Genomic DNA, 56,073 nt, shown 5'->3' with positions numbered 1-56,073 from the left:
GGGCGGTGGGGAGCGTGCTGGCGCGCGCCACGGCGGCGAAGCTGGACGGGGAGCAGGTGGAGCAGATGCGGGAGGAGGAGTTGGAGGAGCGGCTGTATGGCGCCGCGCCGAAGCCAGCGGCCCAGCGGCCCCTGCCCGACCCGGGACAAGGCGAAGGTGGAGGTGGGCGTGCTGGTGGTGCAGCGCTGGCTGCTGGCGCGGCTGCGCCACCACACCTTCTTCTCGCTGGAGGCGCTCAATGAGCGCATTGGCGAGCTGCTCGAGGACATCAACAACCGGAAGATGCGGCTGTACGAGGCGAGCCGGCGCGAGCTCTTCGAGCGGCTGGATAAGCCCGCGCTGAGGCCGCTACCGGCCGAGTCCTTCACCTACGGCGAGTGGACGCAGGTGAGAGTCAACATCGACTACCACGTGCAGGTGCACCACCACTGGTGGAGCTGTACCAGCGTGGCGAGCCACGTGCGCAGCGACGAGCGGGGCCGGCACACCACGCAGCCCGAGCACATGCCCAAGGCGCACCAGAAGCACCTGGAGTGGACGCCCTCGCGGCTGGTGCACTGGGCGGGCACCATCGGCCCCAACACCCAGAAGCTGGTGGAGAGCATCCTGCGCGAGCGTCCCCACCCGGAGATGGGCTACCGCTCCTGCCTGGGGATACTGGGGCTGGCCAAACGCTACGGTAACGAGCGGCTGGAGGCGGCGTGCACGCGAGCCCTGGCAGTGAGCGCCCGCTCCTTCCGGCACGTCGACTCCATTCTCCAGAACGGGCTGGACCGGCTCGCCCCACCAACGGACGAAGTGCAGCCGGAGCCCGCCGCGCAGACGCACGAGAACATGCGCGGCGGCGACTACTATCACTGACCCTCACGCCACCTGGGAGCCTCGTGCGTGAGGGGCGCGCCGTCGCACTGCGTGCGCCGGCGCGCGACGACGAGGCCCTCCAACACCGCGGCACCCGGCAGGTGCCATACACCCGAGGAGAAGCACGTGCTGAACGAACCGACGATGCAGAAACTGCACGCCCTGAAGCTCTCCGTCCTGGCCGCCGAGTGGGAGCGGCAGCAGAAGGACCCCGAGCTGGCGAAGCTGTCCTTCGACGAGCGGCTGGGAATGCTGGTGGACGCCGAGTGGCTGCACCGGGAGAACGCGCGCACGGCGCGCTGCCTGCGCGAGGCGAAGCTGCGGCTGAGCAGCGCGAGCCTGGAGGACATCGACTACGCACCCAAGCGCGAACTGGACAAGAGTCTGGTGCGCCAGCTGGGCTCGTGCCGCTGGGTGGCCGAGCACCAGAACGTGGTGATTACGGATCACGATCGACCGATCTGGGTGATCACGATGGCCGGAAACGCACCCAGTGGCGAAGGGACATCCTGGCCACCATGAAGGCCATGAAGGACAAGGAGTGCACCTGCGAGGGGCGCGTCTTCCCCGAGCCGCCCTGCGACGTCTTCCGCTCACGCGGTGCCGTCTCCACGGCGTCCATCGAAGCAGCATGGAAGTGCCAGGTAGAGAACAGACGCACCGGGGAACGCATAAACATATCAAAAACATATCAAAGAGAATTCCTCAAAAACAATCCAGGAATCACTGAACGTTTTGTCGCCGCCAATCCCAAGGAGGAGCCTCCCAAGAGGACGGACGGCTTCAAGAAAGTCAACCATCTCACGCCCAAGACCGCGGGCGGCTGTCCAACAGGTGCAGGCAATCTCCAGCCTCACGATCTCTTATGCCGGGTGTGCAAGAAGATCGACGACCAGTTTACCGACTGGCAAGCCGGCACACCCGACAAGTGGCACCAGCACTTCCGGGAGTCTGGCGCCAGCAGGACAAGACTCTCCGGCCGGACCCCCTCCTCCTGGAAGCGAAACTAGTCCCTACCAACTCCTACGAGGCACGCTCCATTTCCATGCCCCCAAAGCGCCGAACGTTCTACGAGAACCAACTCATTCCTCTCTACGACGGGTACTTCCCTCGCCCCACGCCTCCGGACTTTCCCGAACTACAGGAGGAGCCCGACAAGCGCCTCTGGCTTCGCACGGAAGAGATATTCAACTTGCTCAAAATGGGTGACTTCAGCCGAGTCGAAGAACTCCTGGAGATCTACCGCAAGACCGAGGATGGAGTCCTGCGTGCCACCATTCGCACCCTCTTGGGGGATGCGGGCACCTTCTCCTGCTTCCAGCAAATGCGGGAGGAACTCGAGGCGGAGCGGAAAACCCAGGACAAAATGGCGCTCTACTACTATCGCGACAAGGCTTCCGCCTACTGTGACGCGTTCGTCAACTGGGGTTTTCTCGACGCCGTCCCCGTCATTGTCGACCATTACATCACCCTCCGCCTCGCCAGGATAAAGGATGTTGATTATTTCCCCATCATGCTGTCACTGATGATGGAGCGGGAGTGGAGCCTCCTCGCAGTGGAGCCACCGGAGGATGCACTGGAGGAGTACCTCGGCCTCGTCATGCACCGCTACGAAGCCTTGTGTGCCCAATACGGCAGTGGCAACGTCCTCGTCTTCAACGGCGAGCTTGCAAGTGTTAAGTATTTCGCCCACAGACTCGCCCATGATCTCGGCCCAGCGCGCCGTGCCGAAGTTGATCTCCGCCGCCGTTTCGAGGCATCCACCGGCATCGACTGCCACGACATGTTCGTGGACAAGGTCTTCCAACCACTCGCGGCCGCGCGCATCGCCGAGTCCTTCCTCAACAGCCCCGACGCCGCGAAGTACGAGGACGGCGTCCGCTACTTCTTCGGCCACCGCATCCCTGACTGATAGCCCGGAAGACGGGCATCGAGTGGAGGTCCACCGAGCCCTACATTGCGGCGGTGCGGACGTAACCGCCGAAGTGGGAGGAATGGGCGATGGAGTACATCGGCATCGACGTGCACAAGCGGGACAGCCAGGTGTGCATCCTGGGCGAGAGAGGCGTGGTGGTGTTGGAGCAGCGGGTTCGGACGCAACGGGTACGCCACGCGCAGCCGTCGGGTCAGACAGACTAGAGGGATGCTCGCAGTCTGGCGGAGGCGTGCAGGCTGGGAGCGTACCGGCCGGCGCACCGCACTTCGGACGCCAGGAGGCACATGAAGGCGCAGCTGGCGGTGCGCGAGGCGCTGGTGCGCACACGCACCCGCTCCATCTCCCTGGTGAGTGCCCTGGTGCGGCACGAGGGGTTGCGGATAGTGGCGGCCCTGGCGCTACCGGGCAGGCTCATGGCCCAGGTGGCCCCGCTGCTGAGTCTCATGCTGCACCTCAACGAGCAGATTGCCTTCATGGTGTGATGCGCGCCCGTGCGTCCTCGCTGATGCCCATCAACCAGCCGGTCCAAACCTCCATCAACAAGCGTGTCGTCGCGAATACGGTGGGGTTACGTGCCTACTCTGGTCCATTTTTGATTCGAGTTCTTGAAGGGCGAAACACCAGCCAGAGCGAGAGGGAGCCTCACAAGATGATGTGGCCCTCGAGGTACAGCACGGCCTGTCCGGAGATGCCCACGCGCTCGCCGCGGTCCTCGCACTGGAGCACGCCGCCGCGCGCGGACACCTGGTGCGCCAGCAGCTGCTTCTTGCCCAGCTTCTGCGCCCAGTAGGGAACCAGCGTGCAGTGCGCCGAGCCCGTCACCGGATCCTCCGGCACGCCCACCCGGGGCGCGAAGAAGCGCGAGACGAAGTCCGCCTCCGAGCCCCGCGCCGTCGCCGTCACCGCGAACAAGTCCAGCTGGGCCAGCTTCGCCATGTCGGGGTTGAGCGCCCTCACCTGCTCCTCGCTGTCGAAGACGGCCAGCAAGTCACGCGACAGCAGCGTCTCGCGCGGCTCGGCGCCCAGGGCCTCCACCAGCCCCTCCGGCACCGGGCACGGCTCGGGCGGCCGAGCGGGGAAGTCCATCTCCATCCACTCGCCCTCCTGCTGCGTCACCACCAGCGGCCCCGAGCGCGAGTTGAACTGCGCCTTCTCCAACCCCGGCGCCAGGCGCGTGAAGAGGATGTAGGCCGCGGCCAGCGTGGCATGACCGCACAGGTCCACCTCCTGCGCGGGGGTGAACCAGCGGATCTGCCAGCCGCGAATCTCATCGCGCAGCACGAAGGCCGTCTCGGAGAGGTTGTTCTCCGCCGCGATGGCCAGGAGCACATCGTCCGGCAGCCAGGCGTCGAGCGGGCAGACCGCGGCGGGGTTGCCCCCGAAGACCTGCGAGGAGAAAGCGTCGACCTGGTAGAGGCGGAGGCGGGTAGTCATGGGGTGGCCCTTTTCTACCTCAACCCGAGGAGTCGTGCGAACCGGGGGCCCGGAACACGGGCGGAGCAACGGACTTCACTTGGAGGACTGGGTGAGCGCGCTGGCGAACTGCATGGCGTAGTTCACCTCCAGGCCCCCATCCACCACCAGCGTCTGGCCGTTCACGTACGAGGAGCCCTCGGAGCACAGCCATTCGATCGTCTTGGCGATCTCATCCGCGCTGGCCACGTAGCCCACGGGCACGCTGTCCTTCACCTGGGCCTCGAGCGCGGCCCACGCATCGCCCATGTAGAAGCGGCTGGAGTCGGTGTCGATGTAGCCCGGGTTGACGGCGTTGACGCGGATGCCGGAGGAGGCCAGCTCGGCGGCCAGGTACTTCACCAATATCTCCATGGCGCCCTTCATCGCGCCGAGGAAGCCATGGAAGGGCAGCGGCATGCGCGAGTCCATGCCGGACACCGCCACGATGCGGCCCTTGCGGCCCTCCATCAGCGGCACCGAGCGCTGGGCCGCCAGCAGGAAGCTCTTCACCGTGACGTTGAACGTCTTGTCCATCTGGTGGAGCTTCATCTGCATCAGTGGAGTGAAGGCCGTGGAAGCGGCGTTGGCCACGAAGACATCCAGCCCGCCGAACTCCTGCTGGATCACATCGAAAGCGGCATGGAGGCTGGCCGGCTCGAGTTGATCCGCGATGACGGTGCGGCAGCGGCGTCCGAGCGCTTCCACCTCCTTGCACAGCGCGTCGGCGGCCTCGGCGTCGCGCCGGTAGGTGGAGACGATGTCGTAACCGGCCTTCGCGAGCCGCAGGGAGAGGGCGCGGCCCACGCCACGCGAGCCGCCGGTGATGAGCGCCACGGGAGCATTCGTCATGCGCCCGGGCATACCACCTTCACCTGTGCCCTGGCGCCGGACGCCCGGGGGGTGTCCTGATTCGAGTCACCCTCCCACGAAATCGTCCTGTTTCAGGACAGGCCTTCACACGGTCGATTCCCCCAGGAAATCCAGGGAATTGGAACTCGCGGTGTATATTCATTTTACAAACGCACCGCGCCAGCATGTTCCACCCGTCCGCGAATCGGGCGGGGCTGTGCCAGGAAGTCCGGCCACTTGGCCCATTGGCACGGATGGTGCTGTAGCCCCGCACCGAGAGTCGAGTCTCCGTCGGAATCGACGCGAGCTGGAGGGCCCCGGGTTCCCCACCAACCCGGGGCCCTCATCCTCTTTCTGGAGCCCGGTCTCCATCGCCCGACGGGTCTCCTGAAATCCCGAGGGTAGAGTGCGCCGCCATGAACGTCGCGCCCGGTATCTCTCCGGCCCTCGCGGGTCCTCGCTGGCTCTACCTCCATGGCTTCGCCTCGGGGCCCCAGTCCGCCAAGGGCGTGGCGCTCGCCGAGCACTACGCGCGCCAGGGCATCCACCTGGAGCGGCTGAACCTGCGGCGGCCCTCGCTCGAGTACCTGAGCCTGGGCGCGATGATGCGCACGGTGCGCGACGCCATTGGAGGCGAGCGGGACAGGGCCATCGTCTTCGGCTCCAGCCTGGGAGGGCTGACGGCCTGTCGCGTGGCGGAGGAGGACGCGCGGGTGTGCGCGCTGGTGCTGCTGGCGCCGGCCCTGCGTGCCTCGGAGCAGATGCGGCGCACCGTGGGCGAGGAGGGCCTGCGCCGCTGGCGGGAGACGGGCTGGTTGGAGACGCAGGACTACGCGGAGAAGCGCGAGGCACGCGTGCACTTCGGCCTCATCCAGGACCTCGACACCATCGAGGCGCGCTCGGGCGGCTGGCCGGACGTGCGCGTGCCCACGCTCCTCATCCACGGGCGGCGGGATACGACGACGGACATCCGCTATTCGCGCGAGTGGGCACGCGACAAGCGCCACGTGCGCCTCGTCGAGGTGGATGACGGGCACGAGCTGGTGGACTCGCTCGGACGCATCGCCGCCGAGGCGGATGACTTCCTGCGCCCGTTCCTCCAGGCGCTCTAGAGCCCGGCTGTCCAGGAGGCGCGGAGCCTGACAGGCCAGCGTCCGGGCAAGGGCAAGGCCAGGGTGCATCGAGGAATGGCTCCCGGGCTCTCCCGTTGGTGCCCCCACGATGCGTAATCGAAACAGACTGCTCTCATCCTCGTGTCTGCTGGGCGTCCTGCTCACCACGGCTTGTGACGCACCCTCCCCCCCCACTCCCGCGTCGCCTCCCGCGCAGCCTCCCGTGGCCGAGGCCCCTCGGACCGACACACCCGCCACGGACGTCCCCGCCACCGATACCCCCACGCCCCCCGCGGGGGATGTGGGCAGCACCGACGCTCCGCTCACCGTGAGCAACTGCCGCGTGCTCGCCACCGCCACCGCGAGCGCCAGCGGCGACGACGGCGCGGGCAGCGTGGCCGCCAACGCCCTGGACGACAACCTGAGCACGCGTTGGAGCGGCCCCGGCAAGGGCGCGTGGCTCACGCTCGACCTGGGCTCCTCGCAGACGCTCGCTGGCGCGGCCATCGCCTGGCACCAGGGCAACCAGCGTCAGAACCACTTCACGCTCTCCACCTCCGAGGACGGCACCACCTACAGCCAGGCCTACGCGGCCGACAGCGCGCTGACGACCGCGGCCCAGACGTACCGCTTCACCGGCACGCGCAAGGCTCGCTACCTGCGCGTCACCGTCAACGGCAACACCGTGAATGACTGGGCCTCCATCACCGAGGCGCGCGTCTGTGGCGAGGACACCACGGTGCCCACGCCGCCCACCACGGACTCGGGTCCGGCGCTGCCGCGCCAGCCGTACCTCCAGAGCGTGGGCACCACCAGCGCGTTGGTGGCCTTCCGCACCGGCGTGTCCTGTACGCCCTTCGTCCGCTATGGCGAGGGCTCGGACATCTCCCGCACGGCCACGGCCACCGCGGCCGGCTGGCAGCACGCGGTGAAGCTGAGCGGCCTGCTCCCGGGCAGGACGTACAGCTACGTGGTCGAGGCGTGCGGCTCCGTCACCGGCGTGCGGCGCTTCCAGACCGCCACGGGCCCGGAGACGACGCGCGTGCACTTCACCGCCATGGGTGACTTCGGCACCGGCGGCTCGCTGCAGGCCCAGGTGCTCAAGCTGCTCGGCCAGCCGTCGCGCGCGGGCGAGTTCCTCCTCACGCTCGGCGACAACGCGTACTCCTCCGGCACCGACGCCGAGTTCCAGAGCAACATGTTCAAGCCCATGGCGGCCCTGCTGCGCCAGGTGCCCCTCTTCCCCTCGCCGGGCAACCACGAGTACGTCACCAACAAGGGCCAGCCGTACCTGGACAACTTCTACCTGCCGGCCAACAACCCGTCGAAGAGCGAGCGCTACTACTCGTTCGATTGGGGTCCGGTGCACTTCGTCTCGCTCGACTCCAACTGCCCCTTCGGCTACACGCTCCCGGACTGCTCGCTGTCCCTCGAGAAGACGTGGCTCGCCCAGGACCTGGCCGCCACGACCCGGCCCTGGAAGATCGTCTTCTTCCACCACCCCCTCTGGTCGAGCGGTGAGCACGGCTCCAGCACCGCCATGCGCCGCGAGTTCGCGCCCATCCTCGAGCAGTACGGGGTGGACGTGGTCCTCACCGGACATGATCACAACTACGAGCGCTCCAAGCCCATGAAGGGTAACGCGGTGGCGGCCTCGGGCACGCGCGGCATTCCGTACCTGGTGGTGGGCAGCGGTGGCGCGACCCTGCGCACCTTCCCCGGCTCCCAGCCGAGCTGGACGGCCTACCGCAACAACACCCACGTGGGCTACCTGGACGTGGTGGTGGACGGCGGCACGCTGACCACGAAGTTCATCGACTCGGGCGGCACCGTGCGCGACACCCTCACGCTGAAGAAGACGCTGCCCGCCGCGGCGCCCCAGACGTCCAACGTCTCGGCGCTCTCCAAGGACACGGCGCCCCAGGGTCCCACGTATGACCCCAACGAGCAGCCCGCGTTCCTGGGCCAGAAGCCGGTTCCCCCCGCGGACACCCCGGAGTCGGTGGCGGATGCCCCCGAGCCGGCGCACGGTTTCGTTCGCGAGCAGCAGTAGTGCGGTAGCTCCATCACTTCCGGTTGGAATGCCGCCCGGACGCGGCGAGGATGCCGGGCGGCCTTCCCCGGGAGTCAGAGGATGAATCGCATGCATTGGTTGGACGCGCTCGCCGCGAGGTTCATGGTGGCGCGCCAGCCCCGCTTCTTCGAGGACGGGTGGGGCTCCCAGGTGCTCCTGGAGAAGCTCACCCGAGGCCCCCAGGGCTTCGCCTTCCCCGAGCTCTCCGAGGTGACGATGAGCCAGCCCCGGCGCGAGGGGCACCTGCTCGTCCAGGAGGGACGCTTCCCCAGCCCCGCCGCGGTGGGGTCATTGCCCGAAACCTGCAGGGAGGCGCGCTTCCAGTTGCTGCTGCCGCACGACGCGGGCCCGCGCCCTCCGGTGTGCGTCTTCCTGGCCGCCTCCGGTGACGAGGGCTTCGGCCTGCGCCGCCTCATCGCGGGGGAGCTGGCCCGGTACGGGGTGGGCGCGCTGCTGCTGGAGAATCCCTACTACGGCTCGCGCCGCCCGCCCGGCCAGAAGGGAGCGGCGGTGCGCACCGTGGTGGATCTGCTGCTCATGTTCCGCGCCACGGCGGTGGAGGCGACGGCGCTGCTCGGGTGGCTGCTCGCGCGCGGCCACCCCAAGGTGGGCATCTCTGGCTACAGCATGGGGGGCAGCATCGCCGCCTATGCCGCCGCGATGTTCCCACTGCCCGCGGCCGTCATCCCCCTGGCCGCCGCCGCCTCGTCGGCGCCCGTCTTCACCGAGGGCGTGCTGTCCGCCGTCCCCGACTGGGAGGCACTGGGCCGCACCACCGGAGGCCCCGAGGCGGCGCGCCAGCGGTTGGGCGAGCTCCTCTCCGCGGCCTCCACCACCGCGCTGCCACCGCTGTCCAACCCGCGCCGCGCCATCCTCATGGCCGCGCGCCGGGATGGCTTCGTCCCCTCCTCCGCGACCCTGCGCCTGCTGCAGCACTGGCGGGGAGCGGAGCTGCGCTACCTGTCGGGAGGACACGTGAGCGCCTTCCTCACCGGGAGGACGGCCATCATCCGTGCCATCCTCGATGCGTTCTCCCGCGTCGAGGCGATCCAGCTTCCCTCCGAGGAGCAGCCTTCGGGCCACACCTGACCAGCCCTCAGGGCTGGCCGCCGCCCCGCCCCCGTCCCCATCCCCCGCGCGCGCCCTGCCGCTCCTCGCGACGCATCTCGTCGTACTTCGCCTGCTGCGACTCATCGAGGACGGCCTTCACCTCCTTGTCCGTCTGGTCACGCAACTGGCGGAGCTCCTGCCGGATGTCCCGCGGCGACTGGTTGCCGGTCCGCATCCCCTCGAAGAGCGCCTGACGCTGGGCGTCCTCGTTCTGCAGGCGGCGCGAGAGCTCCTGCTCCTGGCTGTAGCTCAACCGCGCGTCCGAGACGAACTGGCGCAGGCGCTCGGCGCGCTCCGTCTGAGCCCGCGCCTGGGCCTGCTGGAACTGCTGCTGCCGGAGCTCCCGCTGCTCGGTCCGCATGTCGTCCTGCACCGAGCGCACCATCTCCTTGAGGTACTGGCGCCCCCCCTCGGAGCTCAGCGCCTCGCCGGCCACCAGGCCGCGCACCTCCGACCGGAGCTGCTCCACCTCCGCGGCCAGGGACGGGGCCACGGCCACCACGCCGCCATCCGAGGACACCACCGGCCGCTGCTCGAGCAGCATCAGCCGCTTGGAGAGGCTCAGCGAGGCGTCCTCGAGGATCTTCACCCTCAATTCGAGATCCTTCATCTCCCGTGAAGAGGGGGCGGAAGGCCGTTCGGCGGGCGAGGGAGGGGGGACCACCGTCTCACCGCGCGAGCCCCAGAGGGCGACCACGAGTGCCAGGACGGACAAGCCAAAGGAGGCGGGGCCGAGGAAACGGTTCATGATGGGCTCCCAGACGGACGGATTGGCACCTTATTCGATTTGCCGCGTCCACCGCCGGACCCTCGCTCAATAGAAGAACCGGGTGGAGAAGATGAGCCGCACCGCGTTGTCCCCGACGCTCCTGGGTGTCCGGGTTCGAGAGCGTGAGCTCGGGCAGCGGCCGCTCCAGCGACAGCTGCACCAGCAGCGGGCCGAAGGTGTTCCCGTAGCGAAGCACCTCGCGCCGGGAGGCCAACATGGAGCCCGGTCCCTGGAAATCGAGGGTGTCCGGCACCGCTTCGAGGTCCATGGAAGTGCACCCGCGGCGTCATCGGGTGGACAATTCCGGCATCCCGACACAGGAGCCCCCATGCAACGACATCTCTTCCCCTCGCCGCGATGGATGACGGCCGTGGTGCTCGCGCTCACCCTGGGCGCGTGCACCTCGGAGACCCCGGACCCCCAGAAGGAGGACCCGCTCTCGACCCGGAGCGCCGCGCTCGCCGATCCGTGCTCGACCAACCAGAGCTTCCAGCTGGGCGCGGGCCTGTATGACATCACCGGCCCGGCGGCCGAGCTGGGAATGATGGGCTACGCCATGGTGGAGCAGAAGACGGCGGGCATCCACCAGCGCCTGCGCTCGCGCGCGTTCGTCATCTCCTCGCCCTGCAACGGAAAGCGCGCGGTGTTCGTGAGCGCGGACCTCGGCCAGGTGTTCCAGGGCGTGAAGCAGCAGGTGGTGGAGCGGCTGCGCGCGAAGTACAGCACCCTCTACACGGACGAGAACGTGTTGCTGAGCGCCACGCATACCCACTCGGGCCCGGGGGGCTTCTCGCATTACGCGCTCTACAACCTCACCACCCTCGGCTACGACCGGCAGAACTTCGACGCCATCGTGGATGGCATCTACCAGTCCATCGTCCGAGCCCATGACAACCTCGCGCCCGGCAGCATCCGCATCGCCTCGGGCGACCTGCTCGACGCGAGCATCAACCGCTCCCCCGAGGCCTACCTGCGCAACCCCTCCACCGAGCGGACGCAGTTCGACCACGACACCGACAAGCACATGACGCTGCTGCGGTTGCAAGGAGATGACGGGCGCGAGGTGGGCCTCATCAACTGGTTCGCCGTGCATGGCACGTCCATGGGCAACGACAACCTGCTCATCAGCGGCGACAACAAGGGCTATGCGTCCTACCTCTTCGAGAAGCTGAAGGGGACGAGCTACACCGAGCAGCGCACCTTCGTGGCGGCCTTCGCGCAGAGCAACGAGGGCGACGTGACGCCCAACATCCACGGCGGAACCAACGGCGGCGGCGCCGACGACTTCGAGAGCACGGAGCTCTCCGGCGGCAAGCAGTTCGACCTGGCCAGGGCGCTCTACGACACCGCCTCGACGACGGTGACGGGAGGGGTGGACTACCGGCACGCCTACGTGGAGATGGACGAGGTGCAGGTGGCGCCCCAGTACGCGGACGGCCTCTCGCACACCACCTGCGAGGCGGCCATCGGTGACTCCATGCTGGCGGGCGCCGAGGACGGCCCGGGCTTCGGCTCCGAGGGTGCCACCTGCGAGAGCATCGACGACGTCTGGAAGGTCTTCAACTGCACCCTCTTCACCACCCCGTGTCAGGGAGAGAAGCCCATCGTCCTCGAGATGGGCACGATGCAACCCTACCCGTGGACGCCCGAGGTATTGCCGCTCCAGGTGGTGAGGCTGGGCAACGTGGCGCTGGTGGCGGTGCCCTTCGAGCCCACCACCATGTCCGGCCGAAGGCTACGCAAGCAGGTGCTCGCGCAACTCTCTCCGCTGGGCGTGGACCAGGTGATCATCGCCGGCCTGTCCAACGCCTACGCCGGCTACCTGACCACGCGCGAGGAGTACGCGAAGCAGGACTACGAGGGCGCCTCCACCCACTTCGGCCCATGGCAGCTCGCGGCGGTGCATCAAGAGGTGGACAAGCTGGCCATCGCGATGCGCACGGGCGCCAGCGTGGCGCCGGGCTCCACTCCGCGAGACCTGCGCAACAACCAGACGACGGTGCAGACGGGCGTGGTGTACGACGACAAACCGCTGATGACGAGCTTCGGTGGCGTCGTCACGGACGCACGCGCCGCCTACCTCCGGGGCGAGACGGTGAGCGTGAAGTTCTGGGGCGGCCACCCGAAGAACAACCTCCGCCGTCAGGGCAGCTACCTGCAGGTGCAGCGCAAGTCGGGCACCTCGTGGGTGACGGTGGCCAACGACTGGGATTGGGAGACGAAGTACCGCTGGGAGCGCAACAACTGCGCGCCCACCTTCGGGTGCTCGCATGTCACCATCGAGTGGAAGATTCCGGCGGACACCCCGCCGGGCACCTACCGCATCCGCCATGACGGTGACTGGAAGTCCGGTTGGGACGGACTCATCCGCGCCTACAGCGGCACGTCACGCGAGTTCACGGTGAACTGAGCAGAGGCACGGCTCAGCGGACCTCCAGCTCCTGGAAGAGCACTCCATCCAGTTCCAGGCGTTGGACCGCTTCCACGAAACGCTCACTGGCGACGATGAGCATCCACGCCTGCCTCAGGCGAAAGAGGTCGAGTTCCGTGGGGAGTGGGACAGGGGGTCTGCGGTCCGGCGGCAGGCCGTCGGGATGATACTGGCCCTGCATCTCCAACTGCATCTCGAGCAACCCGGGTGCGTGTTTGGTGCGGAAACGTATCTGGGTAGGGCATCCCTGAAGGCCTCGAATCCCTGCCTCCCGCAGCCGCTCGAACGCCTCGCGGCGCACAGAAGCCCAACCCCGTTCCCACCAGCGGCCCGAACCTTGTTCCTGGCTCCAGCAAGGTTCCAGGGGGAACCAACGGTCGTACCAGCTCGCACAGTCGCTCGATCTCCTCGCGAGGTACGGGCCATGGGTCGGACAGCTTCTTCAACTCGTGCGGAGACAAGCTCGACAGATCCACGCAGGGGTATTCAACTCCTCCCCCTCCCCCACACTTACAGGACGGGCAGGGCTCCACACCGGGTAGCCCCCATTTATGCGCGGCGTTCAGATAACCCGTGTAGCGCGGTGATGGGTCTTGCTCAAGTTGATAGAACTTCATGCGCTCGTGACTCCAGGGCCCAGTTGCATCAAGGAGACAACAGCTGGGGCCCAGAAGGGGGAATGGGAGAGGGGTACGGAATGATGGGGCCAACGATGTGGAGCCCCGCGCGCCTCCAGTTGCGCTGGGTGCCGGGGCTGCGGAAGGGAGGGCGATAACCTCGCGTCAGTTCCGCACCGTGGTTCAGCGGCGCATGCGCACCAGCCTCTGGTTCCACGTCCTCACAACCGAAGATGCCGCACTCGCCCTCGTCACAGGCCAGCACGACGCACCGGTCGGCGTCCGCATCTTCACAAGCGATGACGTCCTCACGCTCCGAGGCCTCCCACGTACGCGGTGTGGGTGAAGAGGTGGCGCATGCGGCCAGCAGCGCGGCGAGGGACAACGGCAGCAAGGCACGATGCGGGAGCAGTCTGATCGTCTGGCCCCAGGAAATAAGACCACTCGAGTACTCATGGTGCCCTCCGAGCCGGATTTCCCCCCCTGCCTCCATACCGGACCCCCTCGCCGCGTCTGGCATACTGGGCCACGTGACAGTCCATCGTCGGAAGCCGTGCTCCCCTCCTCTGTTCCCCTCCCAGCCCCCGTGGGGAGGTCGGCGATGAGCGCGCTGGAAACCGCCCTGGCCGCGTGGCGCTCCGCGCTGGGCGAGGCCCACGTGATCACCGAGCCGGAGGCACTCGCGGCCGCGGAGACGGCGACCTTCGCCACCACCCAGCGCATTCCGGCCATCCTCCGTCCGGCGAGCACCGCCGAGGTCCAGGCCTGTCTGCGCATCGCGCAGGAACACCGCGTCCCCATCTACCCGGTGAGCGCCGGACGCAACTGGGGCTATGGCTCGCGCGTGCCGCCTCGGGATGGCTGCGTGTTGATGGAGCTGGGCCGGATGAATCGCATCCTCGGCCACGACGAGAAGCTGGCGTACCTCACCGTCGAGCCCGGCGTCACCTTCCGTCAGGCCCATGCCTGGTTGAGGGCCCAGGGCTCCCGGCTCTTCATCACCACCATCGGAGGCTCGGCGGACGCCAGCATGGTGGGCAACGCGCTCGAGCGGGGGGATGGGCGCGGGCCTCACGCGGACATCTTCCAGCACGTGTGCGGCCTGGAGGTGGTGCTTCCCACGGGCGAACGGCTGGAGACGGGGCACGCGCGCTTTCCCAACGCGCGCGCGGCTCCCGTCTTCCGTTGGGGCGTGGGCCCTTCCCTCGATGGACTCTTCAGCCAGTCCTCGCTGGGCGTGGTGACGCGCATGACGTTCTGGCTGGCGCGAAAGCAGCCCTACCTCCGCGAGTTCTTCTGCTCGGTGGACGAGGACGCCCAGCTCTGGGAGCGGGTGGACCGGCTCCAGGCGCTCGCGCTCGATGGCACGCTGCGCGGCAGCTTCTTCTTCTGGAACGACATCAAGGCGCTCAGCGTGTCGCGGCAGTACCCGTATGCCGCGGTGGGTGGGCGCACTCCGCTGCCCACGTGGGCCCTGGAGCAGTTCCGCGAGGGCTTCGGCCGCTGGGCCATCAGCGGCGCCCTCCACGCGCCGGACGAGGACATGGGCGCGGTGCTGGAACGGCGGCTGGCCGCCGCGCTGGAGGGACTGCCGCGCCCGCTGCGCCTCTCGCCCCCGCCACCGGACGGCGAGAGCGCCTTCCAGGGAGTCCCCACGGACGCCAACCTGACCATGGCGTACTGGCGCAAGCGCACCCCGCGCCCGGAGGAGCCGCACCCGGATCGGGACCGCTGTGGCTTCATCTGGTGCTCGGTGGCCCTCCCCTTCACGGGCGAGGAGGCCCAACGCGCCGTGAGCATGGCGGATCGCGTGCCCCGCCTGTTCGGCTTCGAGCCCAACCTGGCGCTGCTGGCCCACTCCCCTCGCTGTCTCTACCTGGTCATCGCCATCGCCTTCGACCGGGACGGACGCGGAGAGGATGATCGCGCCCTGGCCTGCTACCGGGCGCTGGCTCGCGAGCTGTCCACCGCCGGGTACTACCCCACCCGGCTCGGCCTCCAGGCGGAGGGAGATACCCTGCCCACGGTGGATGATTCTCCCGCGATCCTCCGGCGGCTGAAGCGGGCCCTGGATCCGGCCGGCATCCTGGCCCCGGGGCGCTACGCGCCCAGCGCTCTGGAGAAGGACTCGAAGTGAAGTCCGGGAAGAAAATGCACGCGAAAATCGGTGGGAAGCAACTTCCCCGGGGCCCCGCCGATAACCTCTTCACGTCTCGCCCTTCGAATCCCTTCTGGAGCCCCCCATGACCTCGATCTCGCGTTCCGCTGAGTTCAACCGCCACCGTCCTGTGTCCACTCGCCATGCCGAGCAGGGTGCGGAGCGGAACCAGGCGTACCGCGAGGTCCAGCGCGACTTCCGCCGTGACACGGACCCGAAGCGCCAGGCGGAGATCGACGCCGCCAAGGCCAAGAAGGAGAAGGGCGAGAAGCTCACGCCGCACGAGCAGGCGCTGCTCGACGGCACGCGGACCTCCCGCAGCAACACGGCCACCAACAGCGCCGAGCAGACGTCCATCCAGAAGACCCTGGAGACGAGCGGCTTCGAGCAGGAGCTCGCCTCCGGTGGGGTCAGCAAGGACTGGACGGCCTTCTCGGGCCAGCACGAGGCGGGCAGCAAGGACGGCTCCTTCTACAACAAGGTGGAGGGCCAGGCCCTCACCGCTGGCGTGGGCGCCAACGGCTCCGTGAGTGTCGACCCGGCCAACGGCAAGCTCATCGCGCAGGGCTCCGCCGAGGCGAAGGCGGACCTGGTGCGTGGCTCCGTGGAGGGCCACGTCGACAGCCCCGTGGGCCGGACCTCGTGGCAGGCCGAGGGCAACGTGGGCGCCGAGGCCAGCGTGCAGGGCCAGGTGGTGGTGGATCCGCTCCACGGCGACGTGGCGGCCCAGGTGGGCGGCGATGCCTTCGCCGGTGCCCGCGCCAGCGCCGAGGTGAAGCAGGAGGTGGGTCCCGCTGCCGCCACGGTGGGCGCGGAGGCCTTCGCCGGCATCGGCGCCGAGTTCGAGGCGAACGTGGGCCTGAAGGACGGCAAGCTGGCCGCCAACTTCGACGTGGGCGCCGCGCTGGGCATCGGCGCCAGCGTGGAGTTCGGCGTCGAGCTGGACGTGAGCAAGGTCGGCGACGCCGTGAAGAGCGTGGGCGAGGGCATCAAGAACGTCGGCGAGGGCATCAAGGATCTCGTAGGCGGCTGGTAGTCGTCCCCGGGACAGCGCTCGACAGCCCCCGGTCCCTGGGGGACACTCGCTGGCATGAATCCTCTCGAGAAGCTCCTCGCGGCGGGTCAGACGGCCCAGGCCCAGGCGGAAGCGAAGAAGGTGCTCGCCCGCCAGCCGACGAACCGGGACGCCCTGGTCGTCCTGGCCAAACTGGCCCTGCTGGAGGGGAAACTGCCCCAGGCCGAGGAGCTGGTCGCCAAGGCCGAGGCCCAGGGCGCCACGGCGGACACCCTGCTGGTGCGCGCGAACGTGGCCGCCCAGAAGGGTCAGCTCGACGCGGCCCTCAAGGCCTATCAGCAGGTGATCGCCCAGGACTCCCGCCGCGCCGAGGCCCACTTCGGCCGCGGGATGATGCTCATCAAGCAGGACAAGGCGGCGCAGGCGCTGGAGGCCCTCACCAAGGCCGCGCAGCTCGACCCGACCAACGCCGTCTTCCGCTACCGGCTGGGGCAGGTGCAGCTGGAGGCGGGCAAGGACGAAGAGGGCCTCGCCACCCTGCGAGAGGTCGTCGCCCAGCAGCCCCGCTTCGTCCCCGCGTACCTCAGCCTGTCCCACGCGCTCGCGTCGAGGGATGAGCTGACGGAGGCGCGGCGCGTTCTCGAGCAGGGGCTCAAGGCGCTCCCCCGCCACCCTCGCCTGCTCGCGGCGCTCACCGTGCTGGCCATGGCGCTGAGGGACCTGAACACCTCCTACAAGTCCGCCTCGGCGCTCGCGGCCCAGCGGCCCAGGGATCCGGACGCCCAGGCGAACCTGGCGCAGCTCATGCTGGCGCGCGGACAGTTCCAGCAGGTCCTCCACCTGTGCCGCACCATGGACTCGCTGGGACTGGCCAACGAGTCCCTCAAGATGGCGGAGGCCACCTGCTACGAGGCGGAGGAGCCCCCCGCGTATGACAAGGCGGTGGCGGCCTACGAGGCGGCCATGGGTCTGGCACCCGACGGCTGGCGCGCCGCCAACAACCTGGGCCAACTCCTGCTGCGCATGCCCTCCGAGCAGGAGGACCAACACCTTCCCCGTGCCGTGACGGTGCTCGAGGAGGCCATCCGGCGCGATCCGAAGCAGCCCGAGCCCCACCTCAACCTCGCCCTGGCCCTCGCCCGGTCGGGACAGCAGGCCAGGGCTCTTGAGCAGGTGAAGAAGGTCCTGGCCCTGCCGCTGTCCGAGGAGAACCCCGTGCGGCAGGAGGCCGTCCGCCTGGAGCAGGCACTGGGCAAGGCCTGACCCACGGCGCGGCCCTGGATACGCTCCCGTGACATGCTCGGTCTCCCGCCAGACATGCGGCGGGGAGGCCGCGCCAGGGGTCACCGGCTGGAGCCTTCCATGGGTGTAGAGTCGCCCTCATGGGAGGCGTGCATGAGGAGCGCCCTGTACGAACGGTTCCGCGCCCTGGGTGATCGCTACCGCGCCGAGTGCGCGAAGGGGGGCCGCAAGCGCCGGAGGGCAGACCCCCACCCCAGCACGGGGCTGGATCGCACGGCGTTCAAGAGGCTCGGCGAGGCGGGGATGTTCCGCGCGGCCCTGGAGCCAGCAATGGGGGGCGAGGGGCTCACTGGCGCGGTGCATGCGCTCGCGGGCTTCGCCGCGGGTTCGGGGGACCTCGGACTGGCCACCTCGCTGCTCACGCACCTCGTCTGCGTGCGACTCCTGGCCCATGCCGGCTCCCAGGCGCAGCGGGAGCGGCACCTGCCCCGCCTCCTCTCCGGTGAGTGGGTGGGCGCCGTGGCCAACAGTGAGCCGAGGGCGGGGACGGACATCCTCGCCCTCCGTGCGCGCGTGGTGCCCACCCGGGACGGACCGAGACTCGACGCGCGCAAGTGCAGCATCACCAACGTGGGGTCCGCGGACCTGGCCATCGTCTCCGCGCGGCTGGCCGGCGTGCCTCCCTCCCACGCGGTGAACCTCTTCCTCCTGGAGACGGCCCTCCCGGGCGTGTACATGCGCCCGGTGACGGACCTCACGGGCCTGTCCACCTCCGCCACCGGCAACCTCGTCGCCCGCCGGGTGATGCTGCCCCCGGACGCGCGGCTCGGCGAGCCCGGCGACGGCGTGCGGCTGTTCCGCACCACCTTCACCGAGGAGCGGCTGCTCACCGGCGTGTTGTACCTCGCGGCGGTGCGCCGCTGCCTGGAGCGGGGGATGGCGCACGCGCAGGCGCGCCGCACCTTCGGCGAGCCCCTGGGGCGCCACCAGTACATCCAGGAGCGGCTGGTGCGCATGCGCGTGGCCGAGGAGACGCTGGAGGCGCTGCTCGACTCGGCGCTCGGCGCGCTGTCGCGAGGCGAGGACGTGTTCGGCATCCTGTCCATCATCAAGCTGCACGGCGTGGAAGCGGCGGTGGACGCGGCCCAGGGCCTCATGCGCGTGCTCGGTGGCAAGGGCCTGCGCCGGGGCGAGGGCGCCGAGGGGATGCTGAGGGATCTGCTGTGCCTCTCCGTCTTCGGCGGCACGGTGGAGCTGCACAAGGTGGTGCTCTACAACGAGACGGTGAAGGCGCGCGGGCGGGCCCGGCCTCCGCCAGGAGCGGACGAGACGCTCGAGGTGCACGACACCGGCGCGCTCCCACCCGGGCTGGAGGCGGAGCTGTGCGCGCTCGTGGCCCGCACCTTCCCGGGCGAGACCGCGCTGCACGGCCGCTACTACTACGACACGCGGCCGGACCTGGTGGTGACGGTGCGGCGCAACGGCGCCCTCGCGGGCTTCCGCGCCGTCACCTTCCGCGAGGTGATGCTGGGAGGCCGCATGGTGAAGGTGGCGGGCCTGGGCATCGCGGTGGCACCCGAGCACCAACGCCAGGGACTCGGGACCCGCCTCACCCACCGGGTGCTGGCGCTGCTGGCCGAGCACGGAGTGGAGCTCGCCCTCGCCTTCCTCCTCACCCGCGCCGCGGAGAAGCTGCTGCGCACCACCGGCTTCTCCCGCCTCTCCGTGCCGGTGACGTACCTCGCCCGAGAGGACGGCCGGCTCGTCACCGAGTCCATGCCCGCCTACGGCCTCGCGCTCGGCGGCTCCGCGCTCCTGGAGGAGATAGAGGCGCGCGGAGGGCTGCACCTCGGCGTGGGCACGTGGTGAAGCGAAAGCGGTCTGCACCGCAAACCGGTTGTTGACACCGAGCAGCCGGGCGGGCTACTTCTGGGTTTGTAACGCAAACCTGTCTGCCCGACCACGGGGAGGCCACCATGTCCGAGCAACGACTCCAACGCATTCAGTTCGTGACGACATATTACGAATGGCTCCAGGGCCTGCGCTTCGTGCCCTTCGGGCTGGTGCAGCTCGGCTTCGCGGCGTGGCTGGCCCTGCCGGAGCCGGAAGGGGTGGATGCGAAGGGCCGCCTCGGGGTGGCGCTGCTCGCCATGCTGGTGGGAATGCTGGTGGCCGCGGGGCTCTACGCGCTGGCGGGAGCGTACTACCGCCGGAGGTTCGGAGAGGTACGCAGGAGCGCCTCCACGCACCAGCGCATGAAGCAGGCCATCGGGGCGTCGGCGGTCTTCGGGCTCATCGCGGGGCTGCTCACCGCGGTGATCCACAAATCCACGCCGCTCACCGGGTTTCCACTCTCCGAGATCCTCTTCGCCTCGGCGCTGGCCGTGGCGTGGTACTGGAACTGGAGTGGCCGCGTCGCACGCCACTACCTCGGCGTGGCCGCGGGCTTCGCGCTCCTGGCGGTGCTCCACGCCTTGGAGGCCAACCCGGTGTATGCGCTGTTGCCGACGCTGCCCCTCACCTCCGATCTGCGTGGCGGGGCGGTGACCCTGGCCGGCGCGTGGGGGGTAGCCATCGTCGTGATGGGCATGATGGACCACTGGCTGCTCGTGCGCACGCTGGGCCACGCGCCGGAGCCCGAGTTCGGGGAGGTGCCGGAATGAAGGCCCCCTTCGAGGAGCTGGCGGCGTTGGATCGGCTCGTCCACGAGCCCGCGCGGCTGGCCCTGCTCACCGCCCTCGCGGCGTGCGAGAGCGCGGACTTCCTCTACCTGCAGCGGCTCACCGGCCTGTCCAAGGGAAACCTGTCCAGCCACCTGTCCAAGCTGGAGGAGGCGGGGCTGGTCACGGTGGAGAAGCAGTTCAAGGGCAAGACGCCCCTCACCCGCATCGCCGTCACGGAGGCCGGACGCGAAGCGGTGGAGCGGCACTGGCGGCAGTTGGAGCAGTTGCGCGGCAAGGCCCGGCGCTGGGTGCCGCGAGGCTCGGACTGACGAGCGTCAGAACCAGCGGAAGGAGGAAATGGAGCACCTCCTCTACGGGAACGGCACCTCGGGAATGGTGATGGCTCGCCCTCCTGCATCCCACAGCCTCAGCGTCAATTCGCCTTGAGCCTGCGCTTCGGCTGTAGCGACCTCCACAATCACTGACCTCACCTCGTTGGGCGCAATGACGTCCTCCTGGTGGAACTTCACCCCCTTCATCTCCTCGCCACGGGCGTCCACCAGGGAGGCCCCGGCCGCCATCCAGGGCTCCGACCCGGAGTTCTTCAACAACACGTCCACGGCCATGCTCTGCTCCGCGCGGTAGCTGGCACCCGTCACCACGGAGAGACCTCCATCCGACGGTTCGCGCACCTTCGATTTGAGCACTTGAGCCCGAACCCCGCTGTAGCCAATCGTCTTACTGGCAATGAGACTTCTGAGCCCCCCTGATTGACCGAGCAGGGCCTGTGTCCGCGCGAGCTCCTCGCGGAGTTGCGCATTCCTCGCACGCTCCTGAACCACCTCCCGCAGGAAGGACTCCCGAGTGCGCTTGTCCCGGTATACCTCCACCTGATGCGTCGCCCGTCCCGGGTGGGCCACCAGCACGAAGGAGCTACCGCTCGAGGACGTATCACCCTCGAAGCGCACCGTGAGCCGTAGCCGTTCCCCAGGAACCATGTCTGGCGGCGGCATCAACGTCAGGAGTCTGCGAACACGGACCACCTCCTCGAACCGCACTTCATCTTGCAATTCCACGACGGTGGGGGCGTCGAAGCGCAGGCTCGTCACGAGCCCCGGACTGACGCAGAGTTCCCGGGCCGCGGTGACGGGCGCCACTGCCAGCTCGATGCGCTGCACGGCCTCACAAGCGGCGACCGCAGGTGGCGCCCCAACGGGGACACCACGAGGAACCATGAGGGCCAGGATGGCGAGGGGGGTGAATGAAAGCACGTGAAGCAGCCTCCAACATCGGACCTAGTGGAAGCGAGACACCGCGATGACACGGGGGTCGTAGATGATGCGAGCCTCCTTCGCCGTGCTCCCGGGCTCCATCTCGATTCCGAGCACGTCGGGAGACGTCAGCCACTCCAGGCAGACCGGTACGGCCTCCCCGCTTGGGAGGATGGCCTGGGTGAACCGGCCATAGACACGTTCCGTTCCGAAAAAGACCTGACCCGTGAAGCGGGTGGAATGCGGAAATCTCCCCCAATCGCCCGCTGACTCGACCGTGATGGGGCCCTCCCGGACAATGGCGATTCGGGTCTCCGAGAAGGCTGGAAAATACGTGGGATGCGTCGTTCCTTCGTAGATTCGGAATTGCTTGCGGGCCGCGGCGGCTCCGGGCGGGCACTCCGCCGGCTTGGGAGGCGGACGTTGCTGAGGGCCGCTCGCGCAGGCGGAGCCAACAAGGCAGGCGGCGGCGGCAAGGGAACGGATCTTCTGGGGTTTTGTCATCACGGGGTCCTCGGCTCGGGTCGCACGGGCGACAGGCGCGGGAGTGGGTGACGTCTGGGGTGTCGCGCCCGGACCAACTTCTTCCGTCAGGTGAACGGGCGCTATTTCCTGGCGAGGGACAGCCTGCTGCGGCGGGGGTGGGATGGGCGACGTGGTACGTTGGGTCGCCGCCATGAGTCCCATCCCCACGGCCGAGCCAAGGACGAGCCCGGCCGCCCAGGGCCGCCACCGTCCCGCCGGGCGGGCCCGAACCATCGGGCCAGGAACGGGAGTCGGTGCTGGAGCGAGCGTCTGGGTTGGCCGTCTTCCTCCGGGGAACAGCGGCGCGTGCCAGGCGTCATCCGCCAGGGTCGCCGCGTCCTCCAGCGCCGCCTCGAGCGCCTTGGCGTCCGCGAAACGCGCCTCGGGAGCCTTCTCCAACATGCGCAGACACAGCGCGCCCAGCGCCGGGGGCACGCGCGGGTTGAGCACCTGCGGAGCGGGGGGGAGCCCCTCCAGGATGGCGCGCACCATGCCCAGGTCGTGCCGGTCTCCGAAGGGCAGCTCGCGCGTGAGCAGTCCATACATCGCGACGCCCAGCGCCCACAGATCGTCTCCCGGGCCGGCGGGATAGGGCTCTCCCTCCCAGGCCCGGGCGAAGCGCAGCGCCTCGGGGCTGCGGTATTCCGGGGTGCCCGGCGGCAGCCGCATCGTCAGACGCGGGGCGCCCTCGTATGCGGCCGCGCCGAAGTCCACCAACACCGGCTGCCCATCCGCCTCGCGGATGATGACGTTGGTCTCCTTCACGTCCCGGTGCACCACCCCCGCGGCATGCACGTCCGCCAGGGTGCTCGCCAGGGGCACCAGCACCTGGCGCACCAGCTCGAGCGCGGACGGGTTCTCCTCCCGGACCCACACGTCCAGCGAGCGGCCCTCTATCAACTCGAGGGCCAGGACGAGGAACCGGGGCTCCTCGTCCGGCCAGACGCTGTACCCGTGGAAGCTGACGACGTTGGGGAACTGCGCGCGGCGCAGCGCATCCACCTCGCGGTTGCCCCGCTTGTCCATGGGCACCAGCTTCACGGCGAAGCGGCGCCCGTCCCGGAAGGCCTTGAAGACGGTGCCGAAGCTGCCGGAGGCGAGCTTCCCCTCGATGATGAAGCCCGCCACGCGCTCGCCGGGCGAGAGCTCCACCCAGGGCCGCTCCCAGGCCCCGTCCATGTCGTCGTGCATCCAACCTCCCTCGTGGAGGGAGGCTACCTGACCGATGAGGAGCCGCCCCGGATGCCAGGGGTAGGGAGGTTTCCACCCGACGTCGGCGATGGGCCGTCAGTCCACCTCGATGGCGGTGACGGCCAGTCCCGTCTGCCCGAGCTGCTCCCCATCGGCGCTGCCGCACACCGGGCAGCGCAGCAGGTGGTGCTCGGGGGCGTAGGTGCGGCCACACGTCCGGCAGCGCGCCTCCACGTGGATGAGGTTCAGCAACAACCGGGCCCCCTCCGCTCGCGTGCCCCGGGCGTGGGCGGCGAACTGGGAGGACAGGCCCTCGGGGGACAGGGACTCCGTCTCCGCCACCCACCCGCGCACCACGCGGATGCGCGCGGCGCCGTGGATGACGGCCCGCTGGAGGACCGTTTCCAGCACCTGCCGGGCCAGCATGGATTCCTGTAGGACGGGGATGTGGGGGGACATGCGCCGCGCCAGCCTATGCACCCGTCCCGAGCACCCGCGAGCGGGAGCGGCCCGGCACGTCCTCCGGCGAACGGTTGCGCTTCCCACATCCAACACCGGACGAGAGCCCCGTCCCCAGGACGGGGGCATCCCACGAATGATTGATGCACCAGCGCGGGCACGAACGCATATGTTCCCCCCGCATTCGAGGTTCCGGAGGGCGACATGGAAGAGCAGGGCCTGCACATCGAAACCCATCCCCGAGAAGGAGACCCGCTGGTACGGGCAGGAAGACCCGACCCATGCATCATGGTCCTCTTCGGCGCCACGGGAGACCTGGCGCAGCGCAAGCTCTTCCCGGCCCTCTTCGAGCTGGCGCGCCAGGGGCTGCTGCCCAACAACTTCGCCGTGGTGGCCTTCAGCCGCTCGGAGCACAACCTGGAGCAGTTCCGCGCCCAGGTGAAGGAGGGGCTGCAGAAGTTCGCCCGCACCCAGCCGTTGGACGAGGCCACGTGGGAGCGGCTCTCCTCCAAGCTGGAGATGATGACGGGCGGCTACGACGACCCGGAGTCCTACACCCGTCTGCGCGAGCACCTGGAGCGCATCGCCGAGCGCTTCGGCACCCAGGGCAACCAGCTCTACTACCTGGCCACCCCGGCCTCCACCTTCCCCTCGCTGCTCAACGGTCTGGCCGGCTCCGGGCTGCTGTACCGCGAGGACCCCGCCGTGAAGCGGCCCTGGCGGCGGCTCGTCATCGAGAAGCCCTTCGGCCGCGACCTGGCCACCGCGAAGGAGCTCAACCAGGCCCTGGCCGCGGTGCTGGACGAGAAGCAGATCTTCCGCATCGACCACTACCTGGGCAAGGAGACGGTGCAGAACATCCTCGTCTTCCGCTTCGCCAACGCCATCTTCGAGCCGCTGTGGAACCGGCAGCACATCGACCGGGTGGAGATCACCGCGGCGGAGAAGATTGGCGTGGAGGGGCGCGGGCGCTTCTACGACGAGACGGGCGTCATCCGGGACATGGTGCAGAACCACCTGTTGCAGGTGCTGGCCCTGTGCGCCATGGAGCCCCCCGTCTCGTTCGGCTCGGAGGACATCCGGGACGAGAAGAACAAGGTGTTCCGCGCGCTGCGCCCCATGGTGGGCGGCGAGGTGGCCAGGTACGTGGTGCAGGGGCAGTACAAGGGCTACCGCGAGGAGCACGGGGTGGCGAAGGACTCGAAGACGCCCACCTACGTGGCCCTGAAGACATACATCGACACGTGGCGTTGGCAGGGCGTGCCCTTCTACGTGCGCGCGGGCAAGAGCCTGAGCAAGCGCGTGACGGAGGTGTCCATCCACTTCAAGCCGGTGCCGCACTGCCTCTTCAACACCGGCGACACCTGCCAGCGGCTGCAGCCCAACGTGCTCACGCTGCGCATCCAGCCGCGCGAGGGCATCGCGCTGAGCTTCGAGTCGAAGGTCCCCGGCGAGGACATCAACATCGCGGGCGTCACCATGGACTTCGACTACTCGGAGAGCTTCCACAAGCCGGTGCCGGAGGCGTACGAGCGGTTGATGCTGGACTGCATGCGGGGCAACACCACGCTCTTCGCGCGGCAGGACAGCGTGGAGCAGGCGTGGGCGTGGGTGACGCCCATCATCGAGGCGCTGGACGCGGGCAAGGGTGGGCCGATGCAGACCTACGAGCCCGGGAGCACGGGGCCGGACGCGGCGGCGGCCCTGCTGGCGCGGGATGGCCGGCGTTGGACGGAGCTGAAGGGATGAGGCCGGCCCCACTCGTGGTGGAGAAGGAAGCGATGGGGCCCGAGGGAGCGGACTGGGTGGCGCGAGAGCTGCGCGCGGCCCTGGCCGGGGGCGGGAGGGCCAGCCTGGCGCTGTCGGGCGGGAGCACCCCGGGGCCGGTGTACCGGGAGCTGGCGACGCGGGACGTGCCGTGGGAGCGGGTGGACTTCTACTTCGTGGACGAGCGCTTCGTGCCGCCGGACCACCCGGAGAGCAACTACCTGCTGGCGGAGGAGGCGCTCTTCAAGCCGCTGGGCGTGCCGCCCCCTCACATCTTCCGGATGCAGGGCGAGCGGACGGACCGGGAGCAGGCCGCGAGCGACTACGAGAAGCTGCTGCCTCCGGTGCTGGACGTGGTGGTGCTGGGCATGGGCGAGGACGGACACACGGCCTCTCTCTTCCCTGGCCACTCCGCGCTCCAGGAGAAGGAGCGGCGGGTGCTGGCGGTGGTGGGACCCAAGCCTCCGCCGTGGAGGATGACGCTGACGCTGCCCGTGCTCCAGTCGGCCCGGAAGGTGCTGGGGCTGGTGAGCGGAGCGGGTAAGCGGGACATGGTGCGCCGGGTGCTCGCGGGGGAGGACCTGCCCGCGGCCCAGGTGGAGCAGGCGCAGTGGATGATGGACCGGGCCGCGGCTGGCCAGCAGTGACACCGTGAATGCACCCTCTCCCTCTGGGAGAGGGCTGGGGTGAGGGTCTTCCCCCGGAACCAAGACACAGGAGTCAACGCAATGACGACAGCACAGGGCGCACAGCAGGGGCGTGCGCAGTTCGGCGTGGCGGGTATGGGGGTGATGGGGCAGAGCCTCGCGCTCAACGTGGCGGACCACGGCTTCCGGGTGGCCGTGTGGGATCGCCATCCCGAGCGCTTCGATGACCTGCGCCAGAAGGGCGCGCCCGACAGCCTGAAGGGCTACGCGGCGTTGGAGGACTTCGTGGCCGCGCTGGAGCGCCCGCGGCGCATCATGCTGATGGTGACGGCGGGAGCGGCGGTGGACTCGATGATGGAGCGGCTGGAGCCGCTACTGCAGCCAGGGGACATCGTGCTGGACTGTGGCAACTCCTGGTTCCAGGACACGCGCAAGCGCGAGGCGGAGTGGAAGCAGAAGGGGCTGCTCTTCCTGGGCGTGGGCGTGTCGGGGGGTGAAGAGGGAGCGAGGTACGGCCCGTCCATCATGCCGGGAGGCCCGGCCGAGGCGTACGCGCAGGTGCGCCCGGTGCTGGAGGCCATCGCCGCGAAGAGCGAGGCGGGCGTGTGCGTCACCCACGTGGGTCCGGACGGTGCGGGCCACTTCGTGAAGATGGTGCACAACGGCATCGAGTACGCGGACATGCAGCTCCTGGCGGAGACGTACGACCTGTTGCGCCACGGGCTCGGGCTGTCGGCGGACCAACTGGCGGACCTCTTCTCGCAGTGGAACCAGGGCATCGCCGAGTCCTTCCTGCTGGAGACGACGATCAAGGTCCTGCGCAAGAAGGACGCGGAGACGGGCAAGCCGCTGGTGGATCTGGTGCTGGACAAGGCGGGCCAGAAGGGCACGGGCAAGTGGACGGTGCAGGTATCGCTGGACCTGGGCGTGCCGGTGCCCTCCATCGCCGGGGCGCTGGACGCGCGCAACCTGTCGTCGATGAAGGACGAGCGCGTGGCGGCGAGCCGGGTGCTCCACGGCCCGAAGGGCGAGTCGCTGTCAGCGGACGAGAAGGCGAACCTGGCGGCGTGGGTGCATGACGCGCTGTACGCGGCGCGGGTGGTGACGTACGCGCAGGGGATGCGGCTCATCCAGGCGGCGTCCAACGAGTACAAGTGGAACGTGTCGCTGGCGGAGATGGCGCGCATCTGGCGGGCCGGCTGCATCATCCGCGCGAAGTTGCTCACCCCGCTGCGCGAGGCCTTCGAGAAGAAGCCGGACCTGCCCAACCTGATGCTGGCCGACAGCCTGGCGCCGGTGCTGGAGAAGATGGCGCCGTCCTGGAGGCGCACCATGGCGGTGGCCACGCGGCTGGGGATTCCGGTGCCGGTGTTCAGCGCGAGCCTGGCCTACTTCGACAGCTACCGCAGCCCCGAGCTGCCGCAGAACCTCACCCAGGCCCAGCGCGATGCCTTCGGCGCCCACACCTACCAGCGTCGCGACAAGCCCGAGGCTGGCTTCATCCACTCCGACTGGAGCTGACGCGCCCACCCGAACAAGAAGGCAGTACCCGGGAGGGGCACCGGTGCGCTAAGGCGCGCCTCATGCAGCCCCTCCCGCTCCAGAAGAAGGTCGTGCTGGGCCTCCAGCACACCATCGCCATGTTCGGCGCCACCGTGCTGGTGCCGCTCCTCACCGGCCTCAATCCGAGTGTCGCCCTCTTCGGAGCGGGGCTGGCCACCCTGCTCTTCCATGCGCTCACCGGGTTCGGCGTGCCCATCTTCCTGGGCAGCAGCTTCGCCTTCATCGCCCCCATCATCGCCGTGCTCGAGGCGGAGGGCCCCGCCGCCGCGGGAGGAGGGCTCGTCGCCGCGGGTGCCATGTACGTCGTCTTCTCCGCCCTGGTGAAGGCCGTGGGCGTGCGGCGCATCCAGCAGATCTTCCCCCCCATCGTCACCGGCCCCGTCATCATCGTCATCGGGCTCAGCCTCGCCGGGGTCGCCGTCAACCAGGCCCAGAGCCATTGGGGGCTCGCGCTCATCACGCTGCTCGCCGCCATCCTCACCAGCGTCTTCGCCCGCGGCCTCTTCAAGATGATTCCCATCCTCATCGCCGTCATCACCGGCTACGTGGCCGCGCTGGTGCTCGGACTGGTGGAGCCCGCGAAGCTCGCTGCCATCCGCGACGCGGCCTGGGTGGGCCTGCCTCCGTTCCACGCCCCGGCGTTCTCGTGGAGCGCCATCTTCGTGCTCGCCCCCGTGGCCGTGGTCACCTTCATCGAGCACATCGGCGACGTCATCGTGAACGGGCGCGTGGTGGGGAAGAACTTCCTCGAGCGGCCCGGCCTGCCGCGCACCCTCTTCGCCGACGGCATCGCCAACATGCTCTCCGCGGCGATCGGGGGGCCGGCCGCCACCACCTACGCGGAGAACACCGGCGTCCTCGCCGTCACCCGCGTGTATGACCCCGCGGTGCTGCGCATCGCCGCCGGCTTCGCCATGCTCTTCGGCCTCTCGCCCAAGCTGGCCTCCGTGTTCCAGAGCCTCCCGGCCGGCGTGCTCGGCGGGGTCAGCATCCTGCTCTTCGGGATGATCGCCTCCGTGGGCATCCGCACCCTCTCCGAGGCGCGGATCGACTTCGCCCACAGCCGCAACCTCATCGTGGTGAGCCTCATCCTCGTGCTCGGCCTGGGCGGTGCGAAGGTGCCGGTGACACTCGGCGAGGTCCACGTGGAGCTGCACGGCATGGCCCTGGCCGCGCTCGTGGGCATCCTCGCCAACGCGCTCCTGCCCGCCTCGCTCGACCGCGAGGAGCTGGATGCGCACCCCGCCTCGGACGATCCCGCGGGCGGAAGATAGATCGCGAGCAACCCGAGACCTCCGCCCATGTCCCCGACTCCGCCGCTGCTCGATGACATGCTCGTCTTCGCCGAGGTGGTGAGCGCTGGCGGCATCACCGCGGCGGCGGCGAGACTCGGGTTGCGCAAGTCCACGGTGAGCCGCCGACTGGCGGCACTGGAGGAGCGGCTGGGCACGCGCCTGCTCGAGCGCAACACGCGGCGGCTGCGGCTCACGGAGACGGGGCGCGAGTACCACGCCCACTGCGCGAGGCTCGTCGCCGAGGCCCGCGAGGTGAACCGGGCCCTGAGCGAGTCGCGAGGCACGCCCCGAGGCACGTTGCGCGTGGCCACGTTCTCGCTCCTGGGCGAGCTGCTCACCCCCGTCATCACCGAGTTCCTCCTGCGCCACCCTCAGGTGCGCGTGGAGGTGTCGCTCGCCGAGGCGTACGTGGACCTGGTCGCGGATTCCTACGACATCGCCCTGCGAACCGGGCCGCTCCCGGACTCGTCGCAGGTGGCGCGGCGGCTCGGAGACGTTCGCACCGGCTACTACGCGAGCCCCGCCTATCTCAGCCGGCGCGGCACGCCCCGCTCACCGGATGAGCTCGAGGGCCACGAGTGCGTCCTGGTCGCCGAACCGGGCACGAGTGAAGTGTGGTTCTTCGCGGGTCCCCGTGGCGCTCGCACGGTGCCGGTGAGCGGCCGGTTGCAGGTCCCCAGCGTTCGCGCCGGTCACGCGGCGGCGCGCGCGGGTCTCGGGCTGGTGAGGCTGCCCACCGTCCTCGCGGTGGATGACGTACGCGCGGGCGTGCTCGTCCCCGTGCTGGAGGCGGTGTCACCGCCGGGCCTCCCCATCTACGCCGTCTACCCCAGCAGCCGGCAGCTTCCCCTCAAGGTGCGCGCCTTCCTCGACACGCTCGCCCAGCGCAGCGCCGCGTTGCCGTGGGAAGAACCAGGCCGGTCTCGCTGACTGACCGGGGCTCTTCGCGGAACAATCCATTGCGCCACGGGCTCTCGCGCGTCCTCGTCGGGGCCCTTAAACCCTTGCCATGGGAAATCGGGCGACGACACGCCCTTCCCTGAAACGAGGACACACACCATGGCTGGAGACATCATTCATCTGGGAGACGCGGACTTCCAACGCGAGGTGCTGGAGGCGGAGGGGCCCGTGCTGGTGGACTTCACGGCGACCTGGTGCGGGCCGTGCCGCGCCCTCTCGCCCACGATGGAGGCGCTCGCCACCCAGCACAAGGGCCACTTGAAGGTGGCCAAGCTCGACGTCGATGACAACCAGGGGACGGCCCAGCAGTACGGAATCCGCTCCGTCCCCACCCTGCTCTTCTTCAAGCAGGGCAAGGTGGTGGGGCAGATCGTGGGAGCCCCACCTCGAGCCAGGCTGGAAGGCGCGATTCAGCAGCACATCTGATGAAGGATCAGTCCTTCTTCGGAGGCTGCTGAGACATCGCACGGAGCTCCGTGCGGCGGATCTTCCCGCTCACCGTCTTCGGGAGCTCGATCACGAACTCGATCTCCCGAGGATACTTGTAGGGCGCCGTCGTCTTCTTCACGTACTCGCGCAGCTCCTCGGCGAGCGCCTCCGAGCCCTTGAAGCCCGGCGCCAGCACCACGTACGCCTTGATGCGTTGGCCGATCCGCTCATCCGGCACGCCCACCACCGCGGACTCCGCCACCGCGGCGTGCTCCAGCAGGGCCGACTCCACCTCGAACGGCCCCACCCGGTAGCCCGACGTCTTGATGACGTCGTCACGCCGTCCCACGAACCAGAAGTAGCCGTCCGCGTCCTTCACCGCCCGGTCGCCCGTCACGTACCAGTCGCCCCGGAACGACACCAGATTGGACGACTCGTCGTTGAGGTAACCATCGAAGAGGCCCACCGGCTTCTCCGGCTTCACCCGCACCGCGATGTCGCCCTCCTGGCCCGCCGGTAGCTCCTTCCCCTCGTGGTCGATGACGGACACGTCGAAGCCCGGAGACGGCTTGCCCATGGAGCCCGCCTTCGGCTCCAGCGAGGGGAACATCCCCACCAGAACCACCGACTCCGTCTGCCCATAGCCCTCGCGGATGTGCAGCCCGGTGGCCTGCTTCCACGTGTCGATGACCTCGGGGTTGAGCGGCTCGCCCGCGCTCAACGCGTGCCGCAGCGACGACAGGTCGTACTGGGACAGGTCCTGCAGCACGAGGGCGCGCCAGGCCGTGGGGGGCGCACAGAACGTCGTCACCTTCTGGCGCTCGAGCACCCGCAGAATCCGCGCCGCGTCGAACCGGCCCCGGAAGTCGTACACCACGTTGCACGCGCCCTGGCTCCACGGGCCGAACAGCTTGCCCCACGCGCACTTGGCCCAGCCCGTGTCCGACAGCGTCAGATGCCGGTCCTCCGGCGTCAGGTCCAACCAGTAGCGGCCGGTAATCTGGTGCCCCAGCCCGTAGCTGGCCTGCGTGTGCTGCACCATCTTCGGCATGCCCGTGGTGCCCGACGTGAAGTAGATGAGCATCGGATCATCCGCGCGCGTGCGCTCGAACTGCGCGCCGTGCTGGCCCGTGCCCGCCCCTCCCGGCGGGAAGACCACCCAGGGCGAAGGCGCGGAGCCCACCGCCACCCAGGTCTCCACCCGGCCCGTGCCCACCAGGCCCTCGAACCTGTCCAGACAGCTCGCGTCCGCGATGACCCCGTTGGCGTCCGCCGCCAGCAACCGGTAGCGGATGTCCTTGGCGGTGAGCATCGGCGTGCCCGGCATGAAGACGATGCCCGCGCGGATGCAGCCCAGCGTGAGGAACCACCACTCCGGAATCCGCGGCATCATCACGAAGACGCGGTCGCCCTTGTGCAGGCCCAGGCTCGTGAGGAACTGCGCCGCGTGCAGCGAGCGCTGCTTCACCTCCTTCCAGGTGAAGAGCTGCGCGTGCCCGGCCTCGTCACTCCACTGCAGCGCGGGCGCATCGGGGCGCTCGGTGGCCCAGCGGTCGACGAAGTCCGTGGCGAAGTTGAAGTACTCGGGGCGCTCCCACCGGAATCCGCGGTAGGTGGCCTCGTAGTCGGTCATGTTGCGCGGTGTGGTCGAGGACAAGACTCGCTCCTGTCGAAGGGCGGCACGAGCTTGTCACGGATGCACCGCCCTCTCACCCGTTCTCTCTCCCGCGATCCCGGAAAAATCGCCCTGGAGTGGAAAATCACACGGGTTTGGCGTCAGAATGGAAGCGGTTGACGGCCCGGGGGAAGCGGAGGGGTCGCCTCGGTAGGTGAGATGGGCGGCCGTCACGTCACTCCATTCACGCTCCCGGGGGGAAGCCATATGAACGCGATGGCCCTGACAGCCGCCGCCCAACGCCGGTCCTTCAACGTCTACGCGCGAGTGCTCGCGACGCAGATTCTCTACATCGCTCCGCTGCTCTGGCTCCTGGAGCTGAGTCAGAACCTGGCCTGGAAGGCGGTGAACGGGACGTACGGCTGGGTGTACCCGGACTCGCCCTACGGGTGGTTCTCGTTCGGGAGCATGATTCTCTGGGCGGGCTCCGTCTTCCTGATGTGGACGCTGCACTACTACTGGTTCCACCCCAAGGGCATGAAGCTCTGGACGCGCGTCGCCATCACCGCGGCGGTGTGCTGGGTGGGCGAGTGGGTGGGCGGCTTCCTCGCGGTGGAGCTCACCGGCAAGCACCTCCAGGTCTGGCCGGGCACGATGCTCGTCTACGTGAGCTTCCCCGCCATCTTCTTCTGGGTGAGCAACGTCATCATCTACCACCTGCTCACCGCGTACATCATCGACCTGACGCCCCACTACGACGCGCCGGCCGACGCCTGAGCCCCGAGCCCACCGCATGAATCCCATCGTCCACGCCGAGCTGTCCTGGTTGATGGCGCAGCACCTGGAGACCCGGCGGGACCGGGTGCTCGTCGCCTGCGCGGGGCTGGCCCCGGACCTCGATGGGCTGAGCATCCTGGGCGGTGGGGAGCTATACGCGCGCTACCACCACCTCCTCTTCCACGGGTACGTGGGCGCGCTGGTGACCGCGGGGGTGTGCGCGGCGCTGGCCCGGAGCCGGCTCCGGGTGGCCGTGCTGGCACTGCTGGCCTTCCACCTTCACCTGGTGTGTGACCTGGCCGGCAGCGGGCCGGGCTGGCCCATCTGGTACTTCTGGCCCACCAGCCAGCGCGAGTGGTACTGGGACGGCCAGTGGGACCTGGCCTCCTGGCAGAACAGCGTCATCGGGCTGGGGGTCACGCTGCTGTGCCTCGCGTGCGCGCTGCGCTACCGCCGCACCGCCGTGGAGCTGCTCTCCCCGCGCTGGGACGCCGAGGTGGTCCGCACCTTGAGGGCCCGCTTCCTCGGAGAGGGAAGAACCTCGCCCTGACGCGAGTGTGGAGTCCTCCGCAGGAGCGCGCCCGGCCCCAAGCCGCTCATGGACAGCCGGGGGACGCGGTATTAGAGCAGCGCCCAATGAGCACACTGCAGGAGCGAATCGAGAACGCGGAGCTGTTGGCCAAGGTCGTCCCGGTGGAAGAGGCGGTGAAGCACGTCACCGACGGCAACACCGTGGCCATCAGCGGTTTCACCAAGTCGGGTGAGCCCAAGACCTTCTTCCCGGCACTCGCCCGGCACCTGGCCGAGACGGCGCCCCACTCCCGCATCACCCTGCTGAGCGGCGCCTCGCTCTCCGATGACGTGGAGGGCCCCATGGCCCCCTTCATCCGCAAGCGCGGGCCCTACATGTCCTCGCCCATCTCGCGCAAGCTCATCCACTCGGGGGAGATGGACTTCACCGACGTCCACCTCTCCGCCTTCGCGCGCAACCTGATGTACGGCTTCTACGGGGACATCGACGTCGCCGTCGTCGAGGTGTCGCGCATCCGCGAGGACGGCAGTGTCGTCCTCACCTCCTCGGTGGGCGTCTCCGCCGAGGCGCTCTCCCGGGCGCGCAAGGTCATCCTCGAGGTGAACACCGCGTCGCCGGACTACACCGGCTTCCACGACATCGTCGTGCCCGCCGTGCACCCCAAGGTGGGCTGGCCGCTGCCGCTGGTGAACGTGCGCGACCGCATCGGCACGCCCTACGTCGAGTTCGACCGCAGCAAGGTGGTGGCCGTCGTCGAGTCCCGCACGCCCGACCACCCGGTGCCCTTCAAGGCCGCCAGCGAGACGGACCGCCGCATCGCGCAGAACGTCATCGACTTCCTCATGCAGTGCCGCGCGCAGTTCGGCTGGGGCAAGCGCCTGCCCCCCATCCAGTCCGGCGTGGGCAACGTGGCCAACGCCATCATCGGCGAGCTCTACGCGTCCCCCTTCCAGAAGATCCGCTTCTGGACCGAGGTCTTCCAGGACGGAATGCTGCGCTACGTGGAGGACGACGCGAAGTTCGAGAACGCCTCGGCCACCGCGGTCTCCTTCTCGGCCGAGGGGCGCCGGCGCTTCATGGAGCTGTTCGACCGCTGCCGGGACAAGCTGGTGCTGCGGCCCATGTGGCTGTCCAACAGCCCGGAGATCATCTCGCGGCTGTTCGTCATCGCGATGAACACGCCCATCGAGGTGGACATCTACGGCCACGTCAACTCCACCCACATCGACGGCTCGCGCATCGTCAACGGGCTGGGCGGCTCGGGAGACTTCTTCCGCAACGCCTACCTGAGCATCGTGCACACGCCGTCCACCCGGCCGCTGAAGGACGGGCGCGTCGTGAGCTGCGTGATGCCGTACGTGCGGCACATCGACCACACCGAGCACGACATCAAGTGCGTCGTCACCGAGCACGGCTACGCGCTCAACATGGACATCCGCTCGCCCAAGCGGCGCGCCGTGGACATCATCGAGAAGTGCGCGCACCCGCACTTCCGCCCGCTGCTGCACGCCTACCTGAACATGGCGGGCGCGGGAGACGAGCCCCGGGCCACCGACATGAAGGCCCTGGAGAGCTGGTGGAGGGACTACGATGAGGCCTGCCGCAACTTCCCCAAGGGCGGCTGAGCTGAGAACCCAGGCCCCCGCCCACCCGAAAGCGAGCCCCCCATGAAGACGCAGAAGCTGTCCGTGTTCGCCCTCGTCGCCCTCGGTGCCGCCGTCGCGGGCACCGTCCTGGGCTCGGCACCGTCCCGCGCGGAGCCGCCCGCGGTCATCCAGCCCATGGGCATGGTCCTGCCGACCAGCCTGCCCAAGGTGACCTTCTACTTCCGCGCACCAGGGGGCACGAAGCTCACGGGGGCCTTCATCGCCGAGGACGTGGGCAAGGCCGCACCGAAGAACTTCGTCATCGACTCCGCCACCGTCACGGCCGTGGACAAGATGGCGGCGACCTTCACGCTGGCCCGGCCCGCCAAGGGCTGGCCAGTGGGCCAGTACCGCCTCGAGGTGAAGCACGGGGACAAGCTCGTCCACGTCGAGCGCTTCATGATGATGGACGCGCAGTAGCGAGCGCGCGAGCTTCCGTGGTAGGGGCGCGAGCAACGGGCCGACCTTTCTTCCCACCGGCCTGATGCGAGGGAAACACCGAATTGAACAGCCCCACCACGCCCCCTTCTCCCCAGTCCTTCCTCATCCAGAACTACCGCCGCCAGGACGTGAGCTTCGTCCGCGGCGAGGGTTGCTACCTGTACGACGGCGCGGGCCGTAAGTACCTCGATGCCTTCGCCGGAGTGGCGGTGTGCACCCTGGGCCATGCGCACCCGAAGCTCGTGGAGACCCTGTCGCGACAGGCCGCGACGCTCCTCCACACCTCGAACCACTTCGAGCAGCGCGGGCAGGAGGAACTGGCGGCGCGCATCGTCCCCGAGGCCTTTCCAGGACGGATGCTGTTCTGCAACTCGGGGGCGGAGGCGAACGAAGCGGCCTACAAGCTCGTGCGCCTCTGGGGCAACGTGGCCCATGAGGGCCGCAAGCGCCGCATCATCGCCTTCGAGGGCAGCTTCCACGGCCGCACGCTCGGAGCGCTCAGCATCACGCACACGCCCGCCTACCGCGTGCCTTTCGAGCCCCTGCCTCCCACGGACTTCGTTCCCTTCGGCGACGTGGACGCGCTCGCCGCCGCCATGGGGGATGACGTGGCCGGTGTGTTCATCGAGCCCATCCAGGGAGAGAGCGGCGTGCGCGCGGCGCCTCCGGGGTTCCTGACGCGGGTCCGGGAGCTGTGCACGCGGCACCGGGCCCTCCTGGTGGTGGATGAAATCCAGACGGGGATCGGCCGCACCGGGCGGATGTTCTGTCACCAGCATGAAGGCATCACCCCCGACGTGATGACCCTGGCCAAGGGACTCGGCGGCGGCGTCCCCATCGGCGCCGTGCTCGCGACCGAGCCGGTGGCCGCGCTGCTCGAGCCCGGCCTGCACGGCACCACGTTCGGCGGCAATCCCTTCGCGTGTGCCGCCGGGCTGACGGTGATGAAGGAAGTCACGTCGCCGGGATTCCTCGGCAACGTCGTGGAGCGGAGCCATCAACTCCTGGAGGGCCTGCGCCGCGTCTTCGGCCCCACCCATGAGGTGCGTGGCATGGGGCTCCTCGCGGGAGTCCAGCTCCAACGGGCGCCCTCCGAGCTGGTGAAGGCCGCCCTCGCGGAGGGACTCGTCGTCGGAGTGGCGGGCAACAACACGCTGCGCATCGCTCCCTCACTCATCATCACCGCGGCCCAGGTGGACGAGCTGCTCGAGAAGCTCTCGGCCGCCCACCGCGCGCGGCGCTGAGCGCGGCCAGCCACAGGTTCGAGGTTGACTCGTGAGCATCTACCGTAGCCCGGAAGGACAGCGCGAAGTCGCTGCGTGGTGCGTCGGCCGGCTGGACGCGTGGGACGTCCCGCACGAGCGCGAAGTCCTCAACACGAGTCTCGGCTCCACCCACGTCGTTCGCGCCGGTTCGGGCGAGCCGGTGGTGTTGCTGCCTGGGACCAACTTCGCGACCGCGACCTGGTTGGAGCTCGTCGGACAGGTGGCGAGGACGCACTCCGTGCTCGCGGTGGACCTGCCAGGCCAGCCCGGGCTGAGCGCGGCCGGACGGCCCGGTCATTCACAGCCTGCCTATGGCGACTGGCTCCACGAGGTGGTGGATGCGCTCGGAGCCACGGGAGGCACGGTGTTGGCCCACTCCTTCGGGGGCGCGATTGCCCTGGCGGGTGCGAGCCGGGGAGCACGGGTGGGGGCGCTGGTGTTGGTGGCTCCCGCCGGGCTGGTGCGGCTGCGAGTGACACCCGGCGTGTTGGCACGCACGCTGCCGTGGCTGGTGCGTCCTCGGGAGGACTCCGCCCGAGGTCTGCTCAGGTGCATGCTCGCGCCCGGGGGCAACCCTCCCGCCACGCTCGTCACCTGGATGGCGCTGGTGGGGCGGCATGTGCGGACGTCGCTGGCGCCTCCGCCTCTGTCGGAGGCCGCGCTGCGAGAGGTGCGCGTCCCGGTGGCGATCGTGTCAGGTGAGGCGGACGTCTTCCTGCCCCCGGAAGCCTTGCGGAGAGGCGCCGCGCGGCTACCCGGGGCGACCTTTCGCGGCATCGCGGGCGCGGGGCATCTGCTTCCTCACGAGCGCGCGGAGGCGCTCCTCGAGACCGTCACCGCCGTGGAGCGAGGAAGGAGGTAGTCCGAAGAACCCCAGGCACAGGACCCCCATCCCTAGGAGCTGCACGAGAGCGCCGAGCATCCCGGCTTGGATCTCGCCCAATCGGGTCGCCTGGCCGCGTACGCCTCGCGACCCGGTTGCTCATCGAAGGGCCGCCGCATCACATCGAGCAGCACGTGCACCTTGGAGTCATCGCCCGCGTAGGCGGCCTCGATCGCCTCCTGCGCGAGGTAGTTGCGCAGCACGTACTTCGGATTCACCGCGTCCATCCGGCGCGCCAGCTCGGCGGGGGCAGCGGATTCACGCCTCGTACGCCGCCACCATGCGTTCAGCCATTGGAGACCCTTCGCCAGGTGGGCCTCGGGCACCTGCCCGTAGAAGGCCTCGCGCAGCACGGCCGGGAACTCGCCTGGAGCCGTCGGCGCGGTCACCACTCGAGACAGGCCGCGGAAGAAGAGGGTCATGTCCGTCTCCTCCTCGACGAGCCACGCGAAGCACCCGTTCACCAGCTCGAGGTCGGCTTCATCCTCGATTGAGGACAGCCCCAGCTTCGCCGCGAACCGCGCCGCCAACTCCTTCTCGAACGTGCGCTCGTACTCGAGCAGCCCCGCCTTGAGCAGTGCCTCATCGCCTTCGAAGAGCGGCATCAGCGCTGTCCCGAGCCGCTCGACATTCCACAGGCCGATGCCGGGCTGATTGCCATACCGATACCGGCGGAAGTCCGCATCCGTGGTGTTCGGCGTCCATCCCGGATCGAAGTCATCGAGCCAGCCGTAGGGGCCGTAGTCGATCGTGAGGCCGAGGATCGACATGTTGTCGGTGTTCATCACGCCATGCACGAAGCCCACCGCCTGCCAATGCGCGACGAGTCTCGCGGTGCGCCGCGCCACCTCGTTGAAGAAGGCGGCATAGGTGTCCTTCGACGGCTCGCCGAGCTCCTGGAAGAACTGCGTCACCGTGTAGTCCGCCAGCTTCTTGAGCAGCTCCACGTCACCACGGCTGGCGCACAGCTCGAAGTTGCCGAAGCGCAGGAAGCTCGGAGCGACACGGCAGACGATGGCGCCGGGCTCGGCTTCAGGGTTCCCGTCGTAGAACATGTCTCGGATGACCTGCTCTCCGGTGGCGACGAGCGACAGCGCGCGAGTGGTGGGCACGCCCAGGTGGTGCATGGCCTCGCTGCACAGGAACTCTCGAATCGACGAGCGAAGCACGGCGCGCCCATCGGCGCGGCGCGAGTAGGGCGTCCGGCCCGCGCCCTTGAGTTGTAGCTCGTAGCGCCTGCCGTCGGGCGCCAGCAACTCACCCAATACGATGGCGCGACCATCCCCCAGTTGTCCCGCCCATTGACCGAACTGGTGCCCGCCGTAGTTGGCCGCGTACGGCACCATGCCCGGCCACAGCGCGTTTCCCCCGAGCACCTGCACCCACTCGGCGGACCGCAATGTCGCCTCGTCCAGACCCAACAGCCGCACCACCTCCGGTGAGAGGGCGACCAGTCTCGGGGAGGATACCGGCGTGGGCTGTACCTTCGACCAGAGTGCCCCGTGCACCTGGCGTGACCGCGTATCCGCGAGCGGATCACCGGGAGTTGAGTCGATGAAGTGGGACGTGAAGTGGGGCATGGGACAATTGATGTGAAGGTGGGGCTGTCGATGCAACACGATAGCCCGCTCCCCAGGCAGGTGGGCGGCCTCCAATCACGCGGCAGGATTCCGCTGCGGAGCTGCCCACCTTTCCATGGCGGAGCACGCCACGGGCCCGGGTATCCCGACCGTCAGACGGGAGCCGCTGGCTGCTCGGGCGCTTCTTCCTCGAACTCGCCCACTTGACCCGACAGCCATTCGAAATGGCGCATCTCGTCGGCCGCGTGCCGCTCGAGCATCTGCTCGATGTCGCTGTCCCAGTCCAGCACGGCCACCATCTCGTAGGTTTCGTTGGTCAACTCCTCGTTCGTGAGCAGCGCGATGAGCCCGGTATCGGAGCCCAGGGAGGAGGCCACCCGCGCGATTCCCCGGAGCAACTGCCCGGACGACCTCGGCTCGATGGCCTTCCCGCCGCGCGTCTCCAGCACACGGTTGATTGCATCGACATGGCGGAGGTGGTCATCGCGGAACTGCAACAGGTGCTCGCGAATGTCGGCAATCTCCACCACCTCCGCACACGCCTCGTACGCCAACGCCGCTTCGAGGTCGAGCCGTGCCAACGTCGTCAGGACCTCGACCTCCTCGAGCGCGGCGGTCGGCACGACAGGCTCCGCCCCTTCCGCCCCATCTCCCAAGGAAGCAACCGCGCGGACCTTCTCCATCAGCACGGGGCCGATTCCGGGGATCTGCTCGACCTCCTCCCAGCTCTGGAACCTACCGTGGCGTTCACGGTGCTCGAGGATGAGACGGGCGCGCGCGCTGTCGATCCCCTCGATGAGCTTCAACTCCTCCACGTCCGCACTGTTCAAGTTCACTGAGCTCGTTCTGTCCTCGGTTCTCGCCATGGCCATCCTCCTCGGAGTGCACGGTGCGACGTGCCATGCGATAGCGGAATCGTCGCGAAGGACAGGTCCGGTGGGGACCCGGCCGGATGGCTCCATGCAGGCCAGTCTGGCAACAGGCCCCCCTGGCCCCATGGATGAGCCGGTCTGTCAGCGGCTCTCATTCCGCTCGAGCGGACCTTCGCCGTCATTGACGACACCCGGGTTGCGGCCAATGTCCATATTGTCCTCCTCGAGCGGGCCCCGGTTGTTCTCCAGCGGGCCTTCGCCGTCGTTGATGACACCAGGGTTGTCGCCGATGACGGCGTCATCCTCCCGCTGCGTTCCGGAACCGCCCACGCCCTCCTCGAAGCCCTGCACGGCCTCATTGGTCGTCTCGCGCGCTTCCTGGGCTGCCTCATCCACCCCCTGACCGAACTCCTGTGCCTCTTGTCCGACCTGGCGGGCCTCATCCCGCACCGTTCCCTCCCGACGATCCTGGCAGCCCGCCCCCAGACCGAGCACACCGAGCAACCCCACGAGCGCAAATCCCTTCCATCCCTGACGTGCCATCAGATGCCTCCTTGGTGTGAAACCTTTCCATGCGAAGCTAGACACGTCCTGACGGGCAGGCATGGAGCCACCCCTTCCGTGTGCCGACGCCAGGCAGGCTGCCCGCTCCCACCCGGAACAGGCACCTGGCGCGAGGCTCCCGGAGCAGTGGCTCACGCACCTCACTTCGCCGGATACGTCGTCCCTCGTCACCGTGCGGCATCGCCCTCGGGGGACAGCATCCGAGGCACAACAGGAGAGGGCCGCTCTACCTGCTCGATGAGTGCTTGGATCTCCCGGGCGAGTACATCCGGGTGGTCCTCGGGGACGAAGTGATGTGCGCCCCGCAGCGGGATGACCGGCGCGCCGAGGTCACGCCCGAGCCGGTGGGCATACGCGATGCTCTGCGGGCCGCGTGTACCCCACACGACGCGCGCGGGCACCTTCACGTTCCGGAGCTCGGGTGCAATCCGCTGGGTGTCGCGATTATCGAGCGCGAGCGCCTGCCGGACCAGCGCCGCGCCTGCTTTCTCCCTCGCGTAGTCGCTCCAGTGCGCCTCGAGCGACTCACGCGCCCGCTTCGGGTCGTCGTGCAACCGCGCGAACATCAAGCGCATCATCCACTTCACGAGGGCGTTCGGCGCGCGCCGCACCAGGGGAGCCATGGCGCGAAGGAGCTTCACCGAGGGGATGGGCCACGAGTCGTACGCAACGCAGTTGACGAGCAAGAGCCCAGCCAGCGGCCGCTGCGTCGCGACGATCTGCGCAATCCCTCCGCCGAGGTCGTGTCCGACGAGGATGGGGCGCTCGAGCGCGAGCGCGTCCATCCACGACAGCAGGTAGCGCGCTTGAGCGGCGACGGACAGGTCCAGCCCACGCCCCTCGCGAATGGAACCACCGTACCCGATGAGCTCCCAGGCGAGAACCCGCACGCCACTCAACGCGGGGACCACATGACGCCACAACCTCGGGCTGGTGGGAATGCCATGGAGAAGGACGAGCGGACGCCCCACTCCATACTCGTACCATCGCATTTGGATGTCACCGATGCGCGCGGAGCGCGGCTCCATCTGCGGCCTCAAGGTTGCCTCCTCCTCCGTCGTCCTGGAGACACCCTGACCATGCCCACGACAAAAGACAAACATCACCCGAGGCGGGCCAACCCGGGTCGCCGCACCGCTCCAGAAGCAAGCTGGCGGCTTCCGTGGGACAGGTTGGCGGCCCCAGGCCCGCGCACGCATCTTCCCGATGCTGGAGGACTGCCACATGGGCGATGAACGACTGCGGCGGGCACTCGGATGGGGGAGCGTGGGCTCGGGGCTCGTCCTGCTGGCGTTCGCGGACCGCGTCTGCCGCCTTCTCCAACTGAGAGACCGGAGCGCGCACGTGCGCGCCGCGGGACTGCGCGACGTCATCATCGGTCTGGGAATCGTGACGCGGCGCGACCGCCGCCCGTGGCTGTGGGCTCGCTCGCTCTCGGACGCGTTCGACTCGGCGTGGCTCTGGAAGACGGTGCGGGAGCGCCCGCGTGGCGCCGGTGGTCGAGCCGCCGTCGCGGCGGGTGGCCTCGGGCTCACGCTCATCGACTTCGCCGCGATACTCACGCCGAAGGGGTAGAAGGACTCAGGCGGGTCGTGTGAAGATTCGCGAGTACCGGCGCCACGCCCACCGGACGAGGCCCCCGAGCGACACGACGGCAAGGGGCAGGACGAAGGGCATCATGGGTCCGCAGCCGAAGGGGGGATTGGAGTAGCGGAGCAGTTCGCCATTGAAAGCGAGGTCTGACACGCACTCCACCATCGCGGTGGACCACACCATCACCGCACCGACCAGGAACAGCAGGAGGGTGACCGGAACCTGGTGCTGGCTGAATTCCCACGACAGCCGGGCGGCCAGCAGGAGGAGCAACCCCATGGCCAGAGGCACCGGGCTGAACTCGAAGGCATTGGAGTCGTTGTCGATGGCGATGGCGAAGGCCAGCACCGAGAACAGGACGAAGAGGAGGATGCCGCCCGCCTCCTTCCAGACCGGAGACCCCAGGGACGTCGCCCACGAGTCGACCCTCGCCGCCCCCGCGAGTCTTCTCCGGCGCGCCCATTGAACGATGCCGACCACCGATAGGAAAGGCGTGGGCAGGAAACCGACCAGCAACAAGCCGCAAGCAACGGACCCACCGTGATGGGACTGTAGGTATCCGGCGAGAGGACCGAGGAAGAGCTTCTGGAGGATGAGCCATACCGAGACCCCGCCTACCAGGAGCGCCAGGATGGCCGAGGAGATCCGATACCGGCTGGCCCGCCACACCAGCACGCCGAGCAGGAGGTTCACGCCCCCCCCGAGCATGATTCGCAGATAATCCGGAGGCTCGAAGATGATGCCGTCCGTTTGTGCCAGGAACAGGGCGGGGGACAGGATGACGAGCAATGGGGGGAGCACGGTACGGGTCATATCGAAGTTCGGAGCGTCGATCACGAACCAGGCGCCCATCTCGAGAGCCGCTCCGCGGGCCGCGCGAACGCTGTCAGCCCCACACGCGCCCCGCCCCCCCGCCGGGGCGATACTCTTCCCTGCGCCCAAAATATACATCACCGGCCACCATCCACTGCCCGTCCACCCGCGCCTTCTCCGAATGTTCCGAAACATTTGAGATGACTTTCACGCGGGGGCTCCGTGAAGCGCGCCGTGAGCTCCCGTCATCCACTCGCAGGAGAGAAATCATGAGGGGCATCGAGTTCCCGGCCGAGGCCGACATCCTCGTCGAGACGCCAGGAGCCGCCCGCTCCGTACGGGAGCTCGGGCCCCCCGGCGCAGTCGAGGAGAGTCCAAGAGTCAGACGTCAACTCTCGACTCCTGGGAATTCAGGAACACTGGAAATAGCTGACAAACGTTTCAACCCAGAATATAAGGCGCTCGTGTCGTCGGCATGAGGCGCACACCTCGCCGACGGCATGTTCCTGCAACTTCGTACGACCGCGAGGGAATCACCGTGCGCAAATCGCTGCTATCCCTGATGTGTCTTTCGCTGATGACGGCCTGTGGAGCCGAGCAGGCACCGCTCGACATGCCGGAGACGGGCTCGACACCGGACACGATGGGCACGGACGCCGCCCCCCTGGCGGCGCTTCCCAAGCTGCGCGTGAACGGGCGGTTCCTGGTGAAGGCGGACGGCTCCCCGTTCTTCTGGATGGCGGACACGGCCTGGCAGCTCCTGCCCTGGCTCAACCGCTCGGAGGTCCAGACCTACCTGGACAACCGCGCGGAGCGTGGCTTCAACGTCATCCAGGCGGTCGCCCTCGGCCCCCAGAGCGGCGCGTACAACAACGTCTACAACGACTTCCCGTTCGTCAACTTCGACTACACGAAGCCCAACGTCACGCCGGGCAGCGACCCGAACAACGCCACCCAGTACGATTACTGGGATCACGTCGACTACATCATCAACGAGGCCGAGGCGCGCGGCATCTACACGGCGCTGCTCCCCACATGGGGCACCCTCGTGAAGGAAGGCCACATCACCCTGGCCCATGCCGAGACGTATGGCCGGTTCCTGGGCAGCCGCTACGCCAGCAAGCCCATCATCTGGGTGCTCGGAGGTGATGTGGACCCTTCCGGCAACGAGGCCGTCTGGCGTGCGATGGCCAAGGGCATCGCCATCGGCGTTTCGGGCTCCGAGGACTACAGCAAGGTGCTGATGACCTACCACCCGAAGGGTGGGACGAAGTCCGCTACCTGGTTCCACAACGAGCCGTGGCTGGACTTCAACATGCAGCAGAACGGCCACTGCCTGAACAAGGACGTCTGGAACCACATCGCGTCCGACTACAACCGCACGCCGGTGAAGCCCACGCTGGATGGGGAGCCCCTCTACGAGAAGATCCAGATCTGCCTCCGGGCGGGCACCGGCTTCTCCGACGACTACGAAATCCGGAAGTACGCGTACTGGAGCGTGTTCGCCGGAGCCTTCGGCCACACCTACGGGCACAATTCGGTGTGGCAGATGTATGCGCCGGGCCGCAAGCCGGCGTTCGAGCCCCAGAACTATTGGTACCAGGGCATCAACGACCCGGGCGCGATGCAGATGAAGTACCTCCGCCAGCTCATCGAGTCGCGTCCGATGCTCTCGCGCATCCCGGACCAGGGCGTGGTGGCGTCGGACGCCAGCACGGGCACCCACCGCATCCAGGCCACGCGTGACGCGAATGGCACCTACGCCTTCGTCTACAGCTCGTCCGGCCAGGCCTTCACGGTGAACATGAGCCGCCTCACCGGGGGGACCGTCCGCGCCACCTGGTACAACCCGCGCACCGGTGCGACCACGGCGATTGGCACCTACGCCAACACGGGTACCCGGCAGTTCACGCCTCCCAGCAGCGGCGCGAAGAACGACTGGGTGCTGATCCTGGATGACAACACGCGCAACTACCCGATGCCGGGCGGCACGACGGCGCCGGTGACCGAGGCGTACACGACGCAGTCCGCCTCCGCCTCGCCCACCAGCGTGGCCCCGGGACAGACCGTCAACCTCTCGGTGGCCATCCGGGCCGCCGCCGCGGCGTCGGGCCGCAACGTGAAGCTCACGGTGCGCAACGCCTCGAACACCACCGTGGGCGAGCTCAACTTCGTGAACCAGAGCTTCGGCCAGGGGGAGACCAAGACCTACCCGTTCGCCTTCGCCGTGCCCTCGAACCTGGCCAACGGCACGTACTGCGTGACCGCGGGCGTCACGAACTCGGCCTGGAGCCCGTGGTACCTCTGGGACAACTGCGCGACCTCGTTCACGGTCTCCAACGCGCCCGCTCCGACCATCGGCTTCACCCTCGTGTCCGCGACGACCTCCCCCACGACGGTGAGCCGCGGTGGAACGGTGCGGCTCTCCAGCACCTTCCAGGCGAACGCGGCCGCCAGCGGCGTGAACGTGAAGCTCGATGTGCGCAACTCCACCGGCTCGAGCACCCTCGTCGACAACCCGATTGCGAATCAGAGCTTCACGCAGGGGCAGTCGCGGACGTTCCAGTTCGACTACACCGTCCCGTCGACGATGGCCGCGGGCACCTACTGCCTGGCGACCGGCGTGTCCAACTCGGCCTGGTCGACCTGGTACGTGTGGAACAGCTGCGCGACGAAGTTCACGGTCCAGTAACAGCGCCCAAGCGCATCCGGGCCTGGGTGATGCGCTCCCTGGTCCGTAGAGGATGAGAGCCATGGGCGGGGGGGGCTTGTTCCGAGCCCCCCGCGTCTCATATGCAACAGTTACACATGTTGCGCACCCTCCTCATCTCACTCGTGCTGCTGCTCGCCGTGCCCCGCTCCTCCGCGCTCGCCGCCGAGGAGGCGTCCTGGAACACCACCCTTCCCGCCGAAGCCGTGGCCACCTACCTGGACGGACCTCCGGCCCGTTACATGGTGGTGCCCGCTGGCACCGAGGCGCCCGAGCTCGCCCAGGCGGAGCAGGCCCTGGCGGCCGCGTTGCGGAACAGCGGCAAGGCCGTGCTGGTGATGAATGCCCAGGCACTCGGCCCGGTGGCGCAGTTGGATGACGCCGCCATCGTCCAGCGCGGCGCGGGCTTCCCCGTGGACCGGGTCATGGTGCTGCGGCTCTTCCCGGATGCCTCCGGAGCGCTGACCCAGGCCGTGGTCACCCTCTACGACACGGCCGGCCAGCCTCGGGGCTCCTTCTTCGCGAACCAGGGAACGGCGCTCGCGCCCAGGCCCCAGGCTCCCGAGCAGAAGGTGGCCTCCGCCTCCGAGCCCACTCCCCCGCCAGCGCCCGCGAATCCCCCACCGGCCGCGCCCGCGCGCCCGTCCAAGCCCAAGCCCCTCACGGATCCCGTGGAGCAGTACGAGCAGCAGTACATCGGCTTCGACGAGTTCGTCGCGCTCAACGGCCAAACGGGCACCGTGGTGGCCCAGACCTCCTTGCCGTATGAGGGGAAGTTCAAGAGGCCGCTCCAGGGCGACGCCTTCTACAAAAAGGTGGGCCGGGAGGATCTGGTGCAAGCCTATCAGGGCAAGATCGCCCTCAAGACGGTCATCGGAATCGCGGGCGGAGCGGCCCTGGTGGGTGGTGCCATCTTCGGCATCAATGGCCTCAACGCCGGGGAGGAGGACTGCGCTGGATATGACGACTACGCCGGCTCCAGCGCCTGCTTCGACCGCAACTGGGCGCGCCAGGATGAGCAACGGGCGAAGTTCCTGACGGGCCTGGGTATCTCCACGGCGGGCATCGTCGCGCTGGCCGCGGCCATCCTCATCAATCCCCACCCTGTCACCGCGAGCGAGGCGCGCGAGCTGGCCGACGGCTACAACAAGAAGCTCAAGACGAACCTGGGTCTCTCCGAGGACGGCACGCCCATCGCGCCCCCCGAGCGCCCCGCCGCCATCCAGGCCCGCTTCTCGCCCGTGTTCCGCCCCGATGGCGGCGGGCTGATGCTGAGCGGCACCTTCTGAGTCCCGCCAGCTCCTGCCCACGGGCCATCCGATCGCGGCCGGCGTGCTGCCGCCCGGGCGGCCCGGCAAGGGCCCGGTTGGAGATGAATCATGAGCGAAGCGTTCATCTGTGATGCGGTGCGCACGCCCGTGGGCCGCCATGGCGGCGTGCTGGCCGGAGTGCGTGCCGATGACCTCGGCGCCATTCCCCTGAGGGTCCTGCTCGCACGCCATCCCAAGCTCGATCCTCGGCTCATCGACGAGGTCTATCTGGGCTGTGCGAACCAGGCGGGCGAGGACAACCGCAACGTGGCCCGAATGAGCCTGCTCCTGGCTGGCCTGCCGCACGAGGTACCCGGCGTCACGCTCAACCGCTTGTGCGGCTCCGGCATGGAGGCGGTGGGCAGCGCGGCGCGCGCCATCCGCGTCGGCGAAATCTCCCTGGCGCTGGCCGGTGGCGTGGAATCGATGAGCCGCGCGCCCTTCGTGCTCGGCAAGGCGGATGCGGCGTTCTCCCGTGCTCAGACGCTGGAGGACACCACCCTGGGTTGGCGCTTCATCAACCCGGTGTTCCAGAGCCAGTATGGTGTGGAGAGCATGCCCGAGACGGCGGAGAACGTGGCCGCCGAGTTCGGCATCTCGCGCGCCGACCAGGATGCCTTCGCCCTGCGCAGCCAGCAGCGTGCCGCGCGCGCGCAGCAAGCCGGCTTCTTCGCCGAGGAGATCGTCCCGGTGGACGTGCCAGGACGCAAGCGCGGCGAGACGGTGCGGATCGACCGCGACGAGCACCCGCGCCCGGACACCACCCTGGATGGTCTGGCGAAGCTGAAGGCCCTCTTCCGCGACAACGGGACGGTGACCGCCGGCAACGCGTCGGGCATCAACGACGGGGCGGCCGCGCTGCTCCTCGCGTCCGAGGCCGCGGTCGAGCGGTTCGGGCTGACGCCACGGGCGCGCGTACTGGGCATGGCCACGGCGGGTGTTCCGCCCCGCATCATGGGCGTGGGACCGGTGCCAGCGACGCGCAAGCTGTGCGCGCGGCTGGGGTTGGAGCCGAAGGACTTCGACGTCATCGAGCTCAACGAGGCCTTCGCCAGTCAGGCCCTGACCTGCCTGCGGCAGCTCGGAATCCCGGACGATGCCGAGCACGTCAACGCCTGGGGTGGCGCCATCGCGCTGGGCCATCCGCTCGGCATGAGCGGCGCGCGTCTCGTGCTCACCGCGGTCCACCAGCTCCAGAAGAGCGGCGGACGGCGCGCGCTCGCCACCATGTGCATCGGTGTCGGCCAGGGCATCGCCCTGGCCCTCGAGCGCGTGTAGCGCCGCCACCCGCTCCGTGCGCTACGGCACCACGACGAGGTCCGAGGGCTGCCGGGGCGCCACCTCATAGGTGGACTCGTACTGCGCCGACAGGCCCGTCACCTGGATCTTCTGGCCCACCTTGAGGGCGCGCACCGTGTCCGGGTTGAAGCCCGCCGAGTCGTGGATGTACACCTGCACCTCGCCCGAGCCGTCATTGACATACAGCTCGTAGCCGTAGGGCAGCTCGTCATTGGCGGCCTGGGTCACCGTGGCGTTCACACGCACGAGCAGCCCCTCGGTGGACTCGCCCACGTCGCCGGTGCGCACGTCCCTGGCGCCCACCTGCTGGGTGCCGTCCAGCTTCTCGACGGAGCCGAGCTCGCTCTCGAGGATGCGCAGGTTGTTCTCGTCCTTCAGCGTGCCCTTCACGCGAACGTGCGTGCCCAACCCGAAATCGAGCTTCTCCGTCAGCTTCACGTAGATGCCACCGGTGTTGTCCTGGATGGCGAAGCCCTCATTCTCCAGCGCCGAGGAGAACGCCCCTGGCTGCACCGTGACGTACCCCTCCACCGTCACCTGGGTGCCGTTGTCACGGTTGCGCGCCTCCGTGATGGGAGTGGGCTTGGGCTGCTCGGGGTCGGAGTCACCGCAGGCCGCGAGCACCGAGAGCGCCAACAGGAGGAAGCGCGGCCCCATGAGCACGCGAGAAGAGAGCGTCGAAGAAGAGAGGGTCATGGGACGCCGAATAATGAACGTTCGAAGGGCTCGTCAAGAAACTGAGGGATGGGGAGCGGGAATCCGTTCAAAACTCAGCTCCCCCGCCCTTTCTTGTTGGCTCGAGAGTCAGACGCTCGGTTGCGCCTCGATGAGCGCGAAGCCACCGACCAGGTCGATGGTCCGCGTCACCTCGAGCCCGGCCTGCGCCAACAAGGTCTGGAACGCCTTCGTGGTGCGCGTCTTGCTGCCGAGCAGCGCCAGCATCGTCAAATCGATGAACGTATGCAGACCCGGCACCGCCTGCTCCGGCATGAGCTGTTCGCTCAGCAGCAGCTTGGCGTCATTCCGCATCGCCTGCCGGCAGTTGCCCAGAATCCTCAACGCCTGTTCATCCGCCCAGTCATGGATGATCATCTTCATCATGTACAGGTCATGACCCGCCGGCACCGACTCGAAGAAGCCGCCGCCGAAACAGCACGCCGCGCAGATGCGAATGCGCGTTCAGCACATGCGCGAGGAATGAACCCTGGCAGCCCGCGACGCCGACGACTGTCTTCACCTTCGAGAAGTCGTAGCGCTCCGAGACGACCTCGGTGCCGCTCATCGCGGAGAACGAGGTCATCGCCTGGTTGAATATCGCCGCGTCTTCCGCGTGCTTGGACAGGAACTCGAAGGCGGGCTGCCCGTGGACTTGATTGAATCCCGGCTGCCCCGTCTTGACGGCATGGGGGAGCTGCCCCAACTCCGCCAGTACCACTCGGAGCCCACCATCATCACGAAGCCCCAAAGCGAGCCCGGCACATCCGAGCGCAGCGTCTGGGACAGCGGAGTCAACGCGAAGCGCCCGTCCTCCGATTCAGCGAATACGCCAACGCTCGACAGCGCACGCAGCAGCTGGCGCAGGGAGTCCTCATGCGTCTGCGTCGCGGGCCAACTCGGCCGTCGTTTTCGGACCGTCCTTCAAACAGTCGGGGACACGCCATTTCGCCGCCGTGTGGATCGCCAGCGGCAACCAGAAGGCAGTGACCATCTGTACCATCGCTCTCTGCGGCGATGTCTCTTGCTGTTCCATCTCTCGTATGCCCCTCTCCAACGGTTCGAACAGGCCCCTCCGGGCCGGCTCTTCAGCAACTTGTCCGAAAGTCGGACAGGTCAGCGAAGAGCGAGGCCGGAGGGCGACGGGGAGAGGGAGGTGGTGGTGTCAGTCCTTCTGGCGCACGTAGATGTCCACGTAGGACAGGTTCCACACCGCGTCCACCACGGACGGGTACTGCTCGCCCACCTCGACCTCCGCTTCCGCGATGGAGGTGTTGAGCGCGTACCCGCCGCAGCGCTTGCCGCCCGCGGCGCTCCCATCCAGGCTGAACGTCAGGCGGTACCACCCCGCCGCACTCACGTGCATGGGCAGCGCCGCACGCCACAGCTCCCAGTCGTACCGGAAGAGTGCCTTGCCGCTCACGTCCACCACCGCCGCCAGGCCACCGCTCCGGCCCCGGTCACCCTTCTCCCATACCGCGCTGTTGACGAGCGTATGCGCGGCGCCAGTCCACTCGCCCGCGGCCGCGTTCCAATGGAAACGCTCCGGCTGCGGCCGTCGCGCGCTGGCTGAAGACTCCAGCTTCTGGATGGTCAACCGCGCGCACGGTGTGATGACCGTGGCGTCCCCGCTCTCGGTCCGCGAGGCAATGGCCGGCTCCGTGTTCGACGCCACCACGCCCCGCATCTCCCGGACACCCTGGCCATGGAGGTGCTGCATCTCGTAGGCCGGCAAGGGCTCGTCGAGCGCGGTGTACAGCGTGGTCTCCACGCGAATGGCGGACGCGGTGCTCCACGTGGTGTTCTCGAGCCCATCGCGCCAGTCCACCTCGGACACGCCCACGGTGGCGCCCGGCGTCCCATTCAAGACGCCCGCCTGCCAGCGTCCCCCCTCGTCCTGGGGGTACACGCGCCACACGTCCACGCCGGGCGGAGGCGTACAGGTGCTCGGGGCGCACGCCACCGGCTCCTGTCCCTCCATCCAGCCGTACCACCATTTGCCCTCGAGGCGGGGGACCGTCAGGCCCGTACGCAACGACAGGCCAGCTCCTTCCGGGAGCACCACCGGGTACGACAGGTTGTGGTTTCCCGCCCAGGCCGCCGCTGGAAGCAACACAGCTCCCGCGAGCACACAACTCCTGGTGGCCCGATTCACGACTCCCCGCTTCATGTGAGCGCCTCCTCCGCCTCTCCACGCCCGCCGCTCCGTCAGGTGCTCGGGCGACTTCGAGGTGCGCAAGGAGTTGGGGATGGGGCTTCGCGGCTTCAAGTGTCCACGAGGGCTCGGGGCCCCGCCGCGAATGCGGAGTGTCTGGCAGAACACCTCCTGCCCACAGCGTGGTGCCGCCCGGCAACGGGCTCTCGAGGTCCGAGGGCTCGGTGGCGTGGATCCACCTCCCTCGTACGACCCCCGGCACCCCTACGCGACCGCGGCCGGCTCGGGCCTCCTGCCGCGGTGCTCCGACGACGACAACTGCCTGACGGATGGCCTCCTCCGGTGCCTCACCGGTGGCCAATCTCCGCGCCCTTCCCCCGGGCGCGCTCACCCGTGTCCGCGCCATGGCGGACCCGACACCGGGTGCGAGCACCTTCTTCACCTGCGGGTGCTCGGCTCTCCGGGCCAGCCTCGGAGGCTGTGCCTCCTGGCCCGGGGGGTACCGTCGGAGCTCGGTACCCACTGGCATGGGCGGGCCATCCGCGCGGCTGACCGCGAGGCCCGCGATGAGCATCCCCCGTATCCGGGCGGCGCTCGGCTGCATGGGCTCCGGCTCCCCCACCGAGGCGAGGTGCTGGGGTGCCGTGCCCTGTCGTTCCATCTCCTCCAATCGGAGGATGAGGGAATCAATGGAATCGTCGAAGCGGGTACACCCGGATGCCATCAGGGCGAGCAGCAGCGACACCAGCAGGACACTCGTCCCGCCGGGCCGCACGACCGCTCGCGCTCTGTTGGCCACGCATCTCATGCGTCTCGTCCGATGCTCCTCGATGACCCGTACATCCGACGATGTGTTACCGCGACTGTCGGGAAGCGCAATTCTTCGGCCGGTGAAGCCCCCCGGCTCCCCACGTGCCCGCTACCCTCCGCTGCGCCTCGCTACATCCCGCAACCGGAGGACACGAGCATGGACATCCAAGCCGCCGTGGCGTTCGAACCCGGCAAGCCCCTGCGCATCGAAACGGTACAGCTCGAAGGACCCAAGGCCGGCGAAGTGCTCGTCGAGCTGAAGGCCACGGGCATCTGCCACACCGACGCGTACACCATGTCGGGCAAGGACCCCGAGGGCATCTTCCCCAGCATCCTCGGCCACGAGGGCGCGGGTGTGGTGGTGGACATAGGCCCCGGTGTCACCTCGGTGAAGAAGGGCGACCACGTCATCCCGCTCTACACCCCCGAGTGCCGCCAATGTAAATCCTGCCTGTCGCGCAAGACGAACCTCTGCACCGCCATCCGCGCCACCCAGGGCAAGGGCCTCATGCCCGATGGCACCAGCCGCTTCCGGCTCGGCAAGGAGCCCATCCACCACTACATGGGGACGTCCACCTTCGCGAGCCACACGGTGCTCCCGGAGATCGCCGTGGCGAAGATTCGCGAGGACGCGCCCTTCGACAAGGTCTGCTACATCGGCTGCGGGGTGACCACGGGCATTGGCGCCGTCATCTATACCGCCAGGGTGGAGGCGGGCGCCCGCGTGGTCGTCTTCGGACTGGGCGGCATCGGACTCAACGTGGTGCAGGCCTGCCGCATGGTGGGCGCGGATCAGATCGTCGGCGTGGACCTCAACCCCGCCCGGCGCGCCATGGCCGAGAAGTTCGGCCTCACCCACTTCGTCAACCCGACCGAGGTGGGCGCGGACCTGGTGCCCTACCTCGTCAACCTCACCGGCGGCGGCGCCGACTACAGCTTCGAGTGCATCGGCAACGTGCAGACCATGCGGCAGGCGCTCGAGTGCTGCCACCGCGGCTGGGGCGAGAGCATCATCATCGGCGTGGCCGCGGCCGGACAGGAGATCAGCACCCGCCCCTTCCAGCTCGTCACCGGGCGCGTGTGGAAGGGCAGTGCCTTCGGCGGCGCCCGGGGCCGCACCGACGTGCCCCGCATCGTCGACTGGTACATGGACGGGAAGATCCAGATCGACCCGCTCATCACCCATACGCTGCCGCTCGAGCGCATCAACGAGGGCTTCGACCTGATGCACCGGGGCGAGTCCATCCGCGCCGTGGTGAGGTACGCGTGATGGGAGCGGACCTCCGGCTCGCCTCCGAGCACCGCTGCTTCGGAGGCACCGTCGCCTACTACCGCCATGACTCGGAGGTGTGTGGCGGCGAGATGCGCTTCGCCGTCTACCTGCCGCCCCAGGCCCGGGCGGGCAAGGTGCCCGTCCTGTATTACCTCTCGGGGCTCACCTGCACCGAGGAGACCTTCCTCATCAAGGCCGGTGCGCAGCGGCTCGCCGCCGAGCTGGGGCTGATGCTCGTCGTCCCCGACACCAGCCCGCGCAACACCGGCATCGAGAAGGAGGACGTGGACTGGGAGGTGGGCACCGCCGCTGGCTTCTATGTGGATGCCACCGCGCGGCCCTGGGCCTCGCGCTTCCACATGTTCAGCTACGTCACCCGGGAGCTGCCCGAGCTCGTGGGCAGGAGCTTCCCCGCTCGCATGGATCGCGAGGGCATCTTCGGCCACTCCATGGGTGGGCACGGCGCCCTCGTCTGCGCCCTGCGCCAGCCGGGCCGCTATCGCTCCGTCTCCGCGTTCGCGCCCATCTCGGCCCCCATGCGCTGCCCGTGGGGACAGAAGGCCTTCGGCACCTACTTCGGGCCCGATACCGAGGCCTGGCGCGGGTGGGACACCACCGAGCTGCTGCGCTCCGGGGGCGCGCGACTCCCGCCCCTGCTCGTGGACCAGGGCACGAGCGACAAGTTCCTCGTGGAGCAGCTCAAACCCGAGCTCCTCCGTGAGTCCTGCGAGCAATCAGGGCAGCCCCTGACACTCCGTTTCCAGGACGGATACGACCACGGCTACTACTTCGTCTCGACCTTCATGGCCGACCACCTCCGCCATCACGCCACGGCCCTAAGCGCCTGAAATACCGGGGGACTCGTGCCCACTCGCGGGGCGCGCCTGCCACGAGGCCCTCGTCTACCCAGACACAGGGCAAGCAAGATGACGAGCCACCGCTTCGAGGAGGGCTGACAGGGAAGCACCTCGGGAAGTGGGAGGGGGAGCCGTTTGTCCGAGGGGTCCCAAACGGAACGAAAGGACCGAGATTGAAGCGTTTGCTGAGACTTGCCCCCTTCGCGCTGCTGTTGCCTACCCTGGCCATTGCCTCCCCCGTGTGGAAGGGGGACTTCGAGACTGGAAATCTCTCGCAGTGGGATCGCGAGCAGAGTGTCTCCTCGAGCCGCCTGTTGGTGGTCAACTCGCCCGTGCGAGAGGGCCGCTACGCGCTGAAGGTCACCGTCCGTAAGGGCGATGACCCCATCAACGCCAGCGGCAACCGCAACGAGGTTCTCTATCTGGGCCGCGAGGAGCCCGGCTCCGAGTACTTCTACAAGTGGAGCACCCTCTTCCCGAGCAGCTTCCCCCGCTCGTCCAAGTGGGCGCTCTTCACCCAGTGGCATCACGACGGTAACGGAGGCTCGCCGCCGATCGAGTTCTACGTGGTGGATGACCAGCTGCGCCTGCGCGTGGGTGGCAGCAGCGGGAAGATCGTCTGGACCTCGCCCCTGCGGCGCGAGCACTGGAACGACTTCGTCCTGCACGTGAAGTGGTCTCCGGACCCGAAGGTCGGCTTCGTCGAGCTGTACCACGACGGCAAGGTCGTCCTGCCGAAGATGAAGGTGGCCACGCAGTACTCGGGCCAGCGCAACTACCTGAAGATCGGCCTCTACCGCGATGAGTCCATCTCCCAGGAAGGCGTGGTCTTCCACGACGGCTTCATCCAGGCCACCAGCAAGGACGACGTGATTCCCCCCGTCGTCGCCACGCCGACGCCGGAGACCCCGGCCCCCGAGACCCCTGATTCCGAGCCCGGCTCCGACCCCGGTGATGTCTCCTCTCCCCCGGACGACTCCACCGATGGGCAGCCCGGGACCGTCGTCCAGGCGCCCTCGGAGCCCGGTGATTCCTCTCCGGGTACGGACGGCGTCATCCCCGGTGACGCATCGCTCGGGGCCGGGATGCAGGCCGCGAGCTGCGGTGCCTCCTCGACCGGAGGGACCCCCCTGCTCGTCGCCGCCGCGCTGACCCTGGCCGCCCTGCTCGGCCGGCGCAAGGCGGTACCGGCCCACGCACGCGCTCGCCGCACGCGCTGAGACGAACCCCGGCCCGGGCCTGACCTCGTCAGGCCCGGCCGGTATGCGTGGGAGGCTCAATCTTTTCTCCAGGAGCGACCATCCCCACCACCACCGTGGAGACGGGGCACGGGTTCTCCGACCTCGCGCCGCTGGTGCCCGTGCTCGCCCAGGTACGAGTCGTCGGCCTGGGCGAGTCCACCCACGGCACGCGCGAGTTCTTCCAGCTCAAGCACCGGATGTTCGAGTTCCTCGTCTCCGAGCTGGGCTTCACCGCCTTCGTCCTCGAGGCGAACTTCACCGCGTCGGCCGCGGTGGACCACTACGTGCTCACCGGGGAGGGAGCTCCCGCGCGACTGCTCGCCGGCTTGCAGCTCTGGCCCTGGAACACGGAGGAGGTGCTCGCGCTCATCCAGTGGATGCGCGCCTACAACGCCGACCCCGCCCACCCGCGCAAGCTGCGCTTCTACGGCATGGACGCGACACTCTCCGTCGGACCGGCACGGGCGATGCTCGACTACCTGGCTCAGGTGGACCCGGCGTACCGGGCGGATGCGACCCTCGCCCGCACCGGCCTGCCCCTGTTCGCGCTCGACCTGCGCGGCGCGCCCACCGACGGGCCGGTGGCCACGTATCTGGAGACCCCTGTGGGGATGCGGGAGATTGGCGCGGCGTACACCCCTGGTGCCTCCACCTGGTTGGGCGACAGGAGCACGTCCTTGGCGAAGTACACCCAGTCCGCATCCTCGTAGTACGTACGCGAGGT

Annotated in this window: 52 protein-coding genes and 3 pseudogenes; 37 read left to right on the top strand and 18 right to left on the bottom strand. The window is 68.7% G+C overall.

From position 1 onward, the window contains the following. Positions 1-96 precede the first annotated feature (96 nt). From JQX13_RS22690 to JQX13_RS22665, 6 genes are all read left to right on the top strand, one after another. The gene (locus JQX13_RS22690) at positions 97-861 is read left to right on the top strand and encodes a hypothetical protein (protein ID WP_430384185.1); all 765 of its coding nucleotides are present in this window, start codon (positions 97-99) and stop codon (positions 859-861) included. Positions 862-987: 126 nt separating this feature from the next. Further along, positions 988-1,383, top strand: coding sequence for an ATP-binding protein (locus JQX13_RS22685; RefSeq protein WP_203411009.1), 396 nt, complete (start codon positions 988-990; stop codon positions 1,381-1,383). Next, positions 1,380-1,871, top strand: a complete 492-nt coding sequence (locus JQX13_RS22680; protein WP_203411008.1) for a hypothetical protein — start codon at positions 1,380-1,382, stop codon at positions 1,869-1,871. The genes JQX13_RS22685 and JQX13_RS22680 overlap by 4 nt, the downstream gene beginning before the upstream one ends. 35 nt (positions 1,872-1,906) lie before the next feature. Next, positions 1,907-2,773, top strand: coding sequence for a hypothetical protein (locus JQX13_RS22675; RefSeq protein ID WP_203411007.1), 867 nt, complete (start codon positions 1,907-1,909; stop codon positions 2,771-2,773). 89 nt (positions 2,774-2,862) lie between these two features. Then, the gene (locus JQX13_RS22670) at positions 2,863-3,000 is read left to right on the top strand and encodes a hypothetical protein (protein WP_203411006.1); all 138 of its coding nucleotides are present in this window, start codon (positions 2,863-2,865) and stop codon (positions 2,998-3,000) included. An 81-nt stretch (positions 3,001-3,081) separates the two neighbouring features. Further along, positions 3,082-3,279: a hypothetical protein gene (locus tag JQX13_RS22665; protein WP_203411005.1), complete on the top strand. Its 198-nt coding sequence runs from the start codon at positions 3,082-3,084 to the stop codon at positions 3,277-3,279. A 160-nt stretch (positions 3,280-3,439) separates the two neighbouring features. Here JQX13_RS22665 and JQX13_RS22660 read toward each other — a convergent pair whose 3' ends face one another. After that, a complete protein-coding gene (locus JQX13_RS22660; protein ID WP_203411004.1) occupies positions 3,440-4,231 on the bottom strand; it encodes a PhzF family phenazine biosynthesis protein in 792 nt (263 codons plus the stop codon). Between the two features lie 75 nt (positions 4,232-4,306). Then, the gene (locus tag JQX13_RS22655; protein ID WP_239015031.1) at positions 4,307-5,101 is read right to left on the bottom strand and encodes an SDR family NAD(P)-dependent oxidoreductase; all 795 of its coding nucleotides are present in this window, start codon (positions 5,099-5,101) and stop codon (positions 4,307-4,309) included. A gap of 416 nt (positions 5,102-5,517) precedes the next feature. Between JQX13_RS22655 and JQX13_RS22650 the strand changes: the two genes are divergently transcribed. The 3 genes from JQX13_RS22650 (at position 5,518) to JQX13_RS22640 (ending at position 9,376) form a co-directional block, all read left to right on the top strand. Beyond that, positions 5,518-6,213: a YqiA/YcfP family alpha/beta fold hydrolase gene (locus JQX13_RS22650; protein WP_203411002.1), complete on the top strand. Its 696-nt coding sequence runs from the start codon at positions 5,518-5,520 to the stop codon at positions 6,211-6,213. Positions 6,214-6,322: 109 nt separating this feature from the next. After that, complete coding sequence (locus JQX13_RS22645; protein ID WP_203411001.1) at positions 6,323-8,266, top strand: discoidin domain-containing protein; 1,944 nt, start codon at positions 6,323-6,325, stop codon at positions 8,264-8,266. A gap of 81 nt (positions 8,267-8,347) precedes the next feature. Then, positions 8,348-9,376 carry an alpha/beta hydrolase family protein gene (locus JQX13_RS22640; protein ID WP_203411000.1) on the top strand — a complete coding sequence of 343 codons (1,029 nt, stop codon included), beginning with the start codon at positions 8,348-8,350 and terminating at the stop codon, positions 9,374-9,376. A 7-nt stretch (positions 9,377-9,383) separates the two neighbouring features. On the opposite strand, the gene JQX13_RS22635 is transcribed toward JQX13_RS22640, so the two are convergent. Further along, entirely contained in the window at positions 9,384-10,145 is a 762-nt protein-coding gene (locus JQX13_RS22635; RefSeq protein ID WP_203410999.1) for a hypothetical protein, read from the bottom strand. Positions 10,146-10,494: 349 nt separating this feature from the next. Here JQX13_RS22635 and JQX13_RS22630 point away from each other — a divergent pair, with 349 nt between their 5' ends. After that, complete coding sequence (locus JQX13_RS22630) at positions 10,495-12,576, top strand: neutral/alkaline ceramidase (protein WP_203410998.1); 2,082 nt, start codon at positions 10,495-10,497, stop codon at positions 12,574-12,576. A gap of 13 nt (positions 12,577-12,589) precedes the next feature. Here JQX13_RS22630 and sitI6 read toward each other — a convergent pair. Both sitI6 and JQX13_RS56425 read right to left on the bottom strand, forming a co-directional pair. Further along, positions 12,590-13,214, bottom strand: a pseudogene (gene sitI6, locus JQX13_RS22625) (SitI6 family double-CXXCG motif immunity protein). Between the two features lie 100 nt (positions 13,215-13,314). Beyond that, a pseudogene (locus JQX13_RS56425) lies at positions 13,315-13,632 on the bottom strand (DUF2380 domain-containing protein); the annotation flags it as partial. A gap of 183 nt (positions 13,633-13,815) precedes the next feature. Between JQX13_RS56425 and JQX13_RS22615 the strand changes: the two are divergent. From JQX13_RS22615 to JQX13_RS22590, 6 genes are all read left to right on the top strand, one after another. Further along, complete coding sequence (locus JQX13_RS22615; protein WP_203410996.1) at positions 13,816-15,351, top strand: FAD-binding oxidoreductase; 1,536 nt, start codon at positions 13,816-13,818, stop codon at positions 15,349-15,351. Positions 15,352-15,457: 106 nt separating this feature from the next. Continuing rightward, positions 15,458-16,408 (top strand): hypothetical protein, encoded by a 951-nt coding sequence (locus JQX13_RS22610; protein WP_203410995.1) that lies wholly within the window; start codon positions 15,458-15,460, stop codon positions 16,406-16,408. A 54-nt stretch (positions 16,409-16,462) separates the two neighbouring features. Then, positions 16,463-17,650: a tetratricopeptide repeat protein gene (locus tag JQX13_RS22605; RefSeq protein ID WP_203410994.1), complete on the top strand. Its 1,188-nt coding sequence runs from the start codon at positions 16,463-16,465 to the stop codon at positions 17,648-17,650. Between the two features lie 132 nt (positions 17,651-17,782). After that, positions 17,783-19,498 (top strand): GNAT family N-acetyltransferase, encoded by a 1,716-nt coding sequence (locus JQX13_RS22600; protein ID WP_203410993.1) that lies wholly within the window; start codon positions 17,783-17,785, stop codon positions 19,496-19,498. Positions 19,499-19,605: 107 nt separating this feature from the next. After that, entirely contained in the window at positions 19,606-20,292 is a 687-nt protein-coding gene (locus JQX13_RS22595) for a hypothetical protein (RefSeq protein ID WP_203410992.1), read from the top strand. Next, positions 20,289-20,621, top strand: coding sequence for a transcriptional regulator (locus tag JQX13_RS22590; protein WP_203410991.1), 333 nt, complete (start codon positions 20,289-20,291; stop codon positions 20,619-20,621). The genes JQX13_RS22595 and JQX13_RS22590 overlap by 4 nt, the downstream gene beginning before the upstream one ends. A gap of 42 nt (positions 20,622-20,663) precedes the next feature. On the opposite strand, the gene JQX13_RS22585 is transcribed toward JQX13_RS22590, so the two are convergent. From JQX13_RS22585 to JQX13_RS22575, 3 genes are all read right to left on the bottom strand, one after another. Next, positions 20,664-21,563: a DUF2381 family protein gene (locus JQX13_RS22585; RefSeq protein WP_203410990.1), complete on the bottom strand. Its 900-nt coding sequence runs from the start codon at positions 21,561-21,563 to the stop codon at positions 20,664-20,666. Positions 21,564-21,587: 24 nt separating this feature from the next. Then, positions 21,588-23,279: a serine/threonine protein kinase gene (locus JQX13_RS22580; protein ID WP_203410989.1), complete on the bottom strand. Its 1,692-nt coding sequence runs from the start codon at positions 23,277-23,279 to the stop codon at positions 21,588-21,590. Between the two features lie 96 nt (positions 23,280-23,375). Then, on the bottom strand, positions 23,376-23,738 hold the full coding sequence (locus JQX13_RS22575) for a hydrogenase maturation nickel metallochaperone HypA (protein ID WP_203410988.1): 363 nt from the start codon (positions 23,736-23,738) through the stop codon (positions 23,376-23,378). A 204-nt stretch (positions 23,739-23,942) separates the two neighbouring features. Here JQX13_RS22575 and zwf point away from each other — a divergent pair, with 204 nt between their 5' ends. From zwf to trxA, 6 genes are all read left to right on the top strand, one after another. Continuing rightward, the gene (gene zwf, locus JQX13_RS22570) at positions 23,943-25,487 is read left to right on the top strand and encodes a glucose-6-phosphate dehydrogenase (RefSeq protein WP_203410987.1); all 1,545 of its coding nucleotides are present in this window, start codon (positions 23,943-23,945) and stop codon (positions 25,485-25,487) included. Next, a complete protein-coding gene (gene pgl / locus JQX13_RS22565; RefSeq protein WP_203410986.1) occupies positions 25,484-26,152 on the top strand; it encodes a 6-phosphogluconolactonase in 669 nt (222 codons plus the stop codon). Before zwf ends, pgl begins: the two co-directional genes overlap by 4 nt. 81 nt (positions 26,153-26,233) lie before the next feature. Further along, positions 26,234-27,673, top strand: coding sequence for an NADP-dependent phosphogluconate dehydrogenase (gene gndA / locus JQX13_RS22560; RefSeq protein WP_203410985.1), 1,440 nt, complete (start codon positions 26,234-26,236; stop codon positions 27,671-27,673). A gap of 62 nt (positions 27,674-27,735) precedes the next feature. Then, positions 27,736-28,989 (top strand): uracil-xanthine permease family protein, encoded by a 1,254-nt coding sequence (locus JQX13_RS22555; RefSeq protein ID WP_203410984.1) that lies wholly within the window; start codon positions 27,736-27,738, stop codon positions 28,987-28,989. A gap of 27 nt (positions 28,990-29,016) precedes the next feature. Beyond that, on the top strand, positions 29,017-29,940 hold the full coding sequence (locus JQX13_RS22550) for a LysR family transcriptional regulator (protein ID WP_203410983.1): 924 nt from the start codon (positions 29,017-29,019) through the stop codon (positions 29,938-29,940). A 129-nt stretch (positions 29,941-30,069) separates the two neighbouring features. Continuing rightward, a complete protein-coding gene (gene trxA / locus JQX13_RS22545) occupies positions 30,070-30,396 on the top strand; it encodes a thioredoxin (protein WP_203410982.1) in 327 nt (108 codons plus the stop codon). A gap of 7 nt (positions 30,397-30,403) precedes the next feature. On the opposite strand, the gene JQX13_RS22540 is transcribed toward trxA, so the two are convergent. Then, on the bottom strand, positions 30,404-32,032 hold the full coding sequence (locus JQX13_RS22540; RefSeq protein ID WP_203412168.1) for an acyl-CoA synthetase: 1,629 nt from the start codon (positions 32,030-32,032) through the stop codon (positions 30,404-30,406). 249 nt (positions 32,033-32,281) lie between these two features. On the opposite strand from JQX13_RS22540, the gene JQX13_RS22535 reads away from it, so the two are divergent. From JQX13_RS22535 to JQX13_RS22510, 6 genes are all read left to right on the top strand, one after another. Further along, positions 32,282-32,791, top strand: a complete 510-nt coding sequence (locus JQX13_RS22535; protein WP_203410981.1) for a hypothetical protein — start codon at positions 32,282-32,284, stop codon at positions 32,789-32,791. Positions 32,792-32,807: 16 nt separating this feature from the next. Continuing rightward, entirely contained in the window at positions 32,808-33,341 is a 534-nt protein-coding gene (locus tag JQX13_RS22530) for a metal-dependent hydrolase (RefSeq protein WP_203410980.1), read from the top strand. Positions 33,342-33,427: 86 nt separating this feature from the next. Beyond that, a complete protein-coding gene (locus JQX13_RS22525; protein WP_203410979.1) occupies positions 33,428-34,948 on the top strand; it encodes an acetyl-CoA hydrolase/transferase C-terminal domain-containing protein in 1,521 nt (506 codons plus the stop codon). Between the two features lie 42 nt (positions 34,949-34,990). Further along, entirely contained in the window at positions 34,991-35,389 is a 399-nt protein-coding gene (locus JQX13_RS22520) for a hypothetical protein (RefSeq protein ID WP_203410978.1), read from the top strand. An 83-nt stretch (positions 35,390-35,472) separates the two neighbouring features. Then, positions 35,473-36,654 (top strand): acetylornithine transaminase, encoded by a 1,182-nt coding sequence (locus JQX13_RS22515; protein ID WP_203410977.1) that lies wholly within the window; start codon positions 35,473-35,475, stop codon positions 36,652-36,654. Positions 36,655-36,685: 31 nt separating this feature from the next. Continuing rightward, positions 36,686-37,537 (top strand): alpha/beta fold hydrolase, encoded by an 852-nt coding sequence (locus JQX13_RS22510; protein WP_203410976.1) that lies wholly within the window; start codon positions 36,686-36,688, stop codon positions 37,535-37,537. A gap of 32 nt (positions 37,538-37,569) precedes the next feature. Here JQX13_RS22510 and JQX13_RS22505 read toward each other — a convergent pair whose 3' ends face one another. From JQX13_RS22505 to JQX13_RS22490, 4 genes are all read right to left on the bottom strand, one after another. Continuing rightward, complete coding sequence (locus JQX13_RS22505) at positions 37,570-39,138, bottom strand: protein adenylyltransferase SelO (protein WP_203410975.1); 1,569 nt, start codon at positions 39,136-39,138, stop codon at positions 37,570-37,572. A gap of 152 nt (positions 39,139-39,290) precedes the next feature. Next, positions 39,291-39,974 carry a helix-hairpin-helix domain-containing protein gene (locus tag JQX13_RS22500; protein WP_203410974.1) on the bottom strand — a complete coding sequence of 228 codons (684 nt, stop codon included), beginning with the start codon at positions 39,972-39,974 and terminating at the stop codon, positions 39,291-39,293. A 177-nt stretch (positions 39,975-40,151) separates the two neighbouring features. Then, positions 40,152-40,553 carry a hypothetical protein gene (locus JQX13_RS22495; protein ID WP_203410973.1) on the bottom strand — a complete coding sequence of 134 codons (402 nt, stop codon included), beginning with the start codon at positions 40,551-40,553 and terminating at the stop codon, positions 40,152-40,154. A 188-nt stretch (positions 40,554-40,741) separates the two neighbouring features. Beyond that, positions 40,742-41,614 carry an alpha/beta fold hydrolase gene (locus JQX13_RS22490; RefSeq protein WP_203410972.1) on the bottom strand — a complete coding sequence of 291 codons (873 nt, stop codon included), beginning with the start codon at positions 41,612-41,614 and terminating at the stop codon, positions 40,742-40,744. Between the two features lie 184 nt (positions 41,615-41,798). On the opposite strand from JQX13_RS22490, the gene JQX13_RS22485 reads away from it, so the two are divergent. Next, positions 41,799-42,149 (top strand): hypothetical protein, encoded by a 351-nt coding sequence (locus JQX13_RS22485; RefSeq protein ID WP_203410971.1) that lies wholly within the window; start codon positions 41,799-41,801, stop codon positions 42,147-42,149. A 6-nt stretch (positions 42,150-42,155) separates the two neighbouring features. Here the strand turns inward: JQX13_RS22485 and JQX13_RS22480 are convergent, their stop codons facing one another. Beyond that, positions 42,156-43,019, bottom strand: a complete 864-nt coding sequence (locus JQX13_RS22480; protein WP_203410970.1) for a hypothetical protein — start codon at positions 43,017-43,019, stop codon at positions 42,156-42,158. 230 nt (positions 43,020-43,249) lie between these two features. Here JQX13_RS22480 and JQX13_RS22475 point away from each other — a divergent pair, with 230 nt between their 5' ends. The 4 genes from JQX13_RS22475 (at position 43,250) to pcaF (ending at position 48,278) form a co-directional block, all read left to right on the top strand. Next, positions 43,250-43,459 (top strand): hypothetical protein, encoded by a 210-nt coding sequence (locus tag JQX13_RS22475; RefSeq protein ID WP_203410969.1) that lies wholly within the window; start codon positions 43,250-43,252, stop codon positions 43,457-43,459. 59 nt (positions 43,460-43,518) lie between these two features. Then, positions 43,519-45,672 (top strand): DUF4038 domain-containing protein, encoded by a 2,154-nt coding sequence (locus JQX13_RS22470; RefSeq protein WP_203410968.1) that lies wholly within the window; start codon positions 43,519-43,521, stop codon positions 45,670-45,672. A 116-nt stretch (positions 45,673-45,788) separates the two neighbouring features. Beyond that, entirely contained in the window at positions 45,789-46,979 is a 1,191-nt protein-coding gene (locus JQX13_RS22465) for a hypothetical protein (RefSeq protein ID WP_203410967.1), read from the top strand. A 90-nt stretch (positions 46,980-47,069) separates the two neighbouring features. Then, positions 47,070-48,278 (top strand): 3-oxoadipyl-CoA thiolase, encoded by a 1,209-nt coding sequence (pcaF, locus tag JQX13_RS22460; protein WP_203410966.1) that lies wholly within the window; start codon positions 47,070-47,072, stop codon positions 48,276-48,278. Between the two features lie 21 nt (positions 48,279-48,299). On the opposite strand, the gene JQX13_RS22455 is transcribed toward pcaF, so the two are convergent. The 4 genes and pseudogenes from JQX13_RS22455 to JQX13_RS22435 form a co-directional block, all read right to left on the bottom strand. Continuing rightward, on the bottom strand, positions 48,300-48,995 hold the full coding sequence (locus JQX13_RS22455; protein WP_203410965.1) for a DNA-binding protein: 696 nt from the start codon (positions 48,993-48,995) through the stop codon (positions 48,300-48,302). Between the two features lie 108 nt (positions 48,996-49,103). Next, positions 49,104-49,734 (bottom strand): annotated as a pseudogene (locus tag JQX13_RS54360) (methyltransferase). Positions 49,735-49,887: 153 nt separating this feature from the next. Further along, positions 49,888-50,049: a hypothetical protein gene (locus tag JQX13_RS22440; RefSeq protein ID WP_203410962.1), complete on the bottom strand. Its 162-nt coding sequence runs from the start codon at positions 50,047-50,049 to the stop codon at positions 49,888-49,890. Positions 50,050-50,178: 129 nt separating this feature from the next. Next, positions 50,179-51,183, bottom strand: a complete 1,005-nt coding sequence (locus JQX13_RS22435; protein WP_203410961.1) for a hypothetical protein — start codon at positions 51,181-51,183, stop codon at positions 50,179-50,181. A gap of 952 nt (positions 51,184-52,135) precedes the next feature. Between JQX13_RS22435 and JQX13_RS22430 the strand changes: the two genes are divergently transcribed. From JQX13_RS22430 to JQX13_RS22415, 4 genes are all read left to right on the top strand, one after another. Further along, positions 52,136-53,248 (top strand): S-(hydroxymethyl)glutathione dehydrogenase/class III alcohol dehydrogenase, encoded by a 1,113-nt coding sequence (locus tag JQX13_RS22430; RefSeq protein WP_203410960.1) that lies wholly within the window; start codon positions 52,136-52,138, stop codon positions 53,246-53,248. Continuing rightward, positions 53,248-54,099, top strand: a complete 852-nt coding sequence (fghA, locus tag JQX13_RS22425; RefSeq protein WP_203410959.1) for an S-formylglutathione hydrolase — start codon at positions 53,248-53,250, stop codon at positions 54,097-54,099. The genes JQX13_RS22430 and fghA overlap by 1 nt, the downstream gene beginning before the upstream one ends. 182 nt (positions 54,100-54,281) lie before the next feature. Further along, complete coding sequence (locus tag JQX13_RS22420; protein WP_203410958.1) at positions 54,282-55,328, top strand: polysaccharide lyase; 1,047 nt, start codon at positions 54,282-54,284, stop codon at positions 55,326-55,328. Positions 55,329-55,375: 47 nt separating this feature from the next. Then, positions 55,376-56,059: an erythromycin esterase family protein gene (locus JQX13_RS22415; protein WP_203410957.1), complete on the top strand. Its 684-nt coding sequence runs from the start codon at positions 55,376-55,378 to the stop codon at positions 56,057-56,059. Positions 56,060-56,073 lie beyond the last annotated feature (14 nt).

Source organism: Archangium violaceum (assembly GCF_016859125.1).
Classification (GTDB): domain Bacteria; phylum Myxococcota; class Myxococcia; order Myxococcales; family Myxococcaceae; genus Archangium; species Archangium violaceum_A.
This window is presented reverse-complemented; position numbering and strand designations above follow the sequence as displayed.

Bases quoted from the DNA above. Each gene is read 5' to 3' on its own strand.
- zwf (WP_203410987.1), top strand. From the start codon at position 23,943: ATGGAAGAGCAGGGCCTGCACATCGAAACCCATCCCCGAGAAGGAGAC.
- JQX13_RS22660 (WP_203411004.1), bottom strand. From the start codon at position 4,231: ATGACTACCCGCCTCCGCCTCTACCAGGTCGACGCTTTCTCCTCGCAG.
- JQX13_RS22520 (WP_203410978.1), top strand. From the start codon at position 34,991: ATGAAGACGCAGAAGCTGTCCGTGTTCGCCCTCGTCGCCCTCGGTGCC.
- JQX13_RS22680 (WP_203411008.1), top strand. From the start codon at position 1,380: ATGAAGGCCATGAAGGACAAGGAGTGCACCTGCGAGGGGCGCGTCTTC.
- JQX13_RS22435 (WP_203410961.1), bottom strand. From the start codon at position 51,183: ATGAAGCGGGGAGTCGTGAATCGGGCCACCAGGAGTTGTGTGCTCGCG.
- pcaF (WP_203410966.1), top strand. From the start codon at position 47,070: ATGAGCGAAGCGTTCATCTGTGATGCGGTGCGCACGCCCGTGGGCCGC.
- JQX13_RS22485 (WP_203410971.1), top strand. From the start codon at position 41,799: ATGGGCGATGAACGACTGCGGCGGGCACTCGGATGGGGGAGCGTGGGC.
- JQX13_RS22650 (WP_203411002.1), top strand. From the start codon at position 5,518: ATGAACGTCGCGCCCGGTATCTCTCCGGCCCTCGCGGGTCCTCGCTGG.
- JQX13_RS22505 (WP_203410975.1), bottom strand. From the start codon at position 39,138: ATGCCCCACTTCACGTCCCACTTCATCGACTCAACTCCCGGTGATCCG.
- JQX13_RS22550 (WP_203410983.1), top strand. From the start codon at position 29,017: ATGTCCCCGACTCCGCCGCTGCTCGATGACATGCTCGTCTTCGCCGAG.
- JQX13_RS22555 (WP_203410984.1), top strand. From the start codon at position 27,736: ATGCAGCCCCTCCCGCTCCAGAAGAAGGTCGTGCTGGGCCTCCAGCAC.
- fghA (WP_203410959.1), top strand. From the start codon at position 53,248: ATGGGAGCGGACCTCCGGCTCGCCTCCGAGCACCGCTGCTTCGGAGGC.
- gndA (WP_203410985.1), top strand. From the start codon at position 26,234: ATGACGACAGCACAGGGCGCACAGCAGGGGCGTGCGCAGTTCGGCGTG.
- JQX13_RS22610 (WP_203410995.1), top strand. From the start codon at position 15,458: ATGACCTCGATCTCGCGTTCCGCTGAGTTCAACCGCCACCGTCCTGTG.
- pgl (WP_203410986.1), top strand. From the start codon at position 25,484: ATGAGGCCGGCCCCACTCGTGGTGGAGAAGGAAGCGATGGGGCCCGAG.
- JQX13_RS22635 (WP_203410999.1), bottom strand. From the start codon at position 10,145: ATGAACCGTTTCCTCGGCCCCGCCTCCTTTGGCTTGTCCGTCCTGGCA.
- JQX13_RS22590 (WP_203410991.1), top strand. From the start codon at position 20,289: ATGAAGGCCCCCTTCGAGGAGCTGGCGGCGTTGGATCGGCTCGTCCAC.
- JQX13_RS22655 (WP_239015031.1), bottom strand. From the start codon at position 5,101: ATGACGAATGCTCCCGTGGCGCTCATCACCGGCGGCTCGCGTGGCGTG.
- JQX13_RS22675 (WP_203411007.1), top strand. From the start codon at position 1,907: ATGCCCCCAAAGCGCCGAACGTTCTACGAGAACCAACTCATTCCTCTC.
- JQX13_RS22645 (WP_203411001.1), top strand. From the start codon at position 6,323: ATGCGTAATCGAAACAGACTGCTCTCATCCTCGTGTCTGCTGGGCGTC.
- JQX13_RS22525 (WP_203410979.1), top strand. From the start codon at position 33,428: ATGAGCACACTGCAGGAGCGAATCGAGAACGCGGAGCTGTTGGCCAAG.
- JQX13_RS22670 (WP_203411006.1), top strand. From the start codon at position 2,863: ATGGAGTACATCGGCATCGACGTGCACAAGCGGGACAGCCAGGTGTGC.
- JQX13_RS22430 (WP_203410960.1), top strand. From the start codon at position 52,136: ATGGACATCCAAGCCGCCGTGGCGTTCGAACCCGGCAAGCCCCTGCGC.
- JQX13_RS22615 (WP_203410996.1), top strand. From the start codon at position 13,816: ATGAGCGCGCTGGAAACCGCCCTGGCCGCGTGGCGCTCCGCGCTGGGC.
- JQX13_RS22475 (WP_203410969.1), top strand. From the start codon at position 43,250: ATGAGGGGCATCGAGTTCCCGGCCGAGGCCGACATCCTCGTCGAGACG.
- JQX13_RS22605 (WP_203410994.1), top strand. From the start codon at position 16,463: ATGAATCCTCTCGAGAAGCTCCTCGCGGCGGGTCAGACGGCCCAGGCC.
- JQX13_RS22665 (WP_203411005.1), top strand. From the start codon at position 3,082: ATGAAGGCGCAGCTGGCGGTGCGCGAGGCGCTGGTGCGCACACGCACC.
- JQX13_RS22690 (WP_430384185.1), top strand. From the start codon at position 97: ATGGCGCCGCGCCGAAGCCAGCGGCCCAGCGGCCCCTGCCCGACCCGG.
- JQX13_RS22600 (WP_203410993.1), top strand. From the start codon at position 17,783: ATGAGGAGCGCCCTGTACGAACGGTTCCGCGCCCTGGGTGATCGCTAC.
- JQX13_RS22530 (WP_203410980.1), top strand. From the start codon at position 32,808: ATGAATCCCATCGTCCACGCCGAGCTGTCCTGGTTGATGGCGCAGCAC.
- JQX13_RS22455 (WP_203410965.1), bottom strand. From the start codon at position 48,995: ATGACCCTCTCTTCTTCGACGCTCTCTTCTCGCGTGCTCATGGGGCCG.
- JQX13_RS22630 (WP_203410998.1), top strand. From the start codon at position 10,495: ATGCAACGACATCTCTTCCCCTCGCCGCGATGGATGACGGCCGTGGTG.
- JQX13_RS22580 (WP_203410989.1), bottom strand. From the start codon at position 23,279: ATGCACGACGACATGGACGGGGCCTGGGAGCGGCCCTGGGTGGAGCTC.
- JQX13_RS22575 (WP_203410988.1), bottom strand. From the start codon at position 23,738: ATGTCCCCCCACATCCCCGTCCTACAGGAATCCATGCTGGCCCGGCAG.
- trxA (WP_203410982.1), top strand. From the start codon at position 30,070: ATGGCTGGAGACATCATTCATCTGGGAGACGCGGACTTCCAACGCGAG.
- JQX13_RS22540 (WP_203412168.1), bottom strand. From the start codon at position 32,032: ATGACCGACTACGAGGCCACCTACCGCGGATTCCGGTGGGAGCGCCCC.
- JQX13_RS22480 (WP_203410970.1), bottom strand. From the start codon at position 43,019: ATGGGCGCCTGGTTCGTGATCGACGCTCCGAACTTCGATATGACCCGT.
- JQX13_RS22440 (WP_203410962.1), bottom strand. From the start codon at position 50,049: ATGGAACAGCAAGAGACATCGCCGCAGAGAGCGATGGTACAGATGGTC.
- JQX13_RS22640 (WP_203411000.1), top strand. From the start codon at position 8,348: ATGAATCGCATGCATTGGTTGGACGCGCTCGCCGCGAGGTTCATGGTG.
- JQX13_RS22465 (WP_203410967.1), top strand. From the start codon at position 45,789: ATGTTGCGCACCCTCCTCATCTCACTCGTGCTGCTGCTCGCCGTGCCC.
- JQX13_RS22495 (WP_203410973.1), bottom strand. From the start codon at position 40,553: ATGGCACGTCAGGGATGGAAGGGATTTGCGCTCGTGGGGTTGCTCGGT.
- JQX13_RS22535 (WP_203410981.1), top strand. From the start codon at position 32,282: ATGAACGCGATGGCCCTGACAGCCGCCGCCCAACGCCGGTCCTTCAAC.
- JQX13_RS22595 (WP_203410992.1), top strand. From the start codon at position 19,606: ATGTCCGAGCAACGACTCCAACGCATTCAGTTCGTGACGACATATTAC.